General features: G+C 61.1%; 60 protein-coding genes (2 of these 60 only partly in view). 47 read left to right on the top strand and 13 right to left on the bottom strand.

Annotated elements, in window-relative coordinates:
• The 23 genes from A7J50_RS20600 to A7J50_RS20490 form a co-directional block, all read left to right on the top strand.
• Positions 1-992 carry the 3' portion of a sigma-54 dependent transcriptional regulator gene (locus A7J50_RS20600; RefSeq protein WP_064453465.1) on the top strand. The gene continues 484 nt to the left of window position 1, outside the view, so 992 of the gene's 1,476 nt are visible here — the last part of the coding sequence; the start codon falls outside the window, past its left edge; its stop codon occupies positions 990-992.
• A gap of 110 nt (positions 993-1,102) precedes the next feature.
• A complete protein-coding gene (locus A7J50_RS20595) occupies positions 1,103-2,314 on the top strand; it encodes a sensor histidine kinase (RefSeq protein WP_064454989.1) in 1,212 nt (403 codons plus the stop codon).
• A gap of 7 nt (positions 2,315-2,321) precedes the next feature.
• The gene (locus A7J50_RS20590; protein WP_064453464.1) at positions 2,322-3,701 is read left to right on the top strand and encodes a sigma-54-dependent transcriptional regulator; all 1,380 of its coding nucleotides are present in this window, start codon (positions 2,322-2,324) and stop codon (positions 3,699-3,701) included.
• 139 nt (positions 3,702-3,840) lie between these two features.
• Positions 3,841-4,170 carry a flagellar hook-basal body complex protein FliE gene (gene fliE, locus A7J50_RS20585; RefSeq protein ID WP_016972029.1) on the top strand — a complete coding sequence of 110 codons (330 nt, stop codon included), beginning with the start codon at positions 3,841-3,843 and terminating at the stop codon, positions 4,168-4,170.
• 16 nt (positions 4,171-4,186) lie between these two features.
• Positions 4,187-5,962, top strand: coding sequence for a flagellar basal-body MS-ring/collar protein FliF (fliF, locus tag A7J50_RS20580; RefSeq protein WP_064453463.1), 1,776 nt, complete (start codon positions 4,187-4,189; stop codon positions 5,960-5,962).
• Positions 5,955-6,971, top strand: a complete 1,017-nt coding sequence (gene fliG / locus A7J50_RS20575) for a flagellar motor switch protein FliG (protein ID WP_053257308.1) — start codon at positions 5,955-5,957, stop codon at positions 6,969-6,971. Before fliF ends, fliG begins: the two co-directional genes overlap by 8 nt.
• 10 nt (positions 6,972-6,981) lie before the next feature.
• Positions 6,982-7,746 carry a flagellar assembly protein FliH gene (fliH, locus tag A7J50_RS20570; protein WP_064453462.1) on the top strand — a complete coding sequence of 255 codons (765 nt, stop codon included), beginning with the start codon at positions 6,982-6,984 and terminating at the stop codon, positions 7,744-7,746.
• Positions 7,736-9,094 carry a flagellar protein export ATPase FliI gene (fliI, locus tag A7J50_RS20565; protein WP_064453461.1) on the top strand — a complete coding sequence of 453 codons (1,359 nt, stop codon included), beginning with the start codon at positions 7,736-7,738 and terminating at the stop codon, positions 9,092-9,094. The genes fliH and fliI overlap by 11 nt, the downstream gene beginning before the upstream one ends.
• A gap of 3 nt (positions 9,095-9,097) precedes the next feature.
• Positions 9,098-9,547 (top strand): flagellar export protein FliJ, encoded by a 450-nt coding sequence (gene fliJ, locus A7J50_RS20560; protein WP_064453460.1) that lies wholly within the window; start codon positions 9,098-9,100, stop codon positions 9,545-9,547.
• Positions 9,548-9,763: 216 nt separating this feature from the next.
• Positions 9,764-10,069, top strand: coding sequence for an STAS domain-containing protein (locus tag A7J50_RS20555; RefSeq protein ID WP_064453459.1), 306 nt, complete (start codon positions 9,764-9,766; stop codon positions 10,067-10,069).
• Entirely contained in the window at positions 10,066-11,784 is a 1,719-nt protein-coding gene (locus A7J50_RS20550) for a fused response regulator/phosphatase (RefSeq protein WP_064453458.1), read from the top strand. Before A7J50_RS20555 ends, A7J50_RS20550 begins: the two co-directional genes overlap by 4 nt.
• 30 nt (positions 11,785-11,814) lie before the next feature.
• Positions 11,815-12,162, top strand: a complete 348-nt coding sequence (locus A7J50_RS20545; protein ID WP_064453457.1) for an Hpt domain-containing protein — start codon at positions 11,815-11,817, stop codon at positions 12,160-12,162.
• Between the two features lie 88 nt (positions 12,163-12,250).
• Entirely contained in the window at positions 12,251-13,609 is a 1,359-nt protein-coding gene (locus A7J50_RS20540; RefSeq protein WP_064453456.1) for a flagellar hook-length control protein FliK, read from the top strand.
• Between the two features lie 219 nt (positions 13,610-13,828).
• Positions 13,829-14,329, top strand: coding sequence for a flagellar basal body-associated protein FliL (gene fliL / locus A7J50_RS20535; protein ID WP_064453455.1), 501 nt, complete (start codon positions 13,829-13,831; stop codon positions 14,327-14,329).
• A gap of 9 nt (positions 14,330-14,338) precedes the next feature.
• Positions 14,339-15,307, top strand: a complete 969-nt coding sequence (gene fliM, locus A7J50_RS20530; RefSeq protein ID WP_064453454.1) for a flagellar motor switch protein FliM — start codon at positions 14,339-14,341, stop codon at positions 15,305-15,307.
• 46 nt (positions 15,308-15,353) lie between these two features.
• Positions 15,354-15,821 (top strand): flagellar motor switch protein FliN, encoded by a 468-nt coding sequence (gene fliN, locus A7J50_RS20525; protein ID WP_064453453.1) that lies wholly within the window; start codon positions 15,354-15,356, stop codon positions 15,819-15,821.
• A gap of 1 nt (position 15,822) precedes the next feature.
• On the top strand, positions 15,823-16,263 hold the full coding sequence (gene fliO / locus A7J50_RS20520; protein ID WP_064453452.1) for a flagellar biosynthetic protein FliO: 441 nt from the start codon (positions 15,823-15,825) through the stop codon (positions 16,261-16,263).
• The gene (fliP, locus tag A7J50_RS20515) at positions 16,263-17,006 is read left to right on the top strand and encodes a flagellar type III secretion system pore protein FliP (RefSeq protein WP_017134948.1); all 744 of its coding nucleotides are present in this window, start codon (positions 16,263-16,265) and stop codon (positions 17,004-17,006) included. Before fliO ends, fliP begins: the two co-directional genes overlap by 1 nt.
• A 4-nt stretch (positions 17,007-17,010) precedes the next feature.
• A complete protein-coding gene (gene fliQ / locus A7J50_RS20510; RefSeq protein WP_003214552.1) occupies positions 17,011-17,280 on the top strand; it encodes a flagellar biosynthesis protein FliQ in 270 nt (89 codons plus the stop codon).
• Between the two features lie 4 nt (positions 17,281-17,284).
• A complete protein-coding gene (gene fliR, locus A7J50_RS20505) occupies positions 17,285-18,070 on the top strand; it encodes a flagellar biosynthetic protein FliR (RefSeq protein ID WP_064453451.1) in 786 nt (261 codons plus the stop codon).
• Between the two features lie 3 nt (positions 18,071-18,073).
• Positions 18,074-19,210, top strand: coding sequence for a flagellar biosynthesis protein FlhB (gene flhB, locus A7J50_RS20500; protein WP_064453450.1), 1,137 nt, complete (start codon positions 18,074-18,076; stop codon positions 19,208-19,210).
• Between the two features lie 188 nt (positions 19,211-19,398).
• Positions 19,399-19,599: a hypothetical protein gene (locus A7J50_RS20495; RefSeq protein ID WP_064453449.1), complete on the top strand. Its 201-nt coding sequence runs from the start codon at positions 19,399-19,401 to the stop codon at positions 19,597-19,599.
• A 42-nt stretch (positions 19,600-19,641) separates the two neighbouring features.
• Complete coding sequence (locus A7J50_RS20490) at positions 19,642-19,845, top strand: cold-shock protein (RefSeq protein WP_064453448.1); 204 nt, start codon at positions 19,642-19,644, stop codon at positions 19,843-19,845.
• 54 nt (positions 19,846-19,899) lie between these two features.
• On the opposite strand, the gene A7J50_RS20485 is transcribed toward A7J50_RS20490, so the two are convergent.
• Entirely contained in the window at positions 19,900-20,160 is a 261-nt protein-coding gene (locus tag A7J50_RS20485; protein WP_064453447.1) for a DUF6124 family protein, read from the bottom strand.
• 419 nt (positions 20,161-20,579) lie between these two features.
• On the opposite strand from A7J50_RS20485, the gene flhA reads away from it, so the two are divergent.
• From flhA to yegS, 18 genes are all read left to right on the top strand, one after another.
• A complete protein-coding gene (gene flhA / locus A7J50_RS20480; RefSeq protein ID WP_064453446.1) occupies positions 20,580-22,694 on the top strand; it encodes a flagellar biosynthesis protein FlhA in 2,115 nt (704 codons plus the stop codon).
• Between the two features lie 11 nt (positions 22,695-22,705).
• A complete protein-coding gene (gene flhF / locus A7J50_RS20475) occupies positions 22,706-24,022 on the top strand; it encodes a flagellar biosynthesis protein FlhF (protein ID WP_064453445.1) in 1,317 nt (438 codons plus the stop codon).
• A gap of 107 nt (positions 24,023-24,129) precedes the next feature.
• Positions 24,130-24,963, top strand: coding sequence for a flagellar synthesis regulator FleN (gene fleN, locus A7J50_RS20470; RefSeq protein WP_003192912.1), 834 nt, complete (start codon positions 24,130-24,132; stop codon positions 24,961-24,963).
• Positions 24,960-25,700, top strand: coding sequence for an RNA polymerase sigma factor FliA (gene fliA, locus A7J50_RS20465; protein ID WP_053257288.1), 741 nt, complete (start codon positions 24,960-24,962; stop codon positions 25,698-25,700). Before fleN ends, fliA begins: the two co-directional genes overlap by 4 nt.
• A 171-nt stretch (positions 25,701-25,871) precedes the next feature.
• On the top strand, positions 25,872-26,246 hold the full coding sequence (locus tag A7J50_RS20460) for a chemotaxis response regulator CheY (RefSeq protein ID WP_003192908.1): 375 nt from the start codon (positions 25,872-25,874) through the stop codon (positions 26,244-26,246).
• Between the two features lie 18 nt (positions 26,247-26,264).
• Positions 26,265-27,053: a protein phosphatase CheZ gene (locus A7J50_RS20455; RefSeq protein ID WP_064453444.1), complete on the top strand. Its 789-nt coding sequence runs from the start codon at positions 26,265-26,267 to the stop codon at positions 27,051-27,053.
• A gap of 11 nt (positions 27,054-27,064) precedes the next feature.
• Positions 27,065-29,287, top strand: a complete 2,223-nt coding sequence (locus tag A7J50_RS20450) for a chemotaxis protein CheA (RefSeq protein WP_064453443.1) — start codon at positions 27,065-27,067, stop codon at positions 29,285-29,287.
• Positions 29,288-29,334: 47 nt separating this feature from the next.
• Positions 29,335-30,465 carry a protein-glutamate methylesterase/protein-glutamine glutaminase gene (locus tag A7J50_RS20445; RefSeq protein WP_064453442.1) on the top strand — a complete coding sequence of 377 codons (1,131 nt, stop codon included), beginning with the start codon at positions 29,335-29,337 and terminating at the stop codon, positions 30,463-30,465.
• Positions 30,465-31,205 carry a flagellar motor protein gene (locus A7J50_RS20440; RefSeq protein ID WP_064453441.1) on the top strand — a complete coding sequence of 247 codons (741 nt, stop codon included), beginning with the start codon at positions 30,465-30,467 and terminating at the stop codon, positions 31,203-31,205. The genes A7J50_RS20445 and A7J50_RS20440 overlap by 1 nt, the downstream gene beginning before the upstream one ends.
• A gap of 15 nt (positions 31,206-31,220) precedes the next feature.
• Positions 31,221-32,108: a flagellar motor protein MotD gene (motD, locus tag A7J50_RS20435; protein WP_064453440.1), complete on the top strand. Its 888-nt coding sequence runs from the start codon at positions 31,221-31,223 to the stop codon at positions 32,106-32,108.
• A gap of 51 nt (positions 32,109-32,159) precedes the next feature.
• Positions 32,160-32,948, top strand: coding sequence for a ParA family protein (locus tag A7J50_RS20430; RefSeq protein WP_064453439.1), 789 nt, complete (start codon positions 32,160-32,162; stop codon positions 32,946-32,948).
• The gene (locus A7J50_RS20425) at positions 32,948-33,739 is read left to right on the top strand and encodes a CheW domain-containing protein (RefSeq protein ID WP_064453438.1); all 792 of its coding nucleotides are present in this window, start codon (positions 32,948-32,950) and stop codon (positions 33,737-33,739) included. Before A7J50_RS20430 ends, A7J50_RS20425 begins: the two co-directional genes overlap by 1 nt.
• Positions 33,740-33,819: 80 nt before the next feature.
• Positions 33,820-34,302, top strand: coding sequence for a chemotaxis protein CheW (locus tag A7J50_RS20420; protein ID WP_064453437.1), 483 nt, complete (start codon positions 33,820-33,822; stop codon positions 34,300-34,302).
• Complete coding sequence (locus A7J50_RS20415) at positions 34,303-34,695, top strand: DUF2802 domain-containing protein (RefSeq protein WP_064453436.1); 393 nt, start codon at positions 34,303-34,305, stop codon at positions 34,693-34,695.
• Between the two features lie 174 nt (positions 34,696-34,869).
• Positions 34,870-35,220 (top strand): hypothetical protein, encoded by a 351-nt coding sequence (locus A7J50_RS20410; protein WP_237140859.1) that lies wholly within the window; start codon positions 34,870-34,872, stop codon positions 35,218-35,220.
• 23 nt (positions 35,221-35,243) lie between these two features.
• Positions 35,244-35,570, top strand: coding sequence for a hypothetical protein (locus A7J50_RS20405; RefSeq protein ID WP_064453435.1), 327 nt, complete (start codon positions 35,244-35,246; stop codon positions 35,568-35,570).
• Positions 35,571-35,601: 31 nt separating this feature from the next.
• Positions 35,602-36,147 carry a hypothetical protein gene (locus tag A7J50_RS20400; RefSeq protein WP_064453434.1) on the top strand — a complete coding sequence of 182 codons (546 nt, stop codon included), beginning with the start codon at positions 35,602-35,604 and terminating at the stop codon, positions 36,145-36,147.
• Between the two features lie 90 nt (positions 36,148-36,237).
• Positions 36,238-37,158: a lipid kinase YegS gene (yegS, locus tag A7J50_RS20395; RefSeq protein WP_064453433.1), complete on the top strand. Its 921-nt coding sequence runs from the start codon at positions 36,238-36,240 to the stop codon at positions 37,156-37,158.
• Here yegS and A7J50_RS20390 read toward each other — a convergent pair.
• The 3 genes from A7J50_RS20390 to A7J50_RS20380 form a co-directional block, all read right to left on the bottom strand.
• The gene (locus A7J50_RS20390) at positions 37,117-37,776 is read right to left on the bottom strand and encodes a response regulator transcription factor (protein ID WP_064453432.1); all 660 of its coding nucleotides are present in this window, start codon (positions 37,774-37,776) and stop codon (positions 37,117-37,119) included. The genes yegS and A7J50_RS20390 overlap by 42 nt on opposite strands.
• A complete protein-coding gene (locus tag A7J50_RS20385; RefSeq protein ID WP_064453431.1) occupies positions 37,773-38,666 on the bottom strand; it encodes a sensor histidine kinase in 894 nt (297 codons plus the stop codon). The genes A7J50_RS20390 and A7J50_RS20385 overlap by 4 nt, the downstream gene beginning before the upstream one ends.
• Positions 38,667-39,049: 383 nt before the next feature.
• Entirely contained in the window at positions 39,050-39,499 is a 450-nt protein-coding gene (locus A7J50_RS20380; protein ID WP_208604442.1) for a hypothetical protein, read from the bottom strand.
• Between the two features lie 533 nt (positions 39,500-40,032).
• Between A7J50_RS20380 and A7J50_RS20375 the strand changes: the two genes are divergently transcribed.
• Both A7J50_RS20375 and A7J50_RS20370 read left to right on the top strand, forming a co-directional pair.
• The gene (locus tag A7J50_RS20375) at positions 40,033-40,968 is read left to right on the top strand and encodes a chemotaxis protein CheV (protein ID WP_064453430.1); all 936 of its coding nucleotides are present in this window, start codon (positions 40,033-40,035) and stop codon (positions 40,966-40,968) included.
• Positions 40,969-41,006: 38 nt separating this feature from the next.
• Positions 41,007-41,813 carry an MOSC domain-containing protein gene (locus tag A7J50_RS20370; protein ID WP_064453429.1) on the top strand — a complete coding sequence of 269 codons (807 nt, stop codon included), beginning with the start codon at positions 41,007-41,009 and terminating at the stop codon, positions 41,811-41,813.
• Positions 41,814-41,877: 64 nt separating this feature from the next.
• Here the strand turns inward: A7J50_RS20370 and A7J50_RS20365 are convergent, their stop codons facing one another.
• The 8 genes from A7J50_RS20365 to A7J50_RS20330 form a co-directional block, all read right to left on the bottom strand.
• Complete coding sequence (locus A7J50_RS20365) at positions 41,878-42,162, bottom strand: pyrimidine/purine nucleoside phosphorylase (RefSeq protein ID WP_064453428.1); 285 nt, start codon at positions 42,160-42,162, stop codon at positions 41,878-41,880.
• Between the two features lie 65 nt (positions 42,163-42,227).
• The gene (locus A7J50_RS20360; protein WP_064453427.1) at positions 42,228-42,770 is read right to left on the bottom strand and encodes an exonuclease domain-containing protein; all 543 of its coding nucleotides are present in this window, start codon (positions 42,768-42,770) and stop codon (positions 42,228-42,230) included.
• A 91-nt stretch (positions 42,771-42,861) separates the two neighbouring features.
• On the bottom strand, positions 42,862-44,784 hold the full coding sequence (locus tag A7J50_RS20355; protein ID WP_064453426.1) for an acetyl/propionyl/methylcrotonyl-CoA carboxylase subunit alpha: 1,923 nt from the start codon (positions 44,782-44,784) through the stop codon (positions 42,862-42,864).
• A 111-nt stretch (positions 44,785-44,895) separates the two neighbouring features.
• A complete protein-coding gene (locus tag A7J50_RS20350) occupies positions 44,896-45,663 on the bottom strand; it encodes an enoyl-CoA hydratase/isomerase family protein (protein ID WP_064453425.1) in 768 nt (255 codons plus the stop codon).
• Positions 45,660-46,817, bottom strand: a complete 1,158-nt coding sequence (gene atuD / locus A7J50_RS20345) for a citronellyl-CoA dehydrogenase (protein ID WP_064453424.1) — start codon at positions 46,815-46,817, stop codon at positions 45,660-45,662. The genes A7J50_RS20350 and atuD overlap by 4 nt, the downstream gene beginning before the upstream one ends.
• Before the next feature lie 16 nt (positions 46,818-46,833).
• The gene (gene atuC / locus A7J50_RS20340; RefSeq protein ID WP_064453423.1) at positions 46,834-48,450 is read right to left on the bottom strand and encodes a geranyl-CoA carboxylase subunit beta; all 1,617 of its coding nucleotides are present in this window, start codon (positions 48,448-48,450) and stop codon (positions 46,834-46,836) included.
• A 3-nt stretch (positions 48,451-48,453) separates the two neighbouring features.
• On the bottom strand, positions 48,454-49,326 hold the full coding sequence (locus A7J50_RS20335) for an SDR family oxidoreductase (RefSeq protein WP_064453422.1): 873 nt from the start codon (positions 49,324-49,326) through the stop codon (positions 48,454-48,456).
• Between the two features lie 12 nt (positions 49,327-49,338).
• Positions 49,339-51,117, bottom strand: a complete 1,779-nt coding sequence (locus tag A7J50_RS20330) for an acyclic terpene utilization AtuA family protein (RefSeq protein WP_064453421.1) — start codon at positions 51,115-51,117, stop codon at positions 49,339-49,341.
• A gap of 153 nt (positions 51,118-51,270) precedes the next feature.
• Between A7J50_RS20330 and A7J50_RS20325 the strand changes: the two genes are divergently transcribed.
• Both A7J50_RS20325 and A7J50_RS20320 read left to right on the top strand, forming a co-directional pair.
• Entirely contained in the window at positions 51,271-51,894 is a 624-nt protein-coding gene (locus tag A7J50_RS20325) for a TetR/AcrR family transcriptional regulator (RefSeq protein ID WP_064453420.1), read from the top strand.
• A 93-nt stretch (positions 51,895-51,987) separates the two neighbouring features.
• A complete protein-coding gene (locus A7J50_RS20320; protein WP_064453419.1) occupies positions 51,988-52,776 on the top strand; it encodes a substrate-binding periplasmic protein in 789 nt (262 codons plus the stop codon).
• Positions 52,777-52,814: 38 nt separating this feature from the next.
• Here A7J50_RS20320 and A7J50_RS20315 read toward each other — a convergent pair whose 3' ends face one another.
• A complete protein-coding gene (locus A7J50_RS20315; RefSeq protein WP_064453418.1) occupies positions 52,815-53,366 on the bottom strand; it encodes an RNA polymerase factor sigma-70 in 552 nt (183 codons plus the stop codon).
• 300 nt (positions 53,367-53,666) lie between these two features.
• Here A7J50_RS20315 and A7J50_RS20310 point away from each other — a divergent pair, with 300 nt between their 5' ends.
• Both A7J50_RS20310 and A7J50_RS20305 read left to right on the top strand, forming a co-directional pair.
• Entirely contained in the window at positions 53,667-54,419 is a 753-nt protein-coding gene (locus A7J50_RS20310) for a thioesterase II family protein (protein WP_064453417.1), read from the top strand.
• A 50-nt stretch (positions 54,420-54,469) separates the two neighbouring features.
• Positions 54,470-55,219 carry the beginning of a non-ribosomal peptide synthetase gene (locus A7J50_RS20305; protein WP_064453416.1) on the top strand. Its footprint extends 12,147 nt past the window's final position, so 750 of the gene's 12,897 nt are visible here — the first part of the coding sequence; it begins with the start codon at positions 54,470-54,472; its stop codon lies off the right edge, out of view.

Below are 55,219 nucleotides of genomic sequence, written 5' to 3'. Positions count from 1 at the left end.
AAGTGGCCGATACCGACGCCAGTGTTTTGATCCTCGGCGAGTCGGGCACTGGCAAGGAAGTGGTCGCGCGCAACCTGCACTATCACTCCAAGCGCCGCGACGGACCCTTTGTGCCGGTCAATTGCGGGGCGATCCCGGCAGAGCTGCTGGAAAGCGAATTGTTCGGCCACGAGAAGGGCGCCTTTACCGGGGCAATCACTAGCCGTGCCGGGCGTTTCGAGCTGGCTAATGGCGGTACGCTGTTCCTCGATGAAATCGGCGACATGCCGCTGCCGATGCAGGTCAAGCTGCTGCGTGTACTGCAGGAGCGCACCTTCGAGCGCGTGGGCAGCAACAAGACCCAGAGCGTCGACGTGCGCATCATCGCCGCTACGCACAAGAACCTCGAAAGCATGATCGAGGTCGGCAGCTTCCGCGAAGATTTGTACTACCGCCTCAATGTATTCCCAATCGAGATGGCTCCGCTGCGTGAGCGCGTAGAAGACATCCCGTTGCTGATGAACGAACTGATTTCGCGCATGGAGCACGAAAAGCGCGGCTCGATCCGCTTCAACTCCGCCGCGATCATGTCGCTGTGCCGTCACGGCTGGCCGGGCAACGTCCGTGAGCTGGCCAACCTGGTGGAGCGCATGGCGATCATGCACCCCTATGGCGTGATCGGCGTGGTCGAGTTACCGAAGAAATTCCGCTACGTCGATGACGAAGACGAGCAACTGGTGGACAGCCTGCGCACCGACCTCGAAGAGCGCGTCGCCATTAACGGCCACACGCCGGACTTCGGTTCCACCGCCATGCTGCCGCCGGAAGGCCTGGACCTGAAGGACTACCTCGGTAGCCTGGAACAGGGCCTGATCCAGCAGGCTCTGGACGATGCCAACGGTATCGTCGCGCGCGCCGCCGAGCGCCTGCGCATCCGTCGCACGACCCTGGTTGAGAAGATGCGCAAGTACGGTATGAGCCGTCGAGAAGGTGATGAACAGGCGGATGATTGACGCCTGTTTTTCAAGTGACTGAAAAATAAGTCTATTATTTTAGGCACGGGTATTGCTACAGCCCTCGCAACGTTCCGTTTAACTGACGGTCAGCCAAGCGAGAGAGCATGATGCCCCACGCCGCCCAACTTTCTTCAGCCCCTGCTATCCCGGGGCTCGTTCCGTCCGCAGAGCCGCTTACCCGGCAGGGTCTTGAGCAGGCGTTCTCGCAGTTCAGCCAGATGTCGAGTCAACTGACTGACTCCTACAGCTTGCTGGAAGCCCGGGTGTCCGAGCTCAAAGGCGAGCTGGCGGTGGTGAGCGCTCAGCGCATGGAAGAGCTGGCCGAGAAAGAGCGTCTGGCCAACCGCCTGCAAAATCTCCTCGACCTGTTGCCCGGTGGCGTGATCGTCATTGATGAAATGGGCCATGTCCGCGAAGCCAACCCGGCCGCGCGCGACTTGTTGGGCGAACCGCTTGAAGGTGAACTGTGGCGCCACGTCATCACTCGATGCTTCGCACCGCGTGAGGACGACGGTCACGAAATCTCCCTCAAGGATGGTCGTCGCCTGTCCATCGCCACCCGCTCCCTGGACGCCGAGCCCGGCCAGTTGGTGCTGCTCAACGACTTGACTGAAACCCGTCACCTGCAAGACCAGCTGGCGCGCCATGAGCGTTTGTCGTCGTTGGGGCGGATGGTCGCTTCTTTGGCGCATCAGATCCGTACGCCGCTCTCGGCGGCGTTGATCTACGCCAGTCATTTGACTGATGAGCAACTGCCGGCCGCCACCCACCAACGATTTGCCGGCCGCCTCAAGGAGCGCCTGCACGAATTGGAGCACCAGGTACGCGACATGCTGGTGTTTGCCCGCGGCGAACTACCGCTGACCGACCGCATCACGCCGTCCGAGTTGCTGCAGTCGCTGCAATCGGCGGCGGCTACCCATATCCATGATGCCAATGTGCGCTGGCAGTGCGACAGCCACCTCGGCGAGTTGCTGTGCAATCGCGACACGCTGGTCGGTGCTTTGCTCAACCTGATCGAAAACGCCACCCAGGCCAGCGGCCCGGGTGCACGCCTCAAGGTGCACCTGTACAGCCGCGAGCAAACCTTGCGCCTGTGTATCAGCGACAGCGGCAGTGGCATCGACCCGGTGGTGTTGCAACGCCTGGGCGAACCCTTTTTTACCACCAAGACTAACGGCACTGGCCTCGGCCTGACCGTGGTCAAGGCGGTGGCACGGGCCCATCAGGGAGAATTGCAACTGCATTCCCGGTTGGGGCGTGGCACGTGTGCATTGATGACCTTGCCGCTGTTTTCCAGCGCGGCAAGCGCGGAGTAAAAGGACTATGGCTATCAAGGTTTTATTGGTGGAAGACGATCGCGCCCTGCGTGAAGCATTGGCTGACACGCTGCTGTTGGCGGGCCATGACTACCGGGCGGTCGGTTCTGCCGAGGAGGCCTTGGAGGCTGTTGATCAGGAGTCCTTCAGCTTGGTGGTCAGCGACGTGAACATGCCCGGGATGGACGGCCATCAGTTGCTCGGCCTGCTGCGCGTGCGCCAGCCGCAACTGCCGGTGTTGTTGATGACCGCCCATGGCGCCGTGGAGCGGGCCGTGGATGCCATGCGCCAGGGCGCGGCGGATTACCTGGTCAAACCGTTTGAACCCAAAGCCCTGATCGAGCTGGTCGCCCGGCATGCCCTGGGCGTGGTCTCGGCTGCCGAAGGCGAAGGCCCGATTGCCTTCGAACCTGCCAGCGCACAGTTGCTGGAATTGGCCGCCCGTGTGGCGCGCAGTGATTCAACCGTGCTGATATCCGGCGAGTCCGGCACCGGTAAAGAGGTGCTGGCACGCTATATCCACCAGCAGTCCGGTCGCGCCAAGCAACCCTTCATCGCCATCAACTGCGCGGCCATCCCCGACAACATGCTCGAAGCCACCTTGTTCGGTCACGAGAAGGGCTCGTTCACCGGCGCCATTGCGGCCCAGGCCGGCAAGTTCGAACAGGCCGACGGCGGCACCATCCTGCTCGACGAAATCTCGGAAATGCCCCTGGGTCTGCAAGCCAAGCTGCTGCGGGTGTTGCAGGAGCGTGAAGTGGAGCGCGTCGGTGCGCGCAAGCCGATTCAGCTGGATATCCGCGTGGTCGCCACCACCAACCGTGACCTGGCGGGCGAAGTGGCGGCCGGGCGCTTTAGGGAAGATTTGTTTTACCGGCTGTCAGTCTTTCCTCTGGCCTGGCGCCCATTGCGTGAGCGCCCGGCGGACATCATCCCGCTGGCCGAACGCCTGCTGAACAACCACGTCAAAAAAATGAAGCACGCTCAGGCACGGCTGTCGGCTGAAGCACAGGCCTGCCTGATCAGCTACCCATGGCCCGGCAACGTGCGGGAGCTGGACAACGCGATCCAGCGTGCGTTGATTTTGCAGCAGGGCGGTTTGATCCAGCCCCAAGACTTCTGCCTCGCCATGGGCAGTGGCGCGGCACCCTTGCCGAGCCTTGCGCCGTCGCCTGTGGCGGTTGCCGAAGCCGAGTCCGGCGGTGCGTTGGGTGATGACCTGCGGCGCCGCGAATTCCAGATGATCATCGACACCCTGCGTGCCGAGCGCGGCCGCCGCAAAGAAGCGGCCGAACGCCTGGGCATCAGCCCGCGCACCTTGCGCTACAAGCTGGCGCAGATGCGCGATGCCGGGATGGATGTGGAAGCCTACCTTTTCGCGACCTGACAACCGCGCCTTACAACTAGGCCGACAGGGTTTGTCGCCTTTTCTTACGAATCGCCACGGATCTGGCACCCTTGTTGCTACCACTCTAGTAACCGCTGCGTAGTGTCAAAAAATTGCGGGTCGTCGGAGAGAGAAGGTCATGAGCCAGGGTATTGAGTTCAATCGGTTGATGTTGGATATGCGCTCCATGCAAATGGATGCCATGGCTCAACCGAAATCCGTCGCGCCAGCGCCGGAATTGGGCCAAAGCAGTTTTGCCGACATGCTCGGTCAGGCAATCAACAAAGTCAGTGATACCCAGCAAGCCTCGAACCAGTTGGCGACCGCCTTCGAAATCGGCAAAAGCGGCGTGGACCTCACCGATGTGATGGTCGCCTCGCAAAAGGCCAGTGTTTCCTTCCAGGCCTTGACCCAAGTGCGTAACAAGCTGGTTCAGGCTTATCAAGACATCATGCAGATGCCGGTTTAAGGACGAGATTTAAGTCATGGCAGAAGCAGTCGTGGACAACGTACCCGCCAAGACAGACGGCAAGCCGCCGCTGTTTGGTTTGTCGTTCCTGGAAAACCTCTCCGAGATGACCATGTTGCGTCAGGTGGGCCTGATGGTCGGCCTGGCTGCCAGCGTGGCGATTGGTTTTGCCGTGGTGCTGTGGTCGCAGCAACCTGATTACCGCCCGCTGTACGGCAGCCTGGCCGGCATGGATTCCAAGCAGATCATGGAAACCCTGGCCGCCGCCGACATCGCCTACACCGTAGAACCCAACTCCGGTGCCTTGCTGGTCAAGGCCGATGACGTCGCCCGTGCACGCATGAAGCTGGCCGCCGCCGGCGTGACGCCGTCCGACAGCAATATCGGTTTTGAAATCCTCGACAAGGACCAGGGCCTGGGTACCAGCCAGTTCATGGAAGCCACTCGCTACCGTCGTGGCCTGGAAGGCGAACTGGCGCGCACCATCTCAAGCCTCAATAACGTCAAAGGCGCCCGCGTGCACCTGGCGATTCCGAAGAGTTCGGTGTTTGTGCGTGATGAACGCAAGCCGAGCGCCTCGGTGCTGGTGGAACTGTTTTCCGGCCGCTCCCTGGAGCCTGGCCAGGTTCTGGCGATCATCAATCTGGTGGCCACCAGCGTTCCCGAATTGAGCAAATCGCAAATTACCGTGGTCGACCAGAAGGGCAACCTGCTGTCGGACATGGCGGAAAATTCCGCGCTGACCCAGGCCGGCAAGCAGTTCGACTACAGCCGCCGCATGGAAAGCATGCTCACCCAGCGCGTGCATAACATTCTGCAGCCGGTGCTGGGCAACGACCGCTACAAGGCTGAAGTGTCTGCCGACGTGGACTTCAGCGCGGTCGAATCGACCTCTGAACAGTTCAACCCGGACCAGCCGGCCCTGCGCAGCGAGCAGTCCACCAGCGAACAACGCACCGCCAGCAATGGCCCGCAAGGTGTGCCGGGTGCCCTGAGCAACCAGCCACCGGCGCCGGCCTCGGCGCCGCAAACCACCGGTGGCGCCGCTGCGACCGCCGGTGCGATCCAGCCTGGCCAGCCATTGTTGGACGCCAACGGTCAGCAGATCATGGACCCGGCCACCGGCCAGCCGATGCTCGCGCCATACCCGGCGGACAAGCGTAACCAGTCGACCAAGAACTTCGAACTCGACCGTTCCATCAGCCACACCAAGCAGCAGCAGGGCAAAATCAATCGCCTGTCGGTGTCGGTGGTGGTCGATGACCAAGTCAAGGTCAACGCCGCTGACGGCGCTGTTACCCGTGCGCCGTGGAGTGCCGACGAACTGGCGCGCTTCACTCGCCTGGTACAGGACGCCGTTGGTTTCGACGCCAGCCGGGGTGACAGCGTCAGCGTGATCAACATGCCGTTCTCGGTCGAGCGTGGCGAAGTCATCACTGACCCTGCGTTCTACACGCAGCCGTGGTTCTGGGACATCGTCAAGCAAGTGCTGGGTGTGTTGTTCATCCTGGTGCTGGTGTTTGGCGTGCTGCGTCCGGTGCTCAACAACATCACCGGCCACGGCAAGAAGCAGCTTGCTCTTGCAGGAAGCGACGTCGAGTTGGGTGGCATGGGCGGCCTGGACGGCGAACTGGCCAACGACCGCGTCAGCCTGGGCGGCCCGCAAAGTATTCTGTTGCCAAGCCCGAGCGAAGGCTATGACGCTCAGCTGAATGCAATCAAGAGTCTGGTAGCAGAAGACCCGGGCCGTGTGGCTCAGGTCGTGAAAGAGTGGATTAACGCAGATGAATGATCGAGCCGCTGTTGCCAAGCTCACCAAAGTCGATAAAGCCGCAGTCCTGCTGCTGTCCTTGGGTGAGACCGACGCCGCACAAGTGCTGCGCCACATGGGCCCCAAAGAGGTTCAGCGCGTGGGCGTGGCCATGGCGCAGATGCGCAATGTGCACCGTGAGCAAGTCGAGCAGGTGATGAGCGAGTTCGTCGAGATTGTCGGCGACCAGACCAGCCTGGGCGTCGGTTCCGACAGCTATATCCGTAAGATGCTCACCTCGGCCCTGGGCGAAGACAAGGCCAACGGCCTGATCGACCGCATCCTGCTCGGCGGCAACACCAGTGGCCTCGACAGCCTGAAATGGATGGAGCCGCGCGCCGTGGCTGATGTGATCCGCTACGAGCACCCGCAGATCCAGGCCATCGTGGTGGCCTACCTCGACCCTGACCAGGCCGGTGAAGTGCTCGGCCACTTCGACCATAAAGTGCGCCTGGACATCATCCTGCGCGTGTCGTCGCTGAACACCGTGCAGCCGGCCGCGCTGAAAGAACTCAACACGATTCTCGAGAAGCAGTTCTCGGGCAACTCGAATGCCTCGCGTACCACCCTGGGTGGCATCAAGCGCGCGGCCGACATCATGAACTTCCTCGACAGCTCGGTCGAAGGCCAGTTGATGGACTCGATCCGCGAGATCGACGACACCCTGTCCGGCCAGATCGAAGACCTCATGTTCGTGTTCAACAACCTCTCCGATGTCGACGACCGTGGCATCCAGGCGTTGCTGCGTGAGGTGTCGTCCGACGTTTTGGTACTGGCCCTCAAGGGCTCGGACGAAGGTGTCAAAGAGAAGATCTTCAAGAACATGTCCAAGCGCGCGTCCGAACTGTTGCGCGACGACCTGGAAGCCAAAGGCCCGGTGCGCGTCAGCGACGTGGAAACCGCCCAGAAGGAAATCCTCACCATTGCCCGCCGTATGGCCGAAGCCGGAGAAATCGTTCTCGGCGGGAAGGGCGGCGAAGAAATGATCTAAGGCGCTTCCCATGTCGAACAAAGATGAGACGCCCAGCGATCTGATTCGCGCGCGGGATGTCGGCGGGTTCGACATCTGGTCGTTGCCCAGTTTCGACCCGCATGTGCCGGTGCCGGAACCAGAGCTGGTCGAAGAATCGCCTGCGCAAATGGAAGAAGTGCCGCTGGATGAAGTCCAGCCACTGACCCTTGAAGAATTGGAAGCCATCCGTCAGGAGGCCTACAACGAAGGTTTCGCAGCGGGTGAAAAAGACGGTTTTCGCAGCACCACGCTCAAGGTGCGCCAGGAAGCCGAAGAGGCCTTGAGCGTCAAGCTGGCCAGCCTGGAACGCTTGATGGGCAGCCTGTTCGACCCAATCGCCGAACAGGATTCGCAACTGGAAAAATCCATGGTCGGCCTGGTTGAGCACATCGCTCGCCAGGTGATCCAGCGCGAGCTGTTGCTCGAGTCCAGCCAAATCGAAAGCGTGATGCGCGAAGCTCTCAAGCTGCTGCCCTTGGGTGTTGGCAATGTGCGGTTGTACATCAATCCCCAGGATTTCGAACAGGTCAAAGCCCTGCGCGAGCGCCATGAAGAAACCTGGCGCATTGTCGAGGACGCGGCGTTGCAGCCCGGTGGTTGCCGCGTCGAGACCGAACACAGCCGCATCGATGCCACGGTGGAAACCCGTATCAGCCAGATCATGGCCAAGCTCTTCGATCAACTCCATGAACAGGTCTTGCACCCGGCCGAGCCAGACTTGAGCGTGGACCTGGACGCCCCCGATGCGCCTTGATCGCACCAGTTTCGCCAAGCGCCTGAGCGGCTACGCCGAGGCCACCGAGTTGCCTGGCCATCCCATTCTTGAAGGGCGCCTGTTGCGCATGGTCGGCCTGACCCTCGAAGCCGAAGGCCTGCGCGCCGCCATGGGCAGCCGCTGCCTGGTGATCAACGACGACAGCTACCACCCGGTGCAGGTCGAAGCCGAAGTGATGGGCTTTTCCGGCAGCAAGATTTTCCTGATGCCGGTCGGCAGCCTGGCGGGCATCGCCCCCGGTGCCCGTGTGGTGCCGCTGGCCGATACCGGCCGCCTGCCGATGGGCATGAGCATGCTCGGCCGAGTGCTGGACGGCGCCGGTCGCGCGCTGGACGGCAAGGGCGGCATGAAGGCCGAAGACTGGGTGCCGATGGACGGCCCGACCATCAACCCGCTCAATCGCAACCCGATCAGCGTGCCGCTGGACGTGGGCATTCGCAGCATCAACGGTTTATTGACGGTCGGTCGCGGCCAGCGTCTGGGCCTGTTTGCCGGTACTGGCGTGGGTAAGTCCGTGCTGCTCGGCATGATGACGCGCTTTACCGAGGCCGACATCATCGTGGTCGGGCTGATCGGTGAGCGGGGCCGTGAAGTAAAGGAATTCATCGAGCACAGCCTCGGTGAAGAAGGCCTCAAGCGCTCGGTGGTGGTGGCGTCCCCCGCGGACGATGCACCGCTGATGCGCTTGCGCGCCGCGATGTACTGCACGCGCATCGCCGAATATTTTCGCGACAAGGGCAAGAATGTCCTGTTGCTGATGGACTCGCTCACGCGTTTCGCCCAGGCCCAGCGTGAAATCGCCCTGGCCATCGGTGAACCGCCTGCCACCAAAGGCTACCCGCCGTCGGTGTTTGCCAAGCTGCCCAAGCTGGTGGAACGCGCCGGTAATGCCGAGGCCGGGGGCGGCTCGATAACGGCGTTCTACACCGTGTTATCCGAAGGCGATGACCAGCAGGACCCGATTGCCGACTCGGCGCGGGGCGTGCTCGACGGGCACATCGTGCTGTCGCGGCGGCTGGCGGAGGAGGGGCACTATCCAGCCATCGATATCGAAGCATCGATCAGCCGGGTGATGCCGGCCGTGGTCACGCCGGAGCACATGGCCCGCGCGCAACATTTCAAACAGCTGTGGTCGCGTTATCAGCAGAGCCGCGACCTGATCAGCGTCGGCGCCTACGTGGCCGGTGGCGATCGCGAAACCGACCTGGCGATTGCCCTGCAACCGCAACTGGTGACTTACCTGCGCCAGGGCCTCAACGACAAGATCAGCATGGGTGAAAGCGAAGCGCACCTGGGCTCGATCTTCGCCCCGGCGCCAGGCGGCTAAGCCATGGCCAGTACCCGTTCGTCGCGCCTCGCGCCGGTGGTGGACATGGCTGAAAAAGCCGAAAAAGCCGCTGTCCAGCGCCTGGGTTACTTCCAGGGCCAGGTACGCCTGGCGGAAAGCAAGCTGGGCGACCTGGAGCGTTTTCGTGGCGAATACCAGCAGCAGTGGATCGACCGCGGCAGCAAGGGCGTTTCCGGCCAGTGGCTGATGGGCTACCAGGGCTTTCTCAACCAGCTGGAAACTGCCGTTGGCCAGCAGCGCCAGAGCCTGGCCTGGCACCAGAACAACCTCGATAAAGCCCGCGAGAGCTGGCAGGCGGCATTTGCCCGTGTGGAAGGTTTGCGCAAGCTGGTGCAGCGCTATATCGACGAAGCGCGGGCGATTGAAGACAAGCGCGAGCAAAAGTTGCTCGATGAGCTATCACAACGTCTTCCCCGTCAATCGCCGTACTAACGGCCACCACCGGCCCACTGTGGGAGCCGGCTTGTGTGGGAGCCGGGCTTGCCCGCGATGCAGGCGATGAGGTGTACCAGTGACACTGCGGTGATGCTATCGCAGGCAAGCCAGCTCCCACACAAGCCAGCTCCCACATTTAGTACTCGATGTTGCTCACTTCTGGTTCACCTGCTAAACCTTGTTGCACATAGCCAATGACAAGGAAGCAGTCGCATGTCAGTTGAGTCAGAAGTATCCCTGGATGGGACGAAGTTGACGATTACAGTCAAGGGCCGATTCGATTTCGGTAGCCACCAGAAATTTCGCGAGTCGTACGAGCGCTTCTACAAGGTGCCCGAGGTCTACGTGGTGGACTTGAAAGACACCACCTACATGGACAGCTCGGCCCTGGGCATGCTGCTGCTGTTACGTGACCATGCCGGTGGCGATACTGCCGAGGTGCAGGTGGTCAACAGCAACTCCGATGTGCGCAAGATCCTCGGTATCTCCAACTTCGACAAACTGTTCGACATCAGTTGAGCAGCCTGGCCCCCGTCCTTGAACCGCTGACGATCCTGATCGCCGAAGACAGTGCCGCCGATTTGCTGTTGCTGTCGACCATCATCCGGCGTCAGGGCCATCAGGTGCTGACGGCGACTGACGGCGCGCAAGCCGTCGACGTGTTTGCCCGCGAGCGCCCGCAGCTGGTGTTGATGGATGCACTGATGCCGGTGATGGACGGCTTCGAAGCGGCGCGCCGAATCAAACAGCTGGCGGGGGAGGCGCTGGTGCCGATCATCTTTCTCACCTCCTTGCGTGAGAGTGAAGCCCTGGCCCGGTGCCTGGACGCCGGGGGGGATGATTTCCTGCCCAAGCCTTACAACCCACTGATCCTGGCAGCCAAGATCAATGCCATGGACCGTCTGCGCCGCCTGCAGGCCACGGTCCTGCGCCAGCGTGACCTGATCGCCAGGCACCACGATTACCTGCTGCATGAGCAGCGGGCGGCCAAGGCGGTGTTCGATAAGGTGGCGCACTCCGGCTGTATCAACGCGGCGCCGAATATTCGCTACCTGCAATCGCCCTATGCGCTGTTCAACGGCGACCTGCTGTTGGCGGCGTATACCCCGTCGGGTGACATGCACGTGCTGCTCGGCGATTTCACCGGCCATGGTCTGCCCGCAGCCGTCGGCGCCATGCCCCTGGCGGAAGTGTTCTACGGCATGACGGCCAAGGGGTACGGCCTGGCGCAAACCCTGCGGGAGATGAATGCCAAGCTCAAGCGTATTCTGCCGGTGGACATGTTCTGTTGCGCCACACTGATCTGCCTGAGTGCCCAGCGGCGTGTGGTGGAGGTGTGGAACGGCGGCATGCCCGAAGGCTATGTGCATGAGGTCGCCACGGGCAAGCGCACACCGTTGGTATCGCGGCATCTGCCGTTGGGCGTGCTGTCGGCCGAGGCGTTTGATGACAGCACGGAAGTCTGGCCCATGGTCCTGGGCGACCGGGTATTCTTACTTTCCGATGGCGTGCTGGACACCGCCGACGCCAATGACCAACTGTTCGGTGCCGAGCGCTTGCAGCAGGTGTTCGCCACCAACCGCAAGCCTGACCGCCTGTTTGAAGATATCGAACAGGCCCTGGCGGCATTTCGGGGTCAGGCGCGGGATGACGTCAGCATGGTCGAGATCACCTTGCAGGCCGGCCAGCCGCTGCGTGCGGCGGAGCCCATGTATGCCGACAGCGGCCAGTCGAGCCCGCTGGACTGGTCGGTGAGTTTCGAATTTCGCGCGCAGACCCTTAAAAGCTACAACCCGCTGCCGTATTTGCTGCAATTGCTGCTGGAGATCCATGGCCTGCGTGAGCAGAGCGGGGCGCTCTACAGTGTGATGGCCGAGCTGTATTCCAACGCGCTGGAGCATGGCGTGCTGGGGCTGGATTCGCGACTCAAGCGTGATGCACGGGGTTTTGCCGAGTATTACCACCTGCGCAATGAGCGCCTCGTGCAATTGAACAGTGGTTATGTGCGTGTGCACGTGCTGGTGGTGCCGACCCCCATGGGTGGCAAAATGACGCTGCGCATCGACGACAGCGGCCCCGGGTTTGACGTGGAGCAGGTGCTGGCGCGCCCGCTGGATGTCGACCGTCTGTCTGGCCGCGGTTTGAGTCTGGTGCGCCAACTGAGCAGCGATGTACGCTGGTCGGATGGCGGGCGCAGTGTCTGCGTGGAGTTTTGCTGGGGGGCTCTGGCATAATCCGCCGATTCTTGATCAAGGAGCGAACAAGTGCTTGAGATTCATCTGGACCCTGATGTGTTGTCGGGTTTGCAAGAAGTTATGGAGAGCGAGTACCCCAAGCTGCTCGATACCTTTCTTGACGATTCGCAAAAGCGTGTCGAGGCGTTGCGCAAGGCGCGTGATGATGCCAAGGCGCTGGGGCGGATTGCGCATAGCTTCAAGGGCAGTAGCGGCAATCTGGGCGCGGTGCGGTTGGCAGAGCTTTGCCGCCGGCTGGAAGACGGCTCTGCCGAACCCTTTCGCGTGGACCTCGGTGAACTGATCGATGAGATTGACCAGGAGTTCGCTCTGGTCCGGCCGTTGTACGAGCATGAGCGCCAGCGGTTTCAGCTTTGACTGAAGGGCCTCGGAAAACGTGGCCCGACTCTTGCTATATCACCTCTGACTGCATCCTCGACCCCCAATGCAGTGGAGACCTTTACCTATGCCAGTTGCCCCGAATTCGCTCCTTCAGGCTGCCCCAGTGGCCAAGCCTCAAGCGCCTGCCGCCGCACCCCCGGTGGTGGCTGCGGACCCACGGGACAAGGGCCCTGGCTTCGCTCAAGTGTTTGCCAATCAAGGTGCGAAACCGACGGCGAAGATCGACGTCGCGCCGGCCAAACCCACGCGTGACAAGTCTTCCGACACCAGCACCAAGCCTGTGACCGGTAATGATAAGCCTGCCGTCAGTTCGCCAGCCGTTGCCGATAGCGGCAATCCCTTGCCTGCCAAGCCGGCCGCCACGTCCGACGCCAGCACCAGTACCGACACCAGCAGCAAAGACGACAAACCCACCGACCCGTCCGTGGCGCAGCAACCCCCGGTTGATCCTGTCGTTGATCCGGCATTGATTGCCACGGTCACGCCGGTTGTCGTGCCTGTCCCCGTGGAAGCACCGACGCCTGTGGCCGCCAAGGACGACAATGCCCAGCCTGTCGTCGCGGCACCGGTTGCGGCCACGGATGAGGCCAAGCAACCCGCGTTCGACCCTGCAGCCGACCCGCTGGATTCGATGCCGGCCGTGCGCCTGGCGATGGAGCAGGGCGGTCACGTCTCGGCCAGCAGCCAGACACCGCAGAAAACCGCCCCGACGACTCAGGACCCACTGACCTCCGCGCAGAATTTTGCCGCCGGTCTGGCAAATATGGTTGACCAGCAAGCCACCAAGGACAGCACTGACCAAGGCGGCGACAAAGCCTTCAGCGGGCTGATCGAAGGTGGGCTCAAGGATTTGAAAGACGCCAGCAGTGACACCCGTGTCGATGACTTCGCCAGCCGTCTGGCCGCGTTGACCCAGGCTGCCACGCCGAAAACGGCGAATGCCTTGCCGCCGGTCGCGAATGCGCCACTGGCCATGCACCAGAGCGGCTGGACCGACGAAGTGGTCAACCGCGTAATGTACTTGTCCAGCGCCAACCTCAAGTCGGCAGAGATCCAATTGCAGCCGGCTGAGCTGGGGCGCCTGGATATCAAGGTCAACATGACGGCGGACCAGCAGGCCCAGGTTACGTTCATGAGTGGTCATGCCGTGGTGCGCGAAGCGCTGGAAAGCCAGTCCGGGCGTTTGCGCGAAATGTTTGCCCAGCAGGGCATGGGGCAGGTGGACGTTAACGTCTCCGATCAGTCCCGTGGTTGGCAGGGGCAAGGGCAGGAGCAACAGCAGCAGAACCAGGCTCGCGGCGTGAGTGGCAGCGGTGGGCGGAGTGAGGGTGGTGACGCGGGTGAGCATGCTGAAGTGGCTGCGGCCGTCGCGCCGGTGACCCAGACCATCGTCGGCTCCAGTGCCGTTGATTACTACGCCTGATTCCAGCCTGAATCCGCTTAGTGTGGGAGCTGGCTTGCCTGCGATGGCGGTGTATCAGTTACAGAAATGCCAACTGACCCACCGCCATCGCAGGCAAGCCAGCTCCCACATTTGTTTTGTGGTGTTCGCTCTTCCTGAATTACCAGACAACTCTGGCATAACACTTGCTCTTGCCTTTCCGTAGATCTATGAATTCCCGAATAGTGACGGATTATTGGCATGGCGAAGAGCGACGACGCAGCAACACCCCCCGCAAGCAAGGGCAAGCTCAAGCTTATCCTGCTGATTGTGCTGGGCCTGCTCCTGGCCATCGGCGCTTCGGTGGGCGGTACCTGGTACATCATGCACAGCAGTGCAAGCAAACCGGCCCCCGCCGCCGAAACCGCCAGTAACGCCAAACAACCGGCAATATTCGAGCCGATGCTTCCGGCCTTTGTCGCCAACTTCAACCAGAACGGCCGTCAACGCTACCTTCAGGTGAGTATCACCTTGCTGGCGCGTAACCAGGCGGACCTGGATGCCCTCAAGGTGCACATGCCGGTTATCCGCAACAATCTGGTGATGCTGTTCTCCGGGCAGAGCTTCGAAAGCCTGGCCACGCCGGTCGGCCAGGAAATGCTGCGCCAGAAGGTCACTGCCAGTGTGCAGGAAGTGGCCCAGAAAGAGCTTGGCAAAGTCGTGGTCGAGCAGGCGCTCTTCACTAACTTCGTATTGCAGTAGGATCACGAGATGGCCGTGCAAGACCTGCTGTCCCAGGATGAAATTGACGCGCTGTTGCATGGCGTCGACGATGGTCTGGTACAGACCGAACTGGCTGCCGAGCCCGGCAGCGTCAAAAGTTATGACCTCACCACCCAGGATCGCATCGTCCGTGGACGCATGCCGACGCTGGAAATGATCAACGAGCGCTTCGCCCGGTACACCCGTATCAGCATGTTCAACATGCTGCGCCGTTCGGCGGACGTGGCGGTGGGCGGTGTGCAGGTGATGAAGTTCGGCGAGTACGTGCACTCGCTGTACGTGCCCACCAGCCTCAACCTGGTCAAGATCAAGCCGTTGCGCGGTACCGCACTGTTCATCCTCGACGCCAAACTGGTGTTCAAACTGGTGGACAACTTCTTCGGCGGCGACGGCCGTCACGCGAAGATTGAAGGCCGTGAATTCACCCCGACCGAATTGCGCGTGGTGCGCATGGTGCTGGAGCAAGCCTTCATCGACTTGAAGGAAGCCTGGCAGGCGATCATGGAAGTCAATTTCGAGTACATCAACTCGGAAGTGAACCCGGCCATGGCCAACATCGTCGGCCCCAGCGAAGCGATTGTGGTGTCCACCTTCCACATCGAACTCGATGGCGGTGGCGGCGACCTGCACGTGACCATGCCGTACTCGATGATCGAGCCGGTGCGCGAGATGCTCGACGCCGGTTTCCAGTCCGACCTGGACGACCAGGATGAGCGTTGGGTCAAGGCGCTGCGCGAAGACCTGCTCGACGTCGACGTACCTTTGAGCGCCACCGTGGCCCGTCGCCAGCTGCGTTTGCGCGATATTTTGCACATGCAGCCGGGGGACGTGATTCCGGTGGAATTGCCGGAAGAACTGATCATGCGCGCCAATGGCGTGCCATCGTTCAAGGTCAAGCTCGGCTCCCACAAGGGCAACCTGGCGTTGCAAGTGATCGAACCGATCAACCGTCGCTGATCCGCCCCTATTTTTTGATGAATGTTTGCTCCGCCGAGGACATGTAATGGCTACCGAACACGAAAACACTTCCGCCGAAGACCAGGCCCTGGCTGACGAGTGGGCTGCGGCCCTGGAAGAAACCGGCGATGTTGGCCAGGACGATATCGACGCGCTGCTGGCCGCCGACGCCGCCAGTGCGCCGGCCGGCAACCGCCTGCCGATGGAAGAATTTGGCAGTGTGCCGAAGAACAACGACCCGGTGACCCTCGACGGCCCGAACCTGGATGTGATCCTCGACATTCCGGTGTCGATTTCCATGGAAGTCGGCAGCACCGAAATCAATATCCGTAACCTGCTGCAACTCAACCAGGGTTCGGTGATCGAGCTTGATCGCCTGGCCGGCGAGCCACTGGACGTGCTGGTCAACGGCACGCTGATCGCCCATGGCGAGGTGGTGGTGGTCAACGAGAAGTTCGGCATCCGCCTGACGGACGTGATCAGCCCGAGCGAACGCATCAAGAAGTTGCGCTGATATGAAGTATTCGATGGCGGGACTGTTTCTGGCGCTGCCATTGAGCGCCCTGGCGGCTGAGCCGGTCGCGCAAGCGGCGGCTGCGGCGCCCGTAGTCAGCAGTGGCATCGGCGGGCAATTGACCCAGTTGGTGCTCGGTCTGTTGCTGGTGGTGGGGTTGATCTTTGTATTGGCCTGGTTGATGCGCCGCGTGCAGCGCATCGGCCCGGGCAATGGCCAGGTGATCGAGATGATCGGCTCGCGTGCACTCGGCCCGCGTGACCGTCTGGTGCTGGTGCAAGTCGGCGAGGAGCAGATTCTGCTCGGCATCACGCCTGGCCGCATCACCCCGCTGCACGTGCTCAAGTCGCCGGTCGAAGTGGCCAGGACCGAGGCCGCCACGCCAGAATTCGCCCAGCGCCTGATGGAGTTGCTGGGCAAGGATCAGAAGGATAAGAAGTAATGCGCGTTTTATTGACGCTCATGCTGTTGCTGGCGGCGCCGTTGGCGTTGGCGGCCGACCCGTTGTCGATCCCGGCGATCACGCTGGGCACCAACGCTGCCGGCGCCCAGGAATATTCGGTCAGCCTGCAGATCCTGCTGATCATGACCGCGCTGAGTTTTATCCCGGCGTTTGTGATGCTGATGACCAGCTTTACGCGGATCATCATCGTCTTCTCGATTTTGCGTCAGGCCCTCGGCCTGCAACAGACGCCGTCGAACCAGATTCTCACCGGCATGGCGCTGTTTTTGACGCTGTTCATCATGGCACCGGTGTTCGACAAGGTGAACCAGCAAGCGCTGCAACCGTATCTGGCGGAAAAACTCACGGCTCAGGACGCGATCGACAAGGCCCAGGGCCCGATCAAGGACTTCATGCTGTCGCAAACCCGCTCCAGCGACCTTGAGCTGTTCATGCGTTTGTCCAAGCGCACCGACATCGCCACCCCGGATCAGGCGCCGCTGACCATCCTGGTGCCGGCGTTCGTCACCTCCGAGTTGAAGACCGCGTTCCAGATCGGCTTCATGATTTTCATCCCGTTCCTGATCATCGACCTGGTGGTGGCGAGCGTGCTGATGGCCATGGGTATGATGATGCTGTCGCCGCTGATTATCTCGTTGCCGTTCAAGATCATGCTGTTTGTGCTGGTGGACGGCTGGGCGCTGATTATCGGCACGCTGGCCAGCAGTTTCGGCGGAGTGTAGGCCAATGACCCCAGAAGTCGCCGTCGACCTGTTTCGTGAAGCGTTGTGGCTGACCACCATGATGGTCGCCGTGCTGGTGGTGCCGAGCCTGTTGGTCGGCCTGCTGGTGGCCATGTTCCAGGCCGCGACGCAGATCAACGAACAAACCTTGAGCTTCCTCCCGCGTTTGCTGGTGATGCTGATCACCCTGATTGTCGCTGGCCCGTGGCTGGTGCAAACCTTCATGGAATACATCCTGCAGTTGTACGGCAGTATTCCGCAGTTGATCGGCTGACCCCATGCAATCTGTGCTGGCATTGACCGACACCCAGATCAGCACGTGGGTGGCGTCTTTCATCTTGCCGATGTTCCGCGTCACAGCGGTGCTGATGACCATGCCGGTGTTCGGCACTACCCTGGTTCCGCGGCGTATCCGTTTGTATTTCGCCTTCGCCATCACCGTGGTGATCGTGCCCGGGCTGCCGCCGATGCCGCCGGTGAATGCCCTGGACCTCAGTGCATTGCTGCTGATTGCCGAGCAGATCCTGATCGGTGCGCTGCTGGGCTTCTCGCTCACGTTGTTCTTCCAGGCGTTTGTGATTGCCGGGCAAATCATCTCGATCCAGATGGGCATGGGCTTCGCTTCCATGGTCGACCCCACCAACGGCGTGTCGGTGGCAGTGATCGGGCAGTTCCTGACCATGCTGGTGACGTTGCTGTTCCTGGCCATGAACGGCCACTTGGTGGTGTTCGAGGTCATGACCGAAAGTTTCACCACCCTGCCGGTGGGCTCGGGGTTGGTGGTCAGTCACTTCTGGGAGCTGGTGGGGCGCCTCAGTTGGGTGTTGGGCGCGTCGTTGTTGCTGGTCTTGCCGGCAATCACCGCCTTGCTGGTGGTCAACATCGCCTTTGGCGTGATGACCCGCGCGGCGCCGCAACTGAACATCTTCTCGATTGGTTTCCCGTTGACCCTGGTGTTGGGCATGGGGATTTTCTGGATCGGCATGGCCGACATTCTCAATCAGTATCAACCGCTGGCGACCGACGCCTTGCAGTTCTTACGTGACCTGGCACGAGCGCGCTGAGCCATGGCCGAGAGCGAGAGTGGTCAGGACAAAACAGAAGACCCCACGGAGAAACGCAAAAAGGACTCCAGGGAAAAGGGCGAGATTGCCCGCTCCAAAGAGCTCAATACCCTCGCCGTGATGCTCGCCGGCTCCGGCGGCCTGTTGATTTACGGCGGTGGTTTGGCGCTGGACATGATGGAGTTGATGAAACTCAACTTCTCACTGCCCCGCGAAGTGCTGCTCAGCCCCGGCGCCATGGGCCAATACCTGTTGCACTCGGGCAAAATCGCGATTCTGGCGGTGCAGCCGGTGCTGATCACGCTCTTGCTGGCCGCGTTGATCGGGCCGGTGTCCCTCGGCGGCTGGTTGTTTGCCGCCGGCAGCATGGCACCCAAATTCAGCCGGATGAACCCCGGGCCCGGGCTCAAGCGCATGTTTTCCGCCAAGGCGCTGGTGGAGTTGCTCAAGGCGCTGGCGAAATTCATCCTGATCCTGTTTGTGGCACTGACGGTGTTGTCGTCCGACATCGACGACTTGCTGCGCATTGCCCATGAGCCGCTGGAGTCAGCGATCATTCACAGCGTGCAGGTGGTGGGCTGGAGCGCGCTGTGGATGGCTTGCGGGCTGATCATCATCGCTGCCGTGGATGCGCCGATCCAGCTGTGGGAAAGCCACAAGAAACTGCTGATGACCAAGCAGGAAGTGCGCGACGAGCACAAGGACCAGGAAGGCCGCCCCGAGGTCAAGCAGCGTATTCGTCAGCTGCAGCGCGAAATGTCCCAGCGCAAGATGATGGCGGCGGTGCCCGATGCCGACGTGGTCATCACCAACCCGACGCACTACGCGGTGGCGCTCAAGTACGACCCGGAGAAGGGCGGCGCGCCGATGCTGCTGGCCAAGGGCAGCGACTTTACCGCGCTGAAAATCCGCGAAATTGCCGTGGCCAACGACATCCTCTTGCTGGAGTCGCCGGAGCTGGCGCGGTCGATCTTCTACTCCACCGACCTCGATCAGGAAATTCCTGCGGGGCTGTACCTGGCCGTGGCGCAGGTGTTGGCTTATGTCTATCAAATCCGCCAATACCGCGCGGGCAAGGGCAAGCGGCCTGATCCGCTCAAAGACCTGCCGATTCCACCGGATTTGCGCCGCGATTCCTGATCCTGGGCTGGTGGTGAACTGCTTCCTTTGGCGAACTCGCTTACCACAATTAAGCCGCGATCCAATCATTACCACTCGTCGCTAATCACCGTCTACCTGTCAACTCTGACAGTAGTCAGCGCCGCCTTCCCGCGGTTCCATGGCACCACACTGCACACAGGTAGTTAAGAGATGCAGAGGGAGCAGTGATGGAAGCGGTAATGGGTACGATCAAATCTTATTGCCGAAAAACCGGGGAAGGCGTGATTGCCCTTGATGACGGTGACGAGCCCGTGCGTGTCGATCTCAAGAGTACGGCCGGAATTTGGCTGGAAAAGGGGCAGCGGGTGAAATTTGCGAGGATCCATCGTCCTGCGGGTATTTTTGCGACCAGCATCAAAATTATCTAGCGACCTCTGTGGCTCATCGACCCAGAGGTCAGGAGAACGGCAATGGCGACAGGTACTGTTAAGTGGTTTAACGACAGTAAGGGGTTTGGTTTTATTTCTCCGGATGATAGCGGCGCTGAAGTCTTCGTTCACTTTACGGCGATTCAGCGTGAGGGGTTCAAGACGCTCACGGAAAACCAAAAGGTGGAGTTCGAGGTTGAGAAAGGCCTGAAAGGGCTCCAGGCTGTGAATGTGCGCGTTGCGTAAAGATTCACTTGATCGTTCCCACCTGCGGGAACGATCTCTTATCTGATGTTCTGCCTAGAATTTGCCGGGTTCTGACTCGGATGGCGGCCCCATGTCATCCAGCGCTCGCTCAGCCAACAACCGTGATACCTCAATCAACTGCGCAATGCCCAGCGCGCCTTCTCGCCGCGACCCTTCCAGATCAAAGGCGAAGTCGCAGGCCAGCGCGTGGGCGGACGCCAGGGTTTCGGTGAGGTTGACCAGCAGGTCTTCGGTGCTGATGCCGTCGATGACGGTGAAAAGCGCGGCGGGGGAATTTTGTGTGGCTTTGGACATGGCGTCGCTCCTTGGAAGGAATAAGAGTTCTCCTTGATATTGCGAGCCGCGACGCCCGACCACTGTATTTGCAGCGGTGTACGGAGACTAGAGAGCGGGTTTCCTAGGGGCAACCTTAAAACCCTGTCGGAAATCTCCTCAGTGGCGGTGAGTTCACACAGATCCAAATGTGGGAGCGGGCTTGCTCGCGAAGGCGATGTGTCAGTCGGCAATGTACTCGCTGAACCACCGCCTTCGGGAGCAAGCCCCCTCCCACATTTGAATGGATTTACACCCGGTAGGCGCGGTCGCTTGTGCGGTCATCTGAGCCTCAGAGCAAAAGTTGGAAGGCTTCTTGCAATACCGCCTTCAGGACGCCCTCCAGCGTCAAAACTTTGCTTCAAGGAACACGAGGAATACCGGTGGTAGATCGCTCTCAAATGCTCAGCACGGCTCGTGGCACCCTGACTGACCTGTCGCGGGGAAATCTGGGTGTGCCGTTGCTGTTGCTGGTGATGCTGGCAATGATGATGTTGCCGATGCCGCCGTTCCTGCTCGACGTGTTTTTTACCTTCAACATTGCCCTGTCCGTCGTGGTGCTGCTGGTCTGTGTGTATGCCCTGCGGCCGCTGGATTTTGCGGTATTCCCGACCATCCTGCTGATTGCGACCCTGCTGCGCCTGGCGCTGAACGTGGCGTCTACGCGGGTGGTGATGCTTCATGGTCAGGACGGCCACGCCGCCGCCGGTAAGGTGATCCAGGCCTTCGGTGAAGTGGTGATTGGTGGTAACTATGTGGTCGGTATCGTGGTGTTCGCGATCCTGATGATCATCAACTTCGTGGTGGTGACCAAGGGCGCCGGGCGGATTTCCGAGGTGAGTGCGCGGTTTACCCTCGACGCCATGCCCGGCAAACAAATGGCGATCGACGCCGACCTCAACGCCGGCCTGATCGACCAGAACCAAGCCAAGTCCCGCCGCCTGGAAGTGGCCCAGGAAGCCGAGTTCTACGGCTCCATGGACGGTGCCAGCAAATTCGTACGCGGCGACGCCATCGCCGGCCTGCTGATTCTGTTCATCAACTTGATCGGCGGCATGGCAGTCGGCATCTTCCAGCACGGCATGACCTTCGGCGATGCGGGCAAGGTGTACGCCTTGCTGACCATCGGTGACGGTTTAGTGGCGCAATTGCCATCACTGTTGTTATCTACAGCTGCAGCCATCATGGTGACCCGTGCTTCGGGCTCCGAAGACATGGGCAAGCAGATCAGCCGGCAGATGTTCGCTTCGCCCAAGGCGCTGGCCGTGGCGGCGGGCATCATGGCGATCATGGGCATCGTGCCCGGCATGCCGCATATCTCGTTCTTGAGCATGGCGGCCATGGCGGCCGGCGGTGCTTATCTGTTCTGGCGCAAGCAAAACCTCGTCAAGGTCCAGGCCCAGCAGGAAATCGCCCGCCAGCAGGACTTGCTGCCGTCGCCGGCCCGCGCCCAGGAAACCAAGGAGCTTGGCTGGGATGACGTCACCCCGATCGACATGATCGGCCTGGAAGTCGGCTACCGCCTGATCCCGCTGGTAGACCGCAACCAAGGTGGCCAACTGCTCGCGCGGATCAAGGGTGTGCGCAAGAAGCTGTCCCAGGACCTGGGCTTCCTGATGCCCACCGTGCACATCCGCGACAACCTCGACCTGGCGCCCAGTGCCTACCGCCTGACCCTGATGGGCGTGATCCTCGCCGAAGCGGAGATCTACCCCGACCGCGAACTGGCGATCAACCCCGGCCAGGTATTCGGCACACTCAACGGCATAACCGCCAAAGATCCGGCTTTTGGCCTGGAAGCCGTGTGGATCGAAGTCAGCCAGCGCAGCCAGGCACAGTCTTTGGGTTACACCGTGGTAGACGCCAGCACGGTGGTCGCTACCCACCTTAACCAGATTCTCTACAAGCACTCCCACGAGCTGATCGGCCACGAGGAAGTCCAGCAATTGATGGGGTTGCTGGCCAAAGCCTCGCCAAAACTGGCCGAAGAACTGGTGCCCGGCGTGCTGTCGCTGTCGCAGTTGCTCAAGGTGCTGCAGGCCTTGCTCGCCGAACAGGTGCCGGTGCGCGACATTCGCAGCATTGCCGAGGCCATCGCGAACAATGCCGCCAAGAGTCAAGATACTGCCGCGCTGGTGGCTGCGGTGCGCGTCGGATTGTCCCGTGCAATCGTGCAAAGCATTGTAGGGGTTGAGTCTGAGCTGCCTGTTATCACCTTGGAGCCAAGGTTGGAACAAATATTGCTCAATAGTATTCAGAAGGCAGGGCAAGGCCAGGAAGAGGGCGTTCTGCTGGAGCCAAGCATGGCTGAGAAGCTACAGCGTTCGTTGATCGAAGCCGCGCAGCGTCAGGAAATGGCGGGTCACCCGGTGATTCTGCTGGTGGCGGGCCCGGTCCGAGCGATGTTGTCGCGGTTTGGACGTCTGGCAGTGCCGAATTTGCACGTTTTGGCTTATCAGGAAATTCCTGACAACAAGCAAGTGACTATTGTCGCGACAGTAGGGCCCAACGGCTGAGGTAGTGGGATATGCAAGTTAAGCGTTTTTTCGCCGCCGATATGCGTCAGGCCATGAAACTGGTACGTGATGAGCTGGGCGCCGATGCCGCGATTATTGGAAACCGCCGTATTGCCGGCGGTGTCGAGCTGACGGCTGCCCTGGATTACACCCCCTCGGCGCTGGCGCCGCGCGTGCCGAACATGGAGCTTGAGGACGAGCTGCGCAAGACCGCTTCGCGCATTGTCTCGGCCCAGGCTGAGCTGAGTATGCGTGGCGACAGCGATTCCACCAGCAGTCGCCAGTTGTTCGCCGGCCTGCCGCTGACCGCCGCCGAACCGCTGGTTGAGCCGACATTCAAAGAACCGCCGCGTCCTGCAGCGCCAGCCCCGGCTGCCGCAGTCGACCAGCGCGTGTTTGACTCGATGCGTTTTGAACTCAATGGCCTGCGTGAGCTGCTTGAAGTGCAATTGGGCTCGTTGGCGTGGAACCAGCTGCAAGGCAGCAAACCGCACCAGGCCAACCTGTGGCGTCGCCTGCAACGTATCGGCCTGTCCGGCCCGTTGTCCCGCGACCTGTTGGCACTGACTGCTGAAGTCGAAGAGCCTCGCCAGGCCTGGCGCATGTTGCTGGCCCACCTGGCACGCATGATCGTCACGCCGGAAATCGAACCCCTGGAAGAGGGCGGTGTGATCGCCATGGTCGGCCCTGCCGGCATGGGCAAGACCACCACCCTGGCCAAGCTGGCTGCGCGTTATGTGCTCAAGTACGGCGCGCAGAATATCGCGCTGGTGAGCATGGACAGCTACCGTATTGGCGCCCAGGAACAGCTTAAGACCCTGGGCCGCATCCTCAATGTGTCGGTGACCCACGTCGACGCGGGCCAGTCCCTGGCCAACGCGCTCGACCCGTTGCTGCGCAAGCGTGTGGTGCTGATCGACACTGCCGGCCTGCAAGCCAGTGATCCGGCATTGCGCATGCAGCTGGAAAGCCTGGCTGGGCGTGGCATCAAGTCAAAAAATTACCTGGTGCTTGCAACCACCAGCCAGAAACAGGTTCTTACCGCTGCCTATCACAGCTACAAGCGTTGCGGCCTGGCGGGTTGCATTCTGACCAAGCTCGACGAAACGGCGAGCCTGGGTGAAGTGCTGAGCCTGGCCATCAGTCATGAATTACCGGTCGCCTACCTGACCGACGGGCCGCGGATTCCGGATGATTTACATCTGCCGCGCCGTCATCAGTTAGTCAGCCGTGCTGTCAGCGTGCAAATGCAAGAAGAGCCTAGCGAGGAAGCGATGGCCGACATGTTCGCCGACCTTTACCACAACCCGGCAAAGCGGGTGGGTTGAAGGGCAGGATGAACACCGTGAAAAGTATCTACATCGATGGTCTGCAAGCGATTCACGCGGCCAAGCCATGTAGCCTGCGTCTAAGCAAGACAAGGTAAAGAAATAAAATGGGCAGCATGCATCCCGTACAGGTGATCGCGGTGACCGGCGGCAAAGGTGGCGTCGGAAAAACTAACGTGTCAGTGAATTTGTCCCTGGCCCTGGCAGAGCTTGGCCGTCGGGTCATGCTGCTGGATGCTGACCTGGGGCTGGCGAACGTCGACGTTCTGCTGGGGCTGACACCCAAACACACCCTTGCCGATGTGATCGAGGGCCGCTGCGAGCTGCGCGATGTGCTGCTGCAAGGTCCCGGTGGCATTCGTATCGTGCCGGCGGCCTCGGGTACCCAGAGCATGGTGCATCTGAGCCCGGCGCAGCACGCCGGCCTGATCCAGGCGTTCAGTGACATCGGCGACAACCTCGACGTGCTGGTGATCGACACCGCCGCCGGGATCGGCGAGTCCGTGGTCAGCTTCGTGCGCGCTGCCCAGGAAGTGCTGCTGGTGGTCTGCGATGAGCCCACCTCCATCACCGATGCCTACGCCCTGATCAAACTGCTTAACCGTGACTACGGCATGAATCGCTTCCGTGTGCTGGCCAACATGGCCCAAAGCCCGCAGGAAGGGCGAAACCTGTTCGCCAAGTTGACCAAGGTCACGGATCGCTTCCTCGATGTCGCCTTACAATACGTTGGCGCAGTTCCCTATGACGAGTGTGTGCGCAAGGCTGTGCAAAAGCAGCGTGCAGTCTATGAAGCGTTCCCTCGTTCGAAGTGCGCATTGGCGTTCAAGGCTATTGCCCAGAAGGTCGATACTTGGCCGTTGCCCGCCAACCCGCGCGGGCATCTGGAGTTTTTCGTCGAGCGATTGGTGCATCAGACGAGCGCAGGACCGGTGCTATGACAGCCAGCGGCTATAACCTTTACAAAAACTCGGCACGTGACAGCCAAGGCGAATTGATCGAGCGCTATGCGCCCCTGGTCAAGCGCATTGCCTACCACTTGCTGGCACGCCTGCCTGCCAGTGTACAGGTTGAAGACCTGATCCAGGCCGGCATGATCGGCCTGCTCGAAGTGTCGACCAAATACGACGCGAGCAAAGGCGCGAGTTTCGAGACGTATGCGGGTATCCGTATCCGTGGTGCGATGCTCGATGAAGTGCGTAAAGGGGACTGGGCGCCGCGTTCGGTACACCGCAACACGCGAATGGTCAGTGACGCAATTCGTGCAATTGAAGCAAAAACAGGTCGTGACGCTAAAGATCATGAAGTTGCGGCCGAACTCCAATTGAGTCTCGACGATTACTACGGGATTTTGAACGATACCTTGGGCAGCCGCCTGTTCAGTTTCGACGACCTGTTGCAGGACGGCGAACACGAAGGGCTGCACGAGGACGGCGCGAGTGCACATCTCGAACCGTCGCGCGACCTGGAAGATGAACGCTTCCAGGGGGCGTTGGCGGAAGCGATTGCCAATTTGCCTGAGCGTGAGCGACTGGTGTTGGCGCTGTACTACGACGAAGAGCTGAACCTCAAGGAAATCGGTGAGGTCCTGGGGGTCAGCGAATCGCGTGTCAGCCAGCTGCATAGCCAGTGCGCAGCCCGCTTGCGGGGGCGATTGGGAGAGTGGCGCGCGCGCTGACAGGCAGTGTGGGGATACTGCAGCGCAATTAGGCGAGAGGTGAAAAGCCTTTCGCGGGTTCGTTCCGTGGTACCCCTGGCAGTCCTTTTTGTGTAACGCCTGTTGATTGAAATGGCGCGTCCAGGTGCTGGGCGCGTTTAAGACTGCTTGGAGGTCGAATTGGACAAGAACATGAAAATCCTCATCGTTGATGACTTCTCAACGATGCGGCGGATCATAAAAAACCTGTTGCGTGACCTTGGGTTCACCAACACGGTCGAGGCGGATGACGGCCTGACGGCGATTCCTATCCTCAACAGCGGGAGCATCGACTTTCTGGTAACCGACTGGAACATGCCGGGCATGACCGGCATCGACTTGCTGCGTCACGTGCGCGCCGATGAAAAACTGCGCAGCCTGCCTGTGCTGATGGTGACCGCCGAAGCCAAGCGTGAACAGATCATCGAAGCCGCCCAAGCCGGGGTTAACGGTTACGTGGTTAAGCCATTCACTGCATTGGCCTTGAAAGAGAAGATCGAAAAAATCTTCGAACGCATCCACGGCTGATGCCACCACGGGGGAGCTATGGAGCATAAAGAATCATCGCAGGCAGACTTTGAGTCGACCCTGAAAAAGCATGCTCACCAGTTGGTCGAAAGCCTTGAAAAAGGCCAGTTCGGCGACGCGGTGCAGTTAATCCATGAGCTTAACCAGACCCGTGACCGCGGCCTGTACCAGGAAGTGGGCAAGCTCACACGCGAGCTGCACAGTGCGATCGTCAATTTTCAGATTGACCCGCACATGCCCCAGGCCGAAGAAATCTCGCAAATCACCGATGCCACCGAACGCCTGTCCTATGTGGTCAGGCTGACTGAGGCGGCGGCCAACCGCACCATGGACCTGGTGGAAAACGCCACGCCCCTGGTCAATGGCATGGCGACCGAAGCGCAGGCCCTCAGCGTTGACTGGGGCCGTTTCATGCGTCGGGAAGTGGGGGCTGAAGAGTTTCGTGAGTTGGCGCGTCGGGTCGACGCTTTTCTGTCGCGCAGCGAAGAGGAAAACCGCAAGGTTGCCAGCAACCTCAATGACATTCTGCTGGCCCAGGATTACCAGGACCTCACCGGTCAGGTGATCAAACGCGTGACCCAGTTGGTCACCGAAGTGGAAAGCAACTTGCTCAAATTGGTGCTCATGGCTGGCCAAGTTGATCGTTTTGCCGGCATCGAACATGACCGCGAAGCGATCCTCTCGGAAAAAGATCCACAAAAACATCTCGCCAAGGGTGAAGGTCCGCAGATTCATGCCGATAAACGTGAAGACGTTATGTCAGGTCAGGATGACGTAGATGACCTGTTATCCAGTTTAGGCTTCTAAGGAGCACCCACATGAGCTTCGGCGCCGATGAAGAAATCCTTCAGGATTTCCTTGTAGAGGCCGGCGAAATTTTAGAGCAACTGTCCGAGCAACTGGTCGAGCTGGAAAGCCGCCCGGATGATGCGAACCTGCTCAATGCAATTTTTCGCGGTTTTCACACTGTAAAAGGGGGCGCCGGCTTCCTCCAGCTCCATGAGCTGGTGGAGTGCTGTCACATCGCCGAGAACGTATTCGACATCCTGCGCAAGGGTGAGCGACACGTCGACTCGGAACTGATGGACGTGATTCTCGAAGCATTGGATGCGGTCAACGGCATGTTCAGTGAAGTGCGCGAACGTGCACCGATCACGGCGGCCACGCCGGAACTGCTGGCCGCCCTGGCGCGCCTGGCAGAACCTGCCGACACCTCGGTTGCCCCGGTGGTGGAAGCGGCGCCTGTGGCCGAGCCGGAAGCGGACGTGACGGACAGCGAGTTCGAGCAGTTGCTCAACTCCCTCAGTGCGGTGAAGGCCGAAGCTGAAGCACCGCAAGCGGTCGCCCCGCCTGCAACGCCGACCAGCGAAGACATTACCGACGCTGAATTCGAGTCCCTGCTCGACCAGTTGCATGGCAAAGGCCAGTTCGCTGCCGACGCGGTGGCACCTGCCGCTACGCCGGAAGTTCCGGCTGCCAGCGCCAGCGCCAGCACCGACATTACCGACGACGAATTTGAAGCGTTGCTCGACCAGTTGCATGGCAAAGGCACCTTTGCGGCCGAAGCCTTGCCGGAAGTCGCGGCCACGGCCACCGTCGCGCCTGCCGTGCCTGCCGCCAGCGCAGAGCCTGCCGCTGACGGGCTGATCTCCGATCACGAATTCGAAGCCTTGTTGGACGAATTGCACGGCAAGGGCAAGTTCACCGAAGTGGCCCCGGCTGCTGCGGCGACCGCCACGCCTGTCGCGGCGAAACCTGCGCCGGCCAAAGCCGCCGCGCCGGTTGCCGCCAAGCCCGCTCCAGCCCCTGCAGCCGCCCCGGCGCCTGCACGTGCCGCAGCGGCACCCGTGGCCGAGAAGCCTGCCAGTGAAGCCGAAACCACCGTGCGCGTTGATACCGCACGCCTGGACGACATCATGAACATGGTCGGCGAACTGGTGCTGGTGCGTAACCGCCTGGTGCGCCTGGGCCTGAACAGCGGCGACGAAGCCATGCAGAAAGCCGTGTCGAACCTCGACGTGGTCACTGCTGACTTGCAGACCGCGGTGATGAAAACGCGGATGCAGCCGATCAAGAAAGTCTTCGGCCGCTTCCCGCGTCTGGTTCGCGACCTGGCACGCCAGCTCAAGAAAGAAATCAACCTGGAACTGGTGGGTGAAGAAACCGACCTCGACAAAAACCTTGTCGAGGCCCTGGCCGACCCGCTGGTCCACTTGGTGCGCAACGCCGTCGACCACGGCGTCGAAACCCCGGAAGAGCGCGAAGCCTCGGGCAAGTCCCGTAACGGCAAGGTGATTCTGGCGGCAGAGCAAGAAGGCGACCATATCCTGCTGTCGATCACCGATGACGGCAAGGGCATGGACCCGGCGATCTTGCGCAATATCGCAGTCAAGCGTGGCGTGATGGACAAGGACGCCGCCGACCGCCTGACCGACACCGAGTGCTACAACCTGATCTTCGCCCCGGGCTTCTCGACCAAGACCGAGATTTCCGACGTGTCCGGCCGTGGCGTCGGCATGGACGTGGTGAAGACCAAGATCAGCCAGCTCAACGGCTCGATCAATATCTACTCGACCAAGGGCCAGGGCTCGAAGATCGTCATCAAGGTGCCGTTGACCCTGGCGATCATGCCGACCCTGATGGTGATGCTGGGCAACCAGGCGTTCGCTTTCCCGCTGGTCAACGTCAACGAAATCTTCCACCTCGACCTGTCGCGCACCAACGTGGTGGACGGCCAGGAAGTGGTGATCGTACGCGACAAGGCGTTGCCACTGTTCTACCTCAAGCGCTGGCTGGTGGCATCGGCCAAGCATGAAGAGCAGCGCGAAGGCCATGTGGTGATTCTCTCCGTGGGCACCCAGCGGATCGGCTTTGTCGTCGATCAACTGGTCGGCCAGGAAGAAGTGGTCATCAAGCCTTTGGGCAAAATGCTGCAGGGAACCCCGGGCATGTCGGGTGCGACCATCACCGGTGACGGTCGGATCGCGCTGATTCTCGATGTTCCGAGCATGCTCAAGCGTTACGCCGCACGGCGTATTTGATTCTGGCGGGGCAGGGCGGTTTGCCCGCCCCGCCTAACGGAGTGTTTATGGCAGTCAAGGTCCTGGTGGTGGACGATTCGGGTTTCTTCCGCCGCCGCGTCTCGGAAATTCTTTCCGCCGATCCAACCATCCAGGTGGTCGGTACGGCCACTAACGGCAAAGAGGCGATTGATCAAGCCATTGCGTTGAAACCGGACGTGATCACCATGGACTACGAGATGCCGATGATGGATGGCATCACGGCTGTTCGGCATATCATGCAGCGCTGCCCCACCCCGGTGTTGATGTTCTCCTCGCTGACTCATGAAGGCGCCCGGGTGACCCTGGATGCGCTGGACGCCGGTGCGGTGGACTTCCTGCCGAAGAATTTCGAAGACATCTCGCGCAACCCCGAGAAGGTCAAGCAGATGCTGTGCGAGAAGGTGCACAGCATTTCGCGCAGTAACCGTCGCAGCCTGTTCAGTGCGCCGGCGCCTGCACCGGTTGCGGCGCCGGCGGCGTCCACTGCGCCCACTTCGTCGTTTGCTCGCCCAGCGCCTGCGCCAGTGGCGCGCCCTGTGGCGCCGCCGGTGCGCGCTTCTGCGCCGAGCGCGCATTCGCCAGCGCCCAAGCGCAAGGCCTACAAGCTGGTTGCCATCGGTACATCCACCGGCGGCCCGGTGGCCCTGCAGCGGGTGTTGACCCAGCTGCCGGCCAATTTCCCGGCGCCGATCGTGTTGATCCAGCATATGCCCGCGGCCTTCACCAAGGCCTTCGCCGAGCGCCTGGACAAGCTGTGCCGCATCACCGTCAAGGAAGCCGAGGATGGTGACATCCTGCGTCCTGGCCTGGCACTGCTGGCCCCGGGCGGCAAGCAGATGATGGTTGATGGCCGTGGTGCGATCAAAATCCTGCCGGGTGACGAGCGCCTGAACTACAAGCCGTGTGTGGATATCACCTTCGGTTCGGCGGCAAAGTCCTACGGCGACAAAGTTCTGGCGGTGGTGCTCACCGGCATGGGCGCCGACGGCCGTGAAGGCGCTCGCCTGCTCAAGCAGGGCGGCAGTGCAATCTGGGCCCAGGACGAAGCCAGCTGCGTGATCTATGGCATGCCCATGGCCATCGTCAAAGCGGACCTGGCCGACGCCGTGTATAGCCTGGACGATATCGGCAAGCATCTGGTGGAGGCCTGCCTCTGATGGATGTATTGAGCCTGATTGGCATCATCATGGCGTTTGTCGCAATTATCGGCGGCAACTACCTCGAGGGCGGCCACCTCGGCGCCTTGGCCAACGGCCCGGCTGCGCTGATCGTGATTGGCGGCACCGTGGGCGCTGCGTTGTTGCAGTCGCCCATGAGTTCGTTCAAGCGCGCAATGCAAATCCTGATCTGGATTATTTTCCCGCCGCGCGTTGATCTGCCCGGTGGTATCGACCGCGTGGTCAACTGGAGCCTCACCGCACGCAAGGAAGGCCTGCTGGGCCTGGAAGGCGTGGCCGATGCCGAGCCCGACAGCTACGCGCGCAAGGGCTTGCAGTTGCTGGTGGACGGCGCCGAGCCGGAAGCGATTCGCAGCATCCTGGAGGTGGATTTTCTCACCCAGGAAAGCCGCGACATCAACGCCGCCAAAGTCTTTGAAAGCATGGGCGGCTACGCGCCAACCATCGGTATCATCGGTGCGGTGATGGGCCTGATCCACGTGATGGGCAACCTGGGCGACCCGTCGCAGTTGGGCAGCGGCATTGCCGTGGCGTTTGTCGCCACCATCTATGGCGTGGCGAGTGCCAACCTGGTGTTGTTGCCGGTGGCGAGCAAGCTCAAGTCGGTTGCCATGCGCCAGTCGCGTTACCGCGAGATGTTGCTTGAAGGTCTGTTGTCGATTGCCGAGGGTGAGAACCCGCGCTCCATCGAATTGAAGCTCCAGGGCTTCATGGACTGATGGGAGGTATTGAGTGTGAGCCGTCGCCGTCGCGAGCCTGAAGAACACGTCAACCATGAACGCTGGCTGGTGTCCTACGCGGACTTCATCACCTTGCTGTTCGCGTTTTTCGTGGTGATGTATTCCATCTCGTCGATCAACGAAGGCAAGTACAAAGTCATTTCCCAGGCCCTGATCGGCGTGTTCAATGACACCGACCGTGCCCTGAAACCGATTCCGATTGGCGAAGAGCGGCCCAAGACCGTGACCCCGGCCAAGCCGCTGGTCAACGACAGTGATGAAATCGCCGCCGGCATCGGTGGCACCAGCGACCCGCTGAAAAGCATCGCCGATGACATCAGCGCCGCCTTTGGCGACCTGATCAAATCCAACCAGATGACCGTGCGCGGCAATGAGTTGTGGGTCGAAATCGAGCTGAACTCCAGCCTGCTGTTCGCCAGCGCCGACGCATTGCCGAGCGACCAGGCGTTCACCATCATCGACAAGGTCGCGGCGATACTCAAACCGTTTGAAAACCCGATTCACGTTGAAGGCTTTACCGACAATTTCCCGATCAGCACTGCGCAGTACCCGACCAACTGGGAGCTGTCGTCGGCCCGGGCGTCGAGCATCGTGCGCATGCTCGCGATGCAGGGCATAAACCCTGGGCGCCTGGCGTCGGTGGGCTATGGTGAATTCCAGCCGGTGGCCAATAACGCCACCGCCGAAGGCCGAGCGCGCAACCGCCGCGTGGTGCTGGTGGTGTCACGCAACCTGGATGTACGCCGCAGCCTGACCGGCACCGGTACCGCCAATGCAACACCGGATGCGGCCTTGAAGCGGGCTGGCACACAAACTGCACCGCCAACCGTTAAGCCGTCGGTTCGTCAGAGCGCCGTCAATTCTCCGTCACCGGCTCAATAACTTTATGCAATGTCTCGGTCGCGCCATCGCCTGCCGGGAGGAACCAACCGAATGAGAGTCTGGGCAGTTGCCAATCAAAAAGGTGGAGTCGGCAAGACGACCACCTCCATCGCCTTAGCCGGCTTGCTGGCCGAGGCGGGCAAGCGTGTGGTCGTGGTCGACCTGGACCCGCATGGCTCGATGACCAGCTATTTCGGCTACGACCCGGATGCGCTGGAGCACAGCTGCTACGACCTGTTCCTGCACAAGGGCAGCGTGCCGAGCGATTTGCCCGGGCAGCTGTTGCTGCCCACCAGTAACGACAGCATCTCCCTGCTGCCGTCGAGCACCGCCCTGGCCACCCTTGAGCGCCAGTCGCCGGGGCAGAGCGGTTTGGGCCTGGTGATCGCCAAGACGCTGGCGCAACTGTGGCAAGACTTCGACTACGCGATCATCGACAGCCCGCCGTTGCTCGGTGTGCTGATGGTCAACGCCTTGGCCGCCAGCCAGCAGTTGGTGATCCCGGTACAGACCGAGCACTTGGCGGTCAAAGGCCTGGAACGCATGGTCAGCACCCTGGCGATGATCAACCGGTCGCGCAAACAGGCGCTGCCATTCAGCATCGTGCCGACCTTGTTCGACCGCCGCACCCAGGCCTCCCTCGGCACTTTGCGTGTGTTGCGTGATGCTTACCCGGAGACCATCTGGCAAGGCTACATTCCAGTGGACACGCGCCTGCGTGACGCCAGCCGTGCAGGCCTGACGCCTTCGCAGTTCGACGGCAAAAGCCGTGGCGTGCTGGCCTACCGCGCCTTGCTCAAGCATCTGCTGTCGCAGCAGCTTGTGGCGCAGGTGGCGTGATGAACCGTCCCGTCAAACTCAAGACTCGGCCGCAACTGGCACTGGAATCCTACCTGGATGCCCTGCTGCAGGATGCGACCGAGGAGGAACTGCCGGAACCGATTCTGGTACTTGAACCGGTCGTAGAAGCAGAAAGCACGCTGGATGAATTCCAGCTGGCTGTGCTGGAAGAACAGGCGCGTGATGCCCACGTTGTGGTCGCACCGGTTGTCGCACCGGTAGCTCCAGTAGTTGTGGCGCCCGTGGTGGTCGAGCCGGTGGTGGAAGTCCACCTGCCGCCGAGCATCACGCCGCCGCCGGTGAGCGGTGATGACCGCCCGGCATGGGCCGCCGAGCCGTTCGAATGCCTGCTGTTCGACGTCGCCGGGTTGACCCTGGCGGTGCCGCTGGTGTGCCTAGGTTCGATCTATTCGCTTGAAGGCCAGGAGCTGACACCGCTGTTCGGGCAACCGGAGTGGTTCCTCGGCATCCTGCCAAGCCAGGCCGGTAACCTCAAGGTGCTGGACACCGCGCGCTGGGTGATGCCCGACCGCTACCGCGATGACTTCCGCCAGGGTTTGCAGTACGTGATCTCGGTGCAGGGCTACGAGTGGGGGCTGGCGGTGCATCAAGTCAGTCGCTCGTTGCGCCTGGACCCGAACGAAATCAAATGGCGCAGTCACCGAGGCCAGCGGCCTTGGTTGGCGGGCACCGTGATTGAGCACATGTGCGCCTTGCTCGACGTCGCCGAACTGGCCGAGTTGATCGCCAGTGGCGCCGTCAAGGCGATGCCGCAGAACAAACGCAGTTGATTGAACAATAAGGTCCGCATGCAAGTGCGGTCAGCGAAGCACACACGCCGTGTACAACGGCATTTGAAGGGGTCAGGGGTATGAATAAGTCAGCGTCCGCACAAAGTTTGGATGATCCGATCCTGCAATGGGTTACCTTCAAACTGGACAACGAGTCCTATGGCATCAACGTGATGCGCGTGCAAGAAGTGCTGCGCTACACCGAAATTGCGCCGGTACCGGGTGCGCCAAGCTACGTGCTGGGCATCATCAACCTGCGCGGCAACGTGGTGACGGTGATCGACACCCGCCAGCGTTTTGGCCTGGCGCCGACCGAAGTCAACGACAACACCCGAATCGTCATCATTGAAGCCGACAAGCAAGTGGTCGGGATCATGGTCGACAGCGTGGCCGAAGTGGTTTACCTGCGCCAATCGGAAGTGGAAACCGCGCCGAACGTGGGCAACGAGGAATCGGCCAAGTTCATCCAGGGCGTGTGCAACAAGAACGGCGAACTGCTGATTCTGGTTGAGCTGGACAAGATGATGAGCGAAGAAGAGTGGTCGGATCTGGAGAACATCTGATTGTTTCTTGAAGCGGCGGTGATTGTCCTGGCCCTGTTGTGGGCCGGGACGTTGGCTTTCCTGCTGCGCTATATGCGCCAGCAGCGCGAATTGGCCCTGCAACAGGCCGAGCGCGACGGCGTGCGCGACCGGCGCATTCTGGACCTGGTCAAGCGCGTGGATCACTTCCAGCAGAGTGCGGTGAAGGTCGGGGACGAGGTGCACGAACTGCGCGCGATCCTCGGGCCGTTGCCGGACAAGCTGGCGCAGATCGAACAGCGCGACCCGTCGAGCCTGTCATTTGCCCAGGCGGCGAAGCTGGTGGGCATGGGCGCGACCGTGGATGAGCTCACGCAGTCGTGTGGGTTGACCCAGGCTGAGGCGCAGTTGATGAGTAAATTGCACAAGAGCTGACGTAGGTTGCTGCATCTGTCCGACGTTGCTGGCTGACTTTCCTGTGGCCAGCTCCCACGGTTGACCGAGACGTTGCGGGTCGTGTCACAAGTGCCTCGCACAGTCAGGGCACTTTCTCGTCTGTGTGATGACCAATCCTGCACCTGTAGGACGGTTCACTCACAAGGATGAAGAATGTCTTTCCACGCGCTCGTTGGAATAAAAACGCTTGGTTTGCGGCCGTCTTGCGCTGCTGCCTGCGTCCTCATCTGCGCTTTTGCGCTCAGCGCCTGTACCCCCTTTCAACCGCCGCCCCCAGACTTCTCGCAATGGTACAAATCCGGTGTATCCCTTGACGGCGTAAAAACCGCCATGCGTGCCTGCGGGTACACCAACCTGGACGGTGCGGGAGACCGATCGCCTGTCGATATCAGGCTGACGCGCTTCTACTGCATGAAGGACGCGGGCTTCAACCGCAAAGACAAACTCGACCTGTGCAAGACCGGGCGCATCAGTGAATCACCGGTGTGCGAAGGCCGCCGTTAACGCTTAATCAAAAGGAAACAGGGATGAGCACCACACGCAATGGAGTGTACGGCGCCGCTTTGGTGTTGGCAGTGGCAGGTTTGGGCGGTTGCGCTTCGTCGATGACCGAGACCGGCGAGCCCGGGGTGAAGATGGGGGACAGCTACGCACAGGTGCTCGCGGTAGTGAGCCGCAACAATACCGTGATCAAGCAGGTCGATGGCCAGGGCTTTCGCGCGGAAGGCTACTCGACGATGTTCAAGGATTGCCGCATCAAGTATTTCATCTTCCAGGGCGCCGATGGTTTGCAGCGCGTGAAGTACGATCCGGCGCCGCTGTTGTCGGTAAACCAGAATTGCCGCCAGCCGTAACGGCCCTTTGTTTCTCCGCGAGTGAATGCAAATGACCGGTTTGCGTGTTATGCCCGTTGCGTTGCTGGTGCTGCTGACCGGGTGCGGCCAGGTGGCGAACATCCGTTCCCTGTCCACCGGCTATATCCCGCCGCATTCCGGCGAGACCGCCCGCGTGCGGTTGATCACCGATGGCCTGGTGCGCGCAGTGCCGGGGCGTGACTGCCTGGACTGGAATGTGCCGGGCGCCGGGGTGATGGTGTCGAGCAAATCCGGTTTCCCCGACCACAATGGCGAAAGCCTTAACATGCCCGGGCCGGTGTATACCTGGAACGGTGCGGTGACCACGGAGCTGGTGGTGCCTGCGAACCAACCGATCGCGCTGCATTACCTGGGGCAATTGCAGTATGCCCGGCAATGCTTCAGCAGCATGACCTTCGTGCCTCGACCTGGCGTGGACTACAGGGTGCAGGCGACCATTTATGCGGACTGTTCAATCCAGTTGCATGAGCTGTCTGCGGACGGCAAGCAATGGGACGCCGTAGAACCTGTGCCCAAGGGCAAGGTATCGATGTGCAACGCGATGGATAACTTCTAGACAGGCAATAAATTTGCGTCCCCGATGGCTTTTTTCTCTCCGGCAAAGGTCAACATCCTTCAAGTACCTTTAAACCCAGGAGATCCCCACATGACCACCCACAAGGCACTGCTGATTCTGCACGGCAAGCAAGCCCTCAATGAGGATGTGCGCGCCGCCGTGCAGGCCCGGCGCGAACTGGGCTGGGAGCTGGCGGTGCGAGTCACGTGGGAGGGCGGCGACGCCCAGCGCCTGGTCAATGAGGCGCTGGCTGACGGCTATACCCACCTGATTGCCGGCGGCGGCGACGGCACCTTGCGCGATGTGGCCGAGGCCATGGCGTTGGCCAAGACCGAGGCCAGCCTGGTGCTGATGCCGTTGGGCACCGCCAATGATTTCGCCCGCGCCGCCGGTGTGCCATTGGATCCTGCCCGCGCACTGGCCCTGCTGGATGTGCCGCCAAGGGCGATCGACCTCGGGCAGGCCGGTGGGCAAATATTCCTCAACATGGCCACTGGCGGTTTTGGCAGCCAGGTCACCGCCAACACCTCCGAAGACCTGAAAAAAGTGCTGGGCGGCGCGGCCTACCTGTTCACCGGCCTGACGCGTTTCAGCGAATTGAAGGCCGCTTATGGCGAGTTGGAAGGGCCGGGCTTTCACTGGAAGGGTGACCTGCTCGCCCTTGGTATCGGCAACGGTCGCCAGGCGGGCGGTGGGCATGTGTTGTGCCCTGGCGCGTTGGCCGATGACGGCTTGCTGGACATCAGCATCCTGCCGGCGCCCCAGGAAGTGGTCGGCACGCTGCTCACCCTGATGAGCGATGGTTGGGGCCTGGACAATATGTTTGTGCGGGCGCGCTTGCCGTGGGTCGAGATCAAGGTGGCCGAAGGGCTGTACATCAACCTGGATGGTGAGCCCTTGAAAGGTGACGACTTGCGCTTCAGTGCATTGCCCAAAGCCCTGCGCGTTCACTTGCCACTGGCGTCGCCGTTAGTCGTCCAGGCTGATGATCTGCTCGCGAACGGCGAATAACACCAGGCCCGCCACATCGAATATCTGCAGGCGTTTCATGATCTGCGAGCGATGCGCCTCCACGGTCTTGATGCTCAAGCCCAGGCCCTGGGCGATTTCCCGGGTGGATTTGCCGCGCACGATCAAGCGCAGAATCTCCAGCTGGCGTGCCGTGAGGTTGTGGCTGTCCGCGACGGCGCCGATGGGGCCCTGGCTGCGGATCAGCGCCTGATTGATCACCGTGTGGGCAATGGCGGGGCTGAGGTAGCGCTCGTTGTTGCGCAAGGCCATCAGGGCGTGTTCCAGCTCGTTGGCCGTGGTGTCTTTGAGCAGGTAGCCATGGGCGCCGGACTCCAGCGCGCGCATGATCAGCTCCGGATCGGTGTGCATCGACAGGATCAGCACCTTGCTTTTGGGGTAGGTCGCCTTGAGTTGCTGTAACGCGTCCAGGCCACCGGTGTATTTCATCGACAGGTCCAGCAGCACGATATTCGGTTGCAGGGTGCTGAATTTCTCCAGCAACTGCGCGCCATCGCTGGCCTCGCCGACTACGGTATAGCCGGGCATATCCTGGATCAGCGCGCGTACGCCGGCCCGGATCAGTGCGTGGTCATCCACCAGGAGTAAAGTGCAGGTCACTCGAGAACCTTAGGGGAACTGGCCCGATCGAGGGCGCGGGGCGCCCAGGGGAAAAGCGCATCGATCCGTGTTCCTTTGCCTGGCTGGCTGCTGACCGTCAAAGCGCCCCCCAGTTGATCGATCCGCTCGGACATGCCGGCCATGCCTCGTTGGCCTTCCCGGCCCGGGTTGATGGCGGGCGAAAAGCCCCGGCCGTCATCGCAGATCATCAGCGACAGGCCTTCGGGCAGGCGTTGCAGGCGTACCAGCAAATTGTGCGCCTGGGCATGGCGAAGCATATTGGTCACCGCTTCCTGGGTGATGCGAAACGCTGCCACGGCCATTTCTTCCGGGATACCGGTCAGCCGTTGCTGGCATTCCAGGCTCCAGTGGATCGGGGTGTTTTCCAGGGTCTTGAGCAAATGCGCGCGCAGGCTCGCCTCTAAACCCAGGCTGGCCAGCTGCCGAGGGTTGAGGATGGCGGACACGTCGCGCACTTTGGCCAGGGTTTCATTCAAGGTGTTGCACAGCACTGTGCATTGGCTCTGCAGGTCGTCCGGCAGGCGACGCTTGAGCCATTCGCTTTGCAGTTTGGCGGCGGTGAGCAGTTGGCCGATGTCGTCATGCAGTTCGCGGCTGAGGCGGTGACGTTCGTTTTCCTGGACTTGCAGCAGGCGGTCGGCCAATTCCTGTGGCTGGAATTTTATCGACTTGCGCGAGCCCCACTGCTGCAAGCCCACCACCACCAGCGTGGCCAGGTTGAGCAGCAGAATCAGTAACGGCAACGGCGCGGAGCGGCTGTAGGCCCACAGGCTGACCAGCAGTGAGCAAAGGCACAGGGCGAGGACCAAGCGACGTGTATTGCTGCGGGACACGGACCTTGCGATGAGTGACTTTAGGCTGGCGTACATAGCGGATGGAGCCAATGAAGGTTCGCTGCGGGAAGACCGGTCACGGCGGCTGACAGGGCTCTATTTGGAATACGGTGCAGAAACGTTTTTTTATACATGATGAAGTTGAGTCACTTCGAGCGGGGCATAGTATCACCACTATTACCGTTGGTCGCCTGGCGCCGCACGCTGGCGGGTTTAATAACCGGCCAAATGCGCCGCGCCTTGGTCCTATAGTTCAAAGGACCCCTAGGTTAAAAACGGATAGTTATATAAATCAAGTTGGCGGGTATCGTTACTGCGTTGATGGCTAATTGATATGTTTTTGCCCGCGTACCTTTATCGACCGCTAAAGGAACGGTCGTTTTTAGATAACTTGGCGACAAATACGACCTGGTCAGCGCTCAAGACGCGTGATGCACACGCTGCTGCGGTTTATTAGCGAAGTCTTTTTGTGGGATCTGCAAGGTTACCGTCGCAATCAGTGTGGTTTGTTCGCTTTTATCCAGGGCCAGTTCGCCGGTGCGGGTGTCGATCAGCTCCAGTTGCCACGCCAGCAGTGTCAGGCAGTCATGCAGGGCATTCAGCGCCTGGTCATGCAACTCCATGGGGCTCGCGGCATTCGCAATCAGGTATTGAATATGCCGGGAGAATTCGCTGATCGCCTGCAGGGCCAGGCCTTCGGCTTTTTCAGCCAGGTTGGCCAGGCTGCTTTTCATGCAGTCGATGGCGTCGCTGTCATTGCGAATCAGATGCAGGTGGTTCAAGCACTCTTGCGATTTTTCCAAGAGCATTTCGGCTTCGAGCAGAAATTCGGGAAGTGCGGTTTGCCATTCGTTTGCATTGTTCATCATGCAAGTCTCCGCAACATAAGGTCGGGTGGTGAGATGTCGCACCGGGTGAATGGCGTAAAACTACCGCTGAAATATGACTGAGATCTGTAGCCTGGTTCTGAAATTTCAGTAGGACCGTTATTTGAATGATCGCGATAGCTGTAGAACGCCCTCGTCATTCGGGCCGCTTGCACAACTTTGGCTGCCGCCACGTATACGTCTGGAAGACCCGTGGGCCGAGGGCTTGGGATGGCAAACAAAAGCCTGACTCCATTCATGCAATGAGAATGGCGTCACATTAATGGCTATTAGATATCGCGAATATCAGGTTGGGCCTGATTGTGCGTAGGGGAATCCCTTACACAGCGGAACCTCGCGTCGATTTTTAGGTCGCGCAACGTGGGTGTACTGCCGTTTGGAGAGGCGGTTGCAGTAAACCATGATGTCAGTGTGACATCAATGAATTTACATGGCATTTTACAAGGGTCAAGGTCTGGCGCTTGCCGCCGATAACAAGCGTAGTGAACTGCACAATCCCACATCAGGAGCTTTCAATGGCCGGCATTCTCGACACGGTAGATCAACGCACGCAACTGGTGGGTGAGAATCGCCTGGAGATTCTCATGTTTCGCCTGGCGGGACGGCAGCTGTTCGCGATCAACGTGTTTAAGGTGCAGGAAGTCTTGCAGTTGCCCAAGTTGACCCTGATGCCCCAGCGGCATCCATTTGTGTGCGGTGTGGTCAACCTGCGTGGCCAGACCCTGCCGGTGATTGACCTGTCCCAGGCCATCGGCATGCGCCCGCTGGTGCCGGGGCCCAACAGCACGATTATCGTCACCGAGTACAACCGTTCGGTGCAGGCCTTCCTGGTGGGCGGCGTGGACCGCATCGTCAATATGAACTGGGAAGCCATCCTGCCGCCACCGGCCAGCGCCGGGCGCCAGCATTACCTCACGGCCATCAGCAAGGTCGATGACCAGTTGGTGGAAATCATCGACGTGGAAAAAGTCCTCGCTGAAATCGTGCCCTATAACGCCAAAGTCTCCCGTGAAAAACTCGAAGACCCGGTGTTGGAACGCGCCCGTGGCCGTGAAGTACTGTTGGTGGACGACTCCAATGTGGCCCTCTCGCAACTGCGCGACACCCTGGGGCAACTGGGCGTGAAGATGCATATCGCCAGTGACGGCCTCAAGGCACTGAACATGCTCAAGGCCTGGGCCGACACCGGCCAGGTGATGACCGACAAATTGCTGATGATCTTCACCGACGCTGAAATGCCCGAGATGGACGGCTACCGCCTGACCACTGAAATCCGCAACGACCCGCGCCTGCGTGGGCTTTACGTGGTGTTGCACACTTCGTTGTCGGGCAGCTTCAACGACTCGATGGTGAAGAAGGTCGGTTGCGATAACTTCCTGTCCAAATTCCAGCCGGACAAGCTGGTGGATGTGGTGCGCCAGCGACTGATGCTGGACGAAGTGCCCGCATGACCTTAGGGTGACGCTTTGCCCCTCAGGAATGCAGGCCCATGCTTCGTCTCAGCGCGCTTTACCGTTATCCCTTGAAGTCCGGCAAGGCCGAAACCTTGCCGCACATCGGCCTGGATAAACTCGGGCTGGCCGGTGATCGACGCTGGATGCTGGTGGACGAAGGCAGCGGGCGGTTCCTCACGCAGCGGGCGGTGGCGAAGATGAGCCAGTTGTCGGCGTTGTGGAACAGTGCCGGTGGCCTGACCCTGAGTTCACCTGGTTTTGCGTCGCTGGACGTGGCCCTGCCGAGCAGCGACGCCGAATTGCGCGGCGTGACTATCTGGCGCGACACCTTGCGCGTGCCGGATGCGGGCGCCGCGGCGGCGGCCTGGGTCAGCGACTTTATCGGCAAGCCGACGCGGTTGGTGCAAGTGCCGGTGGAGCGCGCGCGAACCACTCAAGATGGCTACGGCAAGGATGACGACAAAGTTGGATTCGCCGATGGCTTCCCGCTGCTGTTGATCGGCCAGGCCTCCCTGGATGACTTGTCCCAGCGCATTGGCCGCCCCATGGAGATGCTGCGGTTTCGCCCCAACCTGGTGATAGAAGGCAGCGAGGCCTTCGCCGAAGATGGTTGGAAGCGTGTGCGCATTGGCGATGTAGCTTTTCGCGTGGTCAAGTCGTGCTCACGCTGCATCCTCACCACCATTGACCCATCCAGCGGCGAGCGCAGTGCCGACCGCGAACCGTTGACCACGCTCAAGACCTACCGCGAGCAGGACGGCGATGTGATGTTTGGCCAGAACCTGGTCAACGACGGCCTGGGGCACCTGGAAGTGGGTATGCCGGTGACCATTCTCGAGTAATTCATTCGCCCATAAAAAATGCCCGTCTCCTGCGAGATGGGCATTTTTTTGTCCGGGCGAACGCTTAGCCGCGGTATTCGCACAGGTAAGCCGTGTCTACAGCGACCTTCAGATGGAACTTGCTGTTGGCCGGTACATTGAACTGGCTGCCGGCGGCGAAGGTTTCCCAGTCGTTGGCGTCAGGCAGTTTGACGCTCAAGGCGCCGGACACCACGTGCATGATTTCACGCTGGGCGGTGCCGAATTCGTATTCACCCGGGGCCATCACGCCGATGGTCGCCGGACCTTCTGCGGTGCCGAAAGCGATCGACTTGACGGTGCCGTCGAAGTATTCGTTGACTTTGAACATGGGGGAATCCTCGGAAGAAAGGGGCTGGAAAGGTTGGCCAGTATGCCCAAGGCGAGGGGAGCTGCCTAGACCGGCAAAATCAACGGCAGCAGGCGTGCGGTGTTGCGCGCATCTTCCAGCGCCCGATGTTGCTGGCCATGGAACTGCATCCCCGCCAATTGCAGCGCGCCGTTGAGCCCCAGCGGCTTGTCCAGGCGCCGGGCCTTGGCGAAGCGCTGCTTGAGGTTCACATGCGGCGTCTGGGCAAGCGCGCTGGCCAGGCCATGGCGTTGCCATTCAAGCTCAAGCTGTGCCCGATCGTAGTCACCCCAACTGGCCCAGCCTTCCAGGCGTGAGTGATGTTGGCCCAGCCAGCGCTCGAAGAGCGGCCATACCTCGGTAATCGGCGCAGCAGCGTCGATGTTGGCCTGGGTGATGTGAGTGAGCTGGCGGCAGAAAGGCGTCAGCAATGGGCGACGCAGCGGCCGCACAAAGCGCTGGAAGTGATCCAGCTCGCGGCCCTGGCGGTTCACCAGGCTTGCGCCGATCTCGATGACTTCCATCTCCGTCACGGGCCAGCCGCCTTCATCCGTTGTGGCTTCAAGGTCAATAATCAGCCAATGAGGCATCGTGCAGGTTCCCGTACTCGTCCTTTCCTGTTGGGGATAGAGCGTAGCGCGACTGTGTAGTTCCGCGCTGTTTTTTCATGCAACCCGCGCCTTACTCAATCTCCAGCAGAACCTGGCGATTACGCACCTGGTCACCCGCAACCACCTGCATACCTTTGATGACACCGGCGATGCCGGCGGTCAGTGGGTGCTCCATTTTCATGGCTTCCAGCACCAACAGCAGCTGGCCTTTGGTGACGGTCTCACCGACGCTCACGCGTATGTCGACAATCGCGCCGTCCATTGGCGCCTTGACGATGCCGGTACTGGCGTCCGCCTGACGGCTGGCGACTTGTTGAGTGCGGTTAATGACCTTCAAGCCGGGTAGCCAGAGCTGGGTGTCGTCGAGGTGATAGGCGATGCGACGGCGAACGCCGTTGATCACCAGGGTGGCCCAGCGGCCGTCGGTGCTCAGGTGGCTGATGTCGATGCCGTTGGCGTGCAGACGATGGTTCTCCAGCACGCTGACGGCGACATCGCGGACGTCATCGTTGATGTCCAGGCGATAGGTCCAAGGCACACTGGCATTGTTGCGCCATCCCGATAAACCCTGACGGTGGGCATTGGCGTTGGATTGATAAAACAGCGCGGCCGCCAGGGCGACCTGTTCGTTCGTCGCCGGCTGGCGGTTAATTTCATTGAAGTGCTCGGCGATAAAACCGGTGCTGAAATCGCCTGCGATAAAGTCGGGTTGCCTGAGCAGGTCCACCAGCAGTTGCTGATTGGTCGTCAGCCCCAGCAGCACAGTGTCCTCCACCGCCCGCAGCAGTTTGCGTCGGGCTTCTTCGCGAGTGGCCCCATGGGCGATGATTTTGCCCAGCATCGCGTCATAAAACGGGCTGATGCGTTGGCCTTCCAGTACGCCATGGTCAATCCGCACACCGGCGGCGGGTTCCCAACGCAGCACATTGCCGGTTTGCGGCAGAAAGCCCTGGGCGGGGTCCTCGGCGTACAGGCGTACTTCCATCGCATGGCCGGTCAGGGTCACCTCAGCCTGTTTCAAGGGCAGCGGTTCACCGGCGGCGACTTTCAGTTGCCAGTCCACCAGGTCCAGGCCAGTGATCCATTCGGTGACCGGGTGCTCCACTTGCAGGCGGGTGTTCATTTCCAGGAAATAGAAGCGGCCGTTGCGGTCGAGCAGGAACTCCACGGTGCCGGCACCCACGTAATTGACGGCGCGCCCGGCCTTCAGCGCCGCTTCACCCATGGCCTGGCGCAGCTGGGGTGTCATCACGGGGCAGGGCGCTTCTTCGATGACTTTCTGATGGCGGCGCTGAATCGAGCAGTCGCGTTCGCCCAAGTAGATGAGGTTGCCATGGCTGTCGCCGAACAGTTGGATTTCAACGTGGCGCGGTTCGATCAGGGCGTGTTCGAGGATCAGTTCGTCGCTGCCGAAGGCGTTCAGGGATTCAGAGCGTGCGGTGCGCAGTTGGTCGAGCAGTTGGGTGCTGTCGTGCACCAGGCGCATGCCGCGCCCGCCACCGCCGGCGCTGGCTTTGATCATCAGCGGGTAGCCGATGCGGTTGGCTTCCTGCTGCAAGGTGGCGTCGTCTTGTCGGTGGCCCTGGTAGCCGGCGATGCAGGGGACGCCGGCGTCGAGCATGGCGAGTTTGGACAGACGTTTGCTGCCCATCAGTTCGATGGCCTCAACGCTTGGGCCAATAAAGGTCAGCCCCGCGTCAATGCAGGCGTTGGCGAATTGGGCGTTTTCGGAGAGGAAGCCGTAGCCGGGATGCACGGCGTCGGCGCCGGTTTTGCGGGCAGCCTCAAGGATGGCCGGGATGTTCAGGTAAGACTGATTGACCGGAGCGGGGCCGATATTAACGGCTTCATCAGCCATTTGAACGTGCAGGGCCTGGGTGTCGGCATCACTGTAGACGGCGACTGTGCGGTAACCCAGGGCATGGGCGGTGCGCTGGATACGGCAGGCGATTTCACCGCGGTTGGCGATCAGGATTTTGCTGAATACGGGCATTGGATTATCCCTTGGCGTATGGGGTATGTGCTCGGGCCTCATCGCGGGCAAGCCCGCTCCCACAGGGGGAATGCGTTGCAAAATGTGGGGGCTGGCTTGCCTGCGAAGGCGTCATTTGCACCACCCCGGTTTACGCTTCTGCACAAAAGCCTGGGTCCCCTCTATTCCTTCTACACCCGTCACCGCCTCGGCAAACCACTCGGCAGCCTGATCCAGTAGCGGCCCCAGTGGTTGCTCTGCGCTGGCGAGCAGCAGGGCTTTGGTCCGGCCATTCGCCCCCGGCGCGCACCGCAGCACTTGCCCCAACACATCGTCCAAGCGTTCTGCCAAGGCCTGAGGGTCGTTCTCCACAAAATGCACCACCCCCAACCGATGGGCTTCAACCCCGTCAAACCGCGCCGCCGTCAGCGCCAGCCGTCGCGCCTGGGTCAGGCCGATACGCTTGACCACAAAGGGCGCGATCTGCGCCGGCAACAAGCCCAGGCTGGTTTCCGGCAAGCCGAACTGCGCCTGATGGTCGGCAAGCGCAATATCACTCACACAGGCCAGCCCAAACCCACCGCCGAGCACCGCACCTTGCAGTACCACGATCACCACTTGTGGCACCGCTTCCACCTCCTGCAGCAAGGTGCCGAACGCGCGGTTCAGCGCCTGCAACTGCGTCTTGCCGCCTGCGGTGACCATGTCCTTCACATCCGCCCCTGCACAGAAGTGCCCACCCGCACCGCTGATCACCAGCGCACGCACCTGGCTGTCCAATTGCGCCAGTACCGCACGCAGCTCATTAACCATTTCCAGGCTCATGGCATTGCGATTGGCGGGGCGGTTGAGGGTGATGTGCAGCACGCCGTTATGCGGTTCGAGCAGCAGGGTGTTCATGATTTTTTCCCGGGCAGGGTGCCCATCAGTTTGCAGATGATGCCCAGCATGATTTCGTCGGCGCCGCCGCCAATCGACACCAGGCGCACGTCGCGATAGGCGCGGGCTACCGGGTTGTCCCACATAAAGCCCATGCCGCCCCAGTATTGCAGGCAGCTGTCGCTGACTTCGCGGCCCAGGCGCCCGGCCTTGAGCTTGGCCATCGACGCCAGGCGGGTCACGTCCTGGCCTTTGATGTATTGCTCGGTGGCCTGGTAGACGAGCGCGCGCAGGCATTCGATTTCGGTGGCCAATTCGGCCAGGCGAAAATGAATGACCTGGTTATCGATCAGTGCCTTGCCGAAGGTCTGGCGTTCCTTGCAGTAGTCGATGGTGCTGTCGATGCAGTATTCCAGGCCCTTGATCATGTTGGCCGCGCCAAACAGGCGTTCTTCCTGGAACTGCAGCATTTGCATCATGAACCCCGCGCCTTCGTGGCCGATGCGGTTGCGCTGGGGTACGCGCACGCCATCGAAGAACACTTGGGCGGTTTCGGAGCTGTGCATGCCGAGCTTTTCCAGGGGCGGGCTGACGCTGATACCCGGCGTGTTCATGGGCACCATGATCAGCGACTTGTTGATGTGCGGCTTGTCGTCGGAGGTGTTAGCCAGCAGGCAGATAAAGTCGGCGCTGGGCGAGTTGGTGATCCACATTTTGCTGCCGTTGATCACGTAGTCGTCGCCGTCTTTGCGCGCATGGGTTTTCAGCCCGGCCACGTCGGAGCCGGCGCCGGTTTCCGAGACGCCGATGCAGCCCACTTGCTCGCCGCTGATGGCCGGGCGCAGGAATTCGTCGCGCAATTCATCGGAGCCGAAGCGGGCGAGGGCGGGGGTGCACATGTCGGTCTGCACGCCGATGGACATGGGGATGCCGCCGCAACGAATGGTGCCGAATTCTTCGGCAGCAACGATGGAGTAGCTGTAGTCCAGGCCCATGCCACCGAATTTTTCCGGCTTGGAAATACCCAGCAAGCCGAGGTCGCCAGCCTTGCGGAAGATCTCGTGGATGGGGAAACGTCCGGCTTTTTCCCATTCATCCACATGCGGGTTGATCTCGCGGTCGACGAAGGCGCGGACGGTGCGGCGCAGTTCCTGATGTTCCTGGGTAAAGATCATTGTTCTTGTTCTCCTGTTAGAAACGCGCCACACCGAAGCTGTTGGGCTGCAACTGCCGCACCTCGGCCTCATGGCAGATGTCCAGCACAAACCCCAGCAGGGTGCGGGTATCCCGTGGGTCAATCAGCCCGTCGTCCCACAGGTTGGCGCTGCCATAGAGTGCAGTGGACTGGCTGTCGAGCTTCTGCGCGGTGACCTGTTCCAGCATATCCAGCACCTTGGGGTCGGGCACCAAACCGTCTTTGAGTTGCTTGGCCTCGGTGACGATGCGCAGCACTTTGCCTGCCTGCGCGCCGCCCATCACCGCCGTGCGGCTGTTGGGCCAGGCGAAGATAAACCTTGGGTCCAGGCCTCGGCCGCACATCGCGTAGTTGCCGGCGCCGTAGGAGCCGCCAACCACCACGGTCAGTTTAGGCACACGGGCATTCGCCACGGCCTGGATCATTTTCGCGCCGTGCTTGATCACGCCTTGTTGCTCCGACTCCGTGCCCACCATGAAACCCGTGGTGTTGTGCAGGAATAGCAGCGGCGTGCGGCTCTGGTCGCACAGCTGGATAAATTGTGCGGCCTTGCTTGCACCCTTGGGCGTGATGGGGCCGTTATTGCCGATCACGCCGACAGCGCGGCCCTGGATGTGTAAATGGCCGCAGACCGTGTGGGCATCGAACTCGCCCTTGAATTCGAGGAAGTTGGAACCGTCCGCCAGGCGCGCGAGGATTTCGCGCACGTCATAGGGTTTTTTCGGGTCGTCAGGGACCAGCCCCAAGAGCTCTTCGATGGGGTGCAGCGGTTCGGTATAAGGCCGTTTTGGCGCAAGCGCCAGGCGATCATCCCACGGCAACAGGCTGACGATTTCGCGCACGATGCGCACGCCATCGGCATCGTTTTCCGCCAGGTATTCGGCGGTGCCGGCGGTTTGCGCGTGCATCTCGGCGCCACCCAGTTCCTCGTCCGTCGCCACTTCGCCGGTCGCCGCTTTGAGCAGCGGCGGCCCGGCAAGGAACAGTTTGGCCTTGCCGCGCACCACCACCACGTAATCCGACAGCCCCGGCTGATACGCGCCGCCCGCCGTGGCCGAGCCGTGCACCACGGTGATCTGCGGCAACCCCATGGCCGACATGCGCGCCTGGTTGGCGAAGCTGCGTGCGCCTTCGACGAAAATCTCGGCCGCATAGTTGAGGTTGGCACCGCCGCTTTCGGCGAGGGTCACCACTGGCAGTTTGTTTTCCATGGCGATCTGTTGCAGGCGCAGGGACTTTTTCAGGCCGGAGGGGGAAATGGTGCCGCCCTTGATCGCGCTGTTATTGGCCACCACCAGCATGCGCACGCCGCTGACGTAGCCGATGCCGGCGATCAAGCCGCCGCCGGCCGCGCTGCCGTCTTTGTCGTCGTGGAGTTTGTAACCGGCCAGGCTGGCCAATTCCAGGAACGGCGCGCCGGGGTCCAGCAGCAGGTTGAGCCGTTCGCGGGGCAGCAGTTGGCCGCGTTTGTCGAACTTGGGCTTGGCTTCCTGCGCCTTGCTCAGCAGGTTGTGTTCCAGTTGGCGCAATTGCGCGATGGCCGCCAACATGGCTTCGCGGTTTTGCGCGAACTGTGGGCTGTGGCTGTCGATCTGCGTTTCAATGAGCGGCATAGGTTATTGCTCCGCCTTGAGCACATCCGGCAGGTAGGCGCGGTGGAAACCATTGAAGGGTTCGCTCGGTGGTTGCGCCTTGGGCAGCGGCCAGGCCCGGCTGCCCAGGCTGGCGGCGCCATCGATGCGCAGGGTGCTGCCGCTGATGAACGCCGCGGCGGGGCTGATCAGAAACACAATGGCCGCGCTGACTTCCGATTCGGTGCCGATACGCTTGAGCGGCACGTGTTCGCGCAGGGTCGGGATCACCGCCTTGAACGCGCCGTCGTAGGTGTCCATGCCGCTGGAGGCAATCCACCCTGGCGCCACGGCGTTGACCCGCACGCCGGCATAGCCCCATTCAAAGGCGGCGGTCTTGGTGAAGTTGTCCATGCCCGACCGCGCCGCGCCGGAGTGACCCATACCGGGCATGCCGCCCCACATGTCGGCGAGCATGTTGACGATCGATCCACCGTGCTTGCTCATGGACTGGTTGAACACTTCCCGCGCCATCAGGAAACCGCCGACGAGGTTGGTGCGCAGTACGGTTTCAAAGCCCTTTTGGTTGATCGAGGCCAGTGGCGACGGGTATTGACCGCCGGCGTTATTCACCAGTCCATGGATCGGGCCATGGTCATCAATGAGCTGCGTCACCAGCGCTTTCACCGCGTCTTCCTCGCGAATATCGCAAGCCTGCCAATGGGCGGTGCCGCCGTCTTCGGCAATTTCGGCGGCCACCTTCGAAAGCTTTTCCGGCTTGCGTCCCACCAGGATGACCCGGGCGCCAAGGGCGGCGAGTTCATGGGCGGTGCAGCGGCCGATGCCGCTGCCGCCACCGGTAACAATCACGGTTTGCCCCTGGAACAGGTCGGCTTTGAAGATCGAATCGAAGGCCACGGCGACAGTCCTTTAGGTGAGTTGATCGGCGATGTGTTGCGGCACGGCAATGGGGATTTCCAGCAGTTGCTGGGCGAAGGCTTTGCCTTGGGGGTCGATGCGCAGGCTGGCGATGCCGCCGCCGCCCAAGGCGTTTTCCAGCAGGAAATTCAGGCTGTGGCTGCCGGGCAAGTACCAGCGTTCGACGCGGCCGTGCAGCGGGTCGAGCACGTGGTTCATCCAGTCGACGATCACTTCCGGGGTCAACGCTTCGGCGATCCACGGCAGGTAGTCGGGGTGGCGGGCGATGACGCCGATATTGCTGTGGTTGCCCTTGTCGCCGGAGCGTGCCACGGCGAGTTTCACCAGCGGCACGCTGGCATCCGCACGGCCTTGGGGTTTGGGTGGCTCGACGGCAGCGGTCGGTGTAAGCAGGTGGGCAGTCACGGGCAGCTCAATGGCATGGCGCTGGCCCTGGAACCCAATCACCGGCTCACAGGATGATTTATCGATAAGGAATGAAAACAGCCGAATCAGCGGGTACACCGTTGGTCGCCCACCGACGATCCCGGTCAACCCCGGCGCCATGCCGGTGGCTGCCTGGGCAATCTCGCGGGCGAACAGCACCAGCGCCTGTTTGCTCGGGTGCCGCACCGCCAGTTTCACCACCACTTCGCGGCAGTCGTGACGCTGGGCATGGGTGCCGTAGGTGGCTTCGCTGCCGAGCAATTCGATGTTGACTTCGGTGTAGGGCGCCCAGCCACGTTGGCTGAACAGTGCCGACGTTTTATTGATGATCGCCTGGCTGACCCGCTCGGCCTTGGCCACTGCGTCGATCCCGGCGATCAGGCAACTGGCGGTGCAGCGGAACCCGTCGGGGTAGGTGGCGCTGACCTTGTATTGGTCGGTAGGTGGCAAGCCCTTGGCGCCGTGCAGGCGTACTTGGTGTTTGCCTTGCTGTTGCAGTTTCACCTGGCTGAAATCGCAGATCACATCAGGCAGCAGGTAGGCGCGCGGGTCGCCTATTTCATACAACAGCTGTTCGGCCACGCTGAGTTCGCTGATCAGCCCGCCGCTGCCGTCGACTTTATTGACGGTGAATTGGCCATCGGCACTGACCTCAATGATCGGAAAACCGATCTGCTCGTAGTCCGGCACGTCGCGCCAATCGGTGAAGTTGCCGCCGGTGCACTGCGCGCCGCATTCGATGATATGCCCCGCCAGTGCAGCCTGTGCCAGGCGGTCATAGTCCTGCCATGACCAGTTGAATTCATGCACCAGCGCAGCGCTGACCACGGCGCTGTCGACCACGCGGCCGGTGATGACGATATCGGCGCCCAGCTCCAGGGCTTTGGCAATGCCTGGCGCACCGAGGTAGGCGTTGGCGGAAACGCACATCGGCGGCAGCGGCGCGCCGTTGAACATATCGGTAATGCCCGGCAGTTGTTTCAGTCTGGGTTGCAAATCGTCGCCCAGCAGGACGGCGATTTTCAGCGCAATGTTGGCCTTGTCACAGGCTGCTTGCAGTGCGGCGGCGCAAGCCTGGGGGTTTATGCCGCCGGCATTGCTGATCACGCGGATGCCCTGGCGCTGGAGATCGCCCAGCAGCGGCGTGAGCACCTCGACGAAATCGGTGGCGTAGCCGGCCTGGGGATCTTTCATTCGTGCGCCGGCAAGGATCGACATCGTGACTTCCGCCAAGTAGTCGAAGACCAGGTAATCCAGTGTGCCGCCGTGCACCAACTGGGCGGCGGCGGTGCAGGTATCGCCCCAGAAGGCGCTGGCACAGCCGATACGAACCGTCTTGCTCATGAGAAATCCTTCCTCGAATGGCTGGTGTCGAGACTACCAAGCAAGCGCTTGGTTTGTAAACTCCGCTCACAAGTTTTGCCCAAGCGCTTGCTTGGGTGGCGGCCACGGCCTAAATTGCCGCCCAAGACGTCAGTAGAAATGAAGGAGAGCAGCATGGATGAGCAAAAAGCCCTGCGGGTGATGCGCACCATGGTCGACGGCGGTCATTTGACCGACCCTGACAGTGCACGGGGCAAGTTGCTGCAAACCGCGGCTCACCTGTTTCGCAACAAGGGCTTTGAGCGCACCACGGTGCGTGACCTGGCCAGTGCGGTGGGCATCCAGTCCGGCAGCATCTTTCATCATTTCAAGAGCAAGGACGAGATCCTGCGGGCGGTAATGGAGGAAACCATCCACTACAACACCGCGATGATGCGCGCCTCGCTTGAGGAAGCGAGCACGGTGCGTGAACGTGTTTTGGCGCTGATTCGCTGCGAATTGCAGTCAATCATGGGCGGCAGCGGCGAAGCCATGGCGGTGCTGGTCTACGAATGGCGTTCGCTGTCGGCCGACGGCCAGGCCCAGGTGCTGGCGCTACGTGATGTGTACGAAGATATATGGCTGCAGGTGCTGGGCGAGGCCAAGGCCGCCGGTTACATCAAGGGCGATGTGTTTATCGCCCGGCGCTTTCTGACCGGCGCCTTGTCCTGGACCACCACGTGGTTCCGCGCCGAAGGCAGCCTCACACTCGAGCAACTGGCCGAAGAAGCGCTGTTGATGGTTCTGAAGGCCGATTGAGGCGCAAGCTATTAATTTTTCGGTGGAAAGTTGTCTCACCTGACAAAAACGCCTAGCTTATTGCCATCAACGTGTTGAACGGTGCGTGCCTCAATGTTTTCGCCATGGCGGCTGGCTGCAGGACTAACTCTATGGGCATTGGGCACCGCGTGGTGGGTGCCGGCTTCGGCTGGGCAATTGGTGAGGATTGGCGCCGCGCATTTTCCGCCCTACACGGTGCGGCCTGAGCAGGGTGCCGACACCGGTCTGCTGCCGCAACTGGTGGAAGCCCTGAACGCCTCGCAAACCGACTACCAGTTTGTGCTGGTGCCTACGTCCATCCCACGGCGCTTTCGAGATTTCGAACAAGGCCGGGTCGACATGGCGATCTTTGAAAACCCCAGTTGGGGCTGGCAGGACATTCCCCATACCAGCGTCGACATGGGCCTGGAAGATGCGGAAATCTTTGTCGCCGAGCGTCAGCCCGGTCGCGACCAAAGCTATTTCGCCGACCTCGCCGGCAAGCGGCTGGCGGTGTTCAGCGGTTATCACTACGCCTTCGCCAACTTCAACCCCGACCCCAAGTACATGGCCGAACACTTCAACGCCACGTTGACCTATTCCCATGACAGCAACCTGTTGATGGTTGCGCGCGGGCGGGCCGATATTGCGCTGGTCACACGCTCGTATTTGAGTGATTTCATGGTGCGCAATGCCGACATGGCCGGGCAGTTCCTGGTCTCGGAGCGCATCGACCAGGTGTATCACCACTATGCGTTAGTGCGGCCGAAGGCGCCGATTACCGGCGCGGCGTTTGCCGGGTTGCTCAAGCGGCTGCGTGACAGTGGGGAGATGTTGAAGATCTTTGAGCCGTATCGTATCGATGTAACCGCGGTGCGCTGAAGTCAGCACAGAGATCAAACGGTGGAATGGCACCGTTTTCAAATCCGCCGTGCAAACGTATCGCTGTGGCTGCCCGACACCTTGCGGCAATGCACCAGCGCATCACGAATCATGAAGTTCACCAAGGTTGGCGATACGCCCAGTTCCTTGGCGATATCCTTTTGCGGCACGCCGTGCAGCCGGTACATCTCGAACGCGTAGCGGGTGCGCTGTGGCAGCTCCGTCAGGGCGCAGGCGATGTTTTCCAGTGTATTGAAGTTGATGTGGGAGGTTTCCGGTGAAGCGCCGTGAATCACCACATTCAAGCCTTCCTCTTCCGTCCCCGAGTATTTGAGCTCCAGGGCCTGCTTACGGTAGTGGTCAATTGCCAAGTTACGCACGATCTGGAACAGATAGCTCAATTGCGCCTTGAACGATGAGGTGATCGTCGGCGCCGATTGCAGGCGGAAGTAGGCGTCTTGCACAACGTCTTCGGCACGCGAGCGGCAGCCGGTAATACGTGCAGCGATCTTCACCAGAATCAGTCGATTGTCGACAAACGCCTGCAGAAGGGGTGAGTCGCACCTGCCTGTGGATACTTGTTCCGTCATGGAAATCACCTTGTCGCAAAAGAGGTAGGGGAGGGCGTCCGTGCTGGGGCCTCCTGCACATCGTGCAACAAATTATTCTTAATGATAATGATTGTCAAATGAGAAGACGAACTAATCTTGCGTGGTTCTTGAAGGTGTGAACCCTGTCTCGCTCCTCCCCACCGACTAATTATTTGCCCGCTCCGTCCGTTCTCATGGGTGACAGGTCCGTTAACAAACGGCCAGGGATCAGCGCCCGCAGGAGGACGACATGGGTTTCTATCGTGCATACAGCGTGTTCAAGTCTGGAGCCCTCATTCGATGAGTGTCTCGACTCGACTGCGCCTGTTTTGCCTGCCTTATTCGGGGGCCAGTGCCATGGTGTATGCGCGTTGGCGCCGGGCGTTGCCTGATTGGTTGCAGGTGTGCCCGCTGGAGTTGCCAGGGCGCGGCATGCGCATGGATGAGCCGTTGCAGCGCTACATCAAAGCCCTGGCTGCGCAGCTGGCCGATGAAATCAGTCGTGACCTGAATGCCCCGTATGCCTTGTTCGGCCACAGCCTTGGCGGCCTGTTGGCGTTCGAGCTGGCCCACGCCCTGCGTGAACGTGGCGTGCCCGCACCGCTCGCGTTGTTTGCCTCCGGCACCGCCGGCCCGGCACGCCGTGATGTCAGCGAGTACGCCATCGAAAAGTCGGATGAGCAACTGATTGCCCGCCTGCGCGAATTGCAGGGCACCGCCGAAGAAGCCCTGGCCAACCCCGAGCTGATGCAATTGATGCTGCCGATCCTGCGCGCCGACTTCCTCCTGTGCGGCAGCTTCACCTACGGCCAGCGCGCGCCGCTGGGCATGCCGATCCACGTGTTCGGCGGCAAGCAAGACAGCGTGCGCGTCGACCAGTTGCTCGACTGGCAGGCAGACGCCGCCAGCGGCTTTTCCCTCGACATGTTCGACGGCCACCACTTCTTTCTCGTGCAGCACGAAAGCGCCGTGCTGCGCTGCCTGCGGCGCTACGCCGAGGAGCACCTGGCCCGCTGGCGCAATGGCGCGGCGCGGCCGCGGGCTGCCAGCTGAAAGCACCCTATTTCCCGATTTCCCGTAAGCCGATTTCAGGCAGGAACCCCATGATGGACGCCTTCGAACTTCCCCGCACATTGGTCCAGTCCCTTCAACGCCGCGCCGCGCAGACCCCGGACCAGGTGGCCCTGCGCTTTCTTGCCGAGTCGGCCGAGCACAACGTGGTGCTCAGCTACCGCGACCTGGACCAACGCGCCCGCACCATCGCCGCCGCCTTGCAGGCCAACGCGGCGTTGGGTGATCGCGCGGTGCTGTTGTTCCCCAGCGGCCCGGACTACGTGGCGGCGTTTTTTGGTTGCCTGTACGCCGGCGTGATTGCGGTGCCGGCCTATCCGCCGGAGTCCACGCGTCGCCATCACCAGGAGCGCTTGCTGTCGATCATTGCCGATGTTGAGCCACGCCTGCTGCTGACCATCGCCAGCCTGGGCGATGGCCTGGCGCAGATCGAGAACGCGCCGCCGGTGCTGAGCGTCGATACCCTGGACACCCTGATTGCCGATCGCTGGATCGAACCCGAGCTGCACGCCGACCACATCGCCTTCCTGCAATACACGTCGGGCTCCACCGCGCTGCCCAAGGGCGTACAAGTCAGCCACGGCAACCTGGTGGCCAACGAAGTGCTGATCCGTCGCGGTTTCGGCATCGACCTCAACCCGGATGACGTGATCGTCAGCTGGCTGCCGCTGTACCACGACATGGGCCTGATCGGCGGCTTGTTGCAACCCATTTTCAGCGGCGTGCCGTGTGTGTTGATGTCGCCGGCGTACTTCCTCGGTCGGCCGTTGCGCTGGCTGGAG

The organism is Pseudomonas antarctica (genome assembly GCF_001647715.1).
In the GTDB taxonomy this organism is placed as follows: domain Bacteria; phylum Pseudomonadota; class Gammaproteobacteria; order Pseudomonadales; family Pseudomonadaceae; genus Aquipseudomonas; species Aquipseudomonas antarctica_A.
Note: the sequence above shows the minus strand (reverse complement) of the source record. Positions and strands in the feature narration are given on the sequence as shown.

What these genes read in the sequence shown, in the direction of transcription:
- A7J50_RS20595 (WP_064454989.1), top strand. Translation starts at nt 1,103, where the DNA reads ATGCCCCACGCCGCCCAACTTTCTTCAGCCCCTGCTATCCCGGGGCTC.
- A7J50_RS20590 (WP_064453464.1), top strand. Translation starts at nt 2,322, where the DNA reads ATGGCTATCAAGGTTTTATTGGTGGAAGACGATCGCGCCCTGCGTGAA.
- fliE (WP_016972029.1), top strand. Translation starts at nt 3,841, where the DNA reads ATGAGCCAGGGTATTGAGTTCAATCGGTTGATGTTGGATATGCGCTCC.
- fliF (WP_064453463.1), top strand. Translation starts at nt 4,187, where the DNA reads ATGGCAGAAGCAGTCGTGGACAACGTACCCGCCAAGACAGACGGCAAG.
- fliG (WP_053257308.1), top strand. Translation starts at nt 5,955, where the DNA reads ATGAATGATCGAGCCGCTGTTGCCAAGCTCACCAAAGTCGATAAAGCC.
- fliH (WP_064453462.1), top strand. Translation starts at nt 6,982, where the DNA reads ATGTCGAACAAAGATGAGACGCCCAGCGATCTGATTCGCGCGCGGGAT.
- fliI (WP_064453461.1), top strand. Translation starts at nt 7,736, where the DNA reads ATGCGCCTTGATCGCACCAGTTTCGCCAAGCGCCTGAGCGGCTACGCC.
- fliJ (WP_064453460.1), top strand. Translation starts at nt 9,098, where the DNA reads ATGGCCAGTACCCGTTCGTCGCGCCTCGCGCCGGTGGTGGACATGGCT.
- A7J50_RS20555 (WP_064453459.1), top strand. Translation starts at nt 9,764, where the DNA reads ATGTCAGTTGAGTCAGAAGTATCCCTGGATGGGACGAAGTTGACGATT.
- A7J50_RS20540 (WP_064453456.1), top strand. Translation starts at nt 12,251, where the DNA reads ATGCCAGTTGCCCCGAATTCGCTCCTTCAGGCTGCCCCAGTGGCCAAG.
- fliL (WP_064453455.1), top strand. Translation starts at nt 13,829, where the DNA reads ATGGCGAAGAGCGACGACGCAGCAACACCCCCCGCAAGCAAGGGCAAG.
- fliM (WP_064453454.1), top strand. Translation starts at nt 14,339, where the DNA reads ATGGCCGTGCAAGACCTGCTGTCCCAGGATGAAATTGACGCGCTGTTG.
- fliN (WP_064453453.1), top strand. Translation starts at nt 15,354, where the DNA reads ATGGCTACCGAACACGAAAACACTTCCGCCGAAGACCAGGCCCTGGCT.
- fliO (WP_064453452.1), top strand. Translation starts at nt 15,823, where the DNA reads ATGAAGTATTCGATGGCGGGACTGTTTCTGGCGCTGCCATTGAGCGCC.
- fliP (WP_017134948.1), top strand. Translation starts at nt 16,263, where the DNA reads ATGCGCGTTTTATTGACGCTCATGCTGTTGCTGGCGGCGCCGTTGGCG.
- fliQ (WP_003214552.1), top strand. Translation starts at nt 17,011, where the DNA reads ATGACCCCAGAAGTCGCCGTCGACCTGTTTCGTGAAGCGTTGTGGCTG.
- fliR (WP_064453451.1), top strand. Translation starts at nt 17,285, where the DNA reads ATGCAATCTGTGCTGGCATTGACCGACACCCAGATCAGCACGTGGGTG.
- flhB (WP_064453450.1), top strand. Translation starts at nt 18,074, where the DNA reads ATGGCCGAGAGCGAGAGTGGTCAGGACAAAACAGAAGACCCCACGGAG.
- A7J50_RS20495 (WP_064453449.1), top strand. Translation starts at nt 19,399, where the DNA reads ATGGAAGCGGTAATGGGTACGATCAAATCTTATTGCCGAAAAACCGGG.
- A7J50_RS20490 (WP_064453448.1), top strand. Translation starts at nt 19,642, where the DNA reads ATGGCGACAGGTACTGTTAAGTGGTTTAACGACAGTAAGGGGTTTGGT.
- A7J50_RS20485 (WP_064453447.1), bottom strand. Translation starts at nt 20,160, where the DNA reads ATGTCCAAAGCCACACAAAATTCCCCCGCCGCGCTTTTCACCGTCATC.
- flhA (WP_064453446.1), top strand. Translation starts at nt 20,580, where the DNA reads ATGCTCAGCACGGCTCGTGGCACCCTGACTGACCTGTCGCGGGGAAAT.
- flhF (WP_064453445.1), top strand. Translation starts at nt 22,706, where the DNA reads ATGCAAGTTAAGCGTTTTTTCGCCGCCGATATGCGTCAGGCCATGAAA.
- fleN (WP_003192912.1), top strand. Translation starts at nt 24,130, where the DNA reads ATGGGCAGCATGCATCCCGTACAGGTGATCGCGGTGACCGGCGGCAAA.
- fliA (WP_053257288.1), top strand. Translation starts at nt 24,960, where the DNA reads ATGACAGCCAGCGGCTATAACCTTTACAAAAACTCGGCACGTGACAGC.
- A7J50_RS20460 (WP_003192908.1), top strand. Translation starts at nt 25,872, where the DNA reads ATGAAAATCCTCATCGTTGATGACTTCTCAACGATGCGGCGGATCATA.
- A7J50_RS20455 (WP_064453444.1), top strand. Translation starts at nt 26,265, where the DNA reads ATGGAGCATAAAGAATCATCGCAGGCAGACTTTGAGTCGACCCTGAAA.
- A7J50_RS20450 (WP_064453443.1), top strand. Translation starts at nt 27,065, where the DNA reads ATGAGCTTCGGCGCCGATGAAGAAATCCTTCAGGATTTCCTTGTAGAG.
- A7J50_RS20445 (WP_064453442.1), top strand. Translation starts at nt 29,335, where the DNA reads ATGGCAGTCAAGGTCCTGGTGGTGGACGATTCGGGTTTCTTCCGCCGC.
- A7J50_RS20440 (WP_064453441.1), top strand. Translation starts at nt 30,465, where the DNA reads ATGGATGTATTGAGCCTGATTGGCATCATCATGGCGTTTGTCGCAATT.
- A7J50_RS20430 (WP_064453439.1), top strand. Translation starts at nt 32,160, where the DNA reads ATGAGAGTCTGGGCAGTTGCCAATCAAAAAGGTGGAGTCGGCAAGACG.
- A7J50_RS20425 (WP_064453438.1), top strand. Translation starts at nt 32,948, where the DNA reads ATGAACCGTCCCGTCAAACTCAAGACTCGGCCGCAACTGGCACTGGAA.
- A7J50_RS20420 (WP_064453437.1), top strand. Translation starts at nt 33,820, where the DNA reads ATGAATAAGTCAGCGTCCGCACAAAGTTTGGATGATCCGATCCTGCAA.
- A7J50_RS20410 (WP_237140859.1), top strand. Translation starts at nt 34,870, where the DNA reads ATGTCTTTCCACGCGCTCGTTGGAATAAAAACGCTTGGTTTGCGGCCG.
- A7J50_RS20405 (WP_064453435.1), top strand. Translation starts at nt 35,244, where the DNA reads ATGAGCACCACACGCAATGGAGTGTACGGCGCCGCTTTGGTGTTGGCA.
- A7J50_RS20400 (WP_064453434.1), top strand. Translation starts at nt 35,602, where the DNA reads ATGACCGGTTTGCGTGTTATGCCCGTTGCGTTGCTGGTGCTGCTGACC.
- yegS (WP_064453433.1), top strand. Translation starts at nt 36,238, where the DNA reads ATGACCACCCACAAGGCACTGCTGATTCTGCACGGCAAGCAAGCCCTC.
- A7J50_RS20385 (WP_064453431.1), bottom strand. Translation starts at nt 38,666, where the DNA reads ATGTACGCCAGCCTAAAGTCACTCATCGCAAGGTCCGTGTCCCGCAGC.
- A7J50_RS20380 (WP_208604442.1), bottom strand. Translation starts at nt 39,499, where the DNA reads ATGATGAACAATGCAAACGAATGGCAAACCGCACTTCCCGAATTTCTG.
- A7J50_RS20375 (WP_064453430.1), top strand. Translation starts at nt 40,033, where the DNA reads ATGGCCGGCATTCTCGACACGGTAGATCAACGCACGCAACTGGTGGGT.
- A7J50_RS20370 (WP_064453429.1), top strand. Translation starts at nt 41,007, where the DNA reads ATGCTTCGTCTCAGCGCGCTTTACCGTTATCCCTTGAAGTCCGGCAAG.
- A7J50_RS20365 (WP_064453428.1), bottom strand. Translation starts at nt 42,162, where the DNA reads ATGTTCAAAGTCAACGAATACTTCGACGGCACCGTCAAGTCGATCGCT.
- A7J50_RS20360 (WP_064453427.1), bottom strand. Translation starts at nt 42,770, where the DNA reads ATGCCTCATTGGCTGATTATTGACCTTGAAGCCACAACGGATGAAGGC.
- A7J50_RS20355 (WP_064453426.1), bottom strand. Translation starts at nt 44,784, where the DNA reads ATGCCCGTATTCAGCAAAATCCTGATCGCCAACCGCGGTGAAATCGCC.
- A7J50_RS20350 (WP_064453425.1), bottom strand. Translation starts at nt 45,663, where the DNA reads ATGAACACCCTGCTGCTCGAACCGCATAACGGCGTGCTGCACATCACC.
- atuD (WP_064453424.1), bottom strand. Translation starts at nt 46,817, where the DNA reads ATGATCTTTACCCAGGAACATCAGGAACTGCGCCGCACCGTCCGCGCC.
- atuC (WP_064453423.1), bottom strand. Translation starts at nt 48,450, where the DNA reads ATGCCGCTCATTGAAACGCAGATCGACAGCCACAGCCCACAGTTCGCG.
- A7J50_RS20330 (WP_064453421.1), bottom strand. Translation starts at nt 51,117, where the DNA reads ATGAGCAAGACGGTTCGTATCGGCTGTGCCAGCGCCTTCTGGGGCGAT.
- A7J50_RS20325 (WP_064453420.1), top strand. Translation starts at nt 51,271, where the DNA reads ATGGATGAGCAAAAAGCCCTGCGGGTGATGCGCACCATGGTCGACGGC.
- A7J50_RS20320 (WP_064453419.1), top strand. Translation starts at nt 51,988, where the DNA reads ATGTTTTCGCCATGGCGGCTGGCTGCAGGACTAACTCTATGGGCATTG.
- A7J50_RS20315 (WP_064453418.1), bottom strand. Translation starts at nt 53,366, where the DNA reads ATGACGGAACAAGTATCCACAGGCAGGTGCGACTCACCCCTTCTGCAG.
- A7J50_RS20310 (WP_064453417.1), top strand. Translation starts at nt 53,667, where the DNA reads ATGAGTGTCTCGACTCGACTGCGCCTGTTTTGCCTGCCTTATTCGGGG.